Raw genomic sequence first — 56,273 nt, forward strand, 5'->3', positions numbered from 1 at the left:
ACCTCCGTCGCTCTCGATACCGGCACCGGAAGCGTCAGCGCGAGACGCTCCGCGTCCCGGCCTCTGAGGTCCTGGGGATGGGGCCGGAGGCGACGGACCCCGCCGAGTACGCGGTGGCGTTTCGGACGGCTCTGCGGCTGGCGATCGCGGAGGCCGCGCGGACGGACTCGCCGGAGGTCGCGCGTTCGCGTGCGGCGCTCCTGACGGTTCGCTCTGCGGCGGGCCTGTCTCTGGAGGACGCGGAGCGGGTTCGGTCTCGTGTCTTCCGCGAGGAGTGCGAGGAGCGCGGCGTCGAGCCAGTGAGCGGCGGCGTCGTGCCTGGCATGTACGGCGCAGAGCCGGGACGTCACGAGGACGTCCTCCGGGTCCCGCGCGGTCGCGCTCTGGACGGCGAGCGTCCGCGTCGCGGCGGCAAGCGCTGAGCACTCACACCTACGAGCACCAAACACACGAAGGAGAACGACTCATGGCAAGCAACGGCATCCGACACAAGATCTCGACTCTCGGCTGGAGCGTGAAGGTCGAGCCGATGCCTCCGGCGCACGTCCTGGAGGCCGCGAGCGACGAGACCCGCGAGGCAGTCGAGGCCCTCCGCGTGGCCAACGCGGCGAGCCGGGAGGCTGAGCGCGCAACGATCGCGGCGCGGAAGGAGCGTCGCCTGGAGGAGGTCCCGTCGAAGATCCCGGCTCTGGAGGACAAGGTCCACGCGGCGGAGCAGGAGGAGAGGGCTCGACTGAAGGAGGCGCAGGGCGCGGCGCGCGGGCTGGCGCGTCTCCTGGACGCTGAGGCCGACGACCTCGCTAGCAAGGCCGCGCGGCTGAAGGTCGAGCAGCACGTCCGCGCGTGTGACGCGTACGCCGATCTCGTCGAGGTCGTCGGGCATGGCCGCTCCTGGTCGCTCGATCGTCCGTCGCACGCGCTCGCGAGGTTCGCGGACCCGCGTACTCAGGCGAAGCCGAACGTCGGTGAGTTCGGGCGCTTCCTGGACGAGACGAACGTCGAGGACGTCCTGGAGCGCGCGGGCATGACGGCGGAGGAGGCCGGACTCGTGAGGGTCTACCGGCGCTCCTCCCCTGCCGTCCGTTTCCTGACGACCCCGGCGCGTGCTCGGGTCCTGGGCTCGGACTACCTGCGCGCTGACGAGGAGGGCGACAAGTGATCGACCGCGAGCGACTGGAGCAGATCGTCCGCGACGAACTCGCACGGTGCGAGGACGAGGAGGCGGCGCGAGCCGCACGGCAGCGGACAGACGACGAGGCGGAGGCCGATCGGCTTCTCCGTCATGCACGCGAGCGGCGCGGCACTCCGCTCCCCCGCGACGGGGAGGGCTGAGCGTGGCGACTGGCTGGGAGCACGTCGAGCGGGACGCGCACGGCGAGCGACGGCGAGGACACGACGAGCGGCTCCGGGACCCGGTCCTGGGGCCGCTCGTGTCTGGGAACTTCGTCCGCGCGTCGGGCGACCCGGACGAGGAGGAGCGGCTCCGGCGTGAACGGGTGGAGGCCCGCGCTCGTCGGCGGCGAGGAAGGAGGCGCGCGTGAGGCTTTGCGGCTGGCGCACGAACGGCAAGCGGGAGTGCCCCGACCCCGGCGAGATCCTCTTCGAGGAGGGTCCGCGCTGGCTCTGCATGGGCCACGCTGCGGCGGTCGAGCGGCTGCGGGAGTACCGGCGTCGCGAGGGCGAACGCTGGCTCGGGCAGACGGAGACCGTCCAGGAACGGGCGGGCCGGCTGAAAAGGGGGCGGAGCTGATGGGCGTGAACTACCTCCACTCCTCGGGGGGCTCGCGTCGTCGAGGTCCCTCGGGGGGAGTGTCTTCGGGTGCTCCCTCCGGGGGCTCGTCGTCGTGGCGCTCGGCTCCCCTCCCGGCTGACTGGCGACGGCGGCGGCTGGCTGTCCTGCGGCGTGACGACTACGCGTGTCAATGGCGCACGGCTGGCGTCGGCGGGATCTGCGGGGCGAACGGGAGCGATCCGGAGTTCGGTCGGCTGGAGGTCGATCACCTGGGCGCGGCTGACGATCACTCGCTGGATCAACTCCAGACGTTGTGCGCGTTCCATCACGGCGAGAAGACCCGCGCTCAGGCTGCGGCTGGTCGTCGGCGTCAGTCGCGTCGTCGACCTCGCGAGAGGCACCCCGGACTCCTGGAGTGACGGACTCGGGGAGGGGTGGGGACCGTCTCCCCCCCTCCCCCGTCCGGCCTCCACCAAGAGGCATAGCCCGGCAGGCAGAGCACGTATCGCCTCTCGCGTACGCCATAGGCACGTACGGCGCTCACCGAAGACTGAAAGGAGGCCCACCGTGGCCGACGAAGAGAACAGATACGAGGGTCTCCCGGAGTCCTGGAGTGACTCCGCGCGTGAGACCTACGTCCAGGTCGAGGAGGACCTGGGCGACGACGCGGCGACGCTGGCCGCGCTCTATGAGGCGTGCGCTCTCCTGGCGCGGGCCGACGCGCTGGCGGAGGCGGTCGACGAGGAGGGCTTCATCGTCGACGGCTCGCGCTCTCGCGTAGTCAATCCTCTGATCCCGGAGGAGCGTCACGCGCGCACGGCGGCGATGGGGCTTCTGAAGAGCCTCGGGCGCGCTCCGGGTCAGTCGGGCGCGTCTGCGGCTGGCGCGGCTCTGGTGTCGAAGCGCTGGCAGGGTCGGACTCCTGGGCGGCGGTCCTCGTGAGGCGGCGTCAGGAGCCCGCTGCGGCGTCTCTCGGGACCGGTGGGCCGTTCCGGGAGGTCGAGGTCCCGGAGTCGGTCCTGGAGCGCGCTCGTCGCGCGGAGGCGGTCGAGCCGTTCGCGGGGGTCGATCTCCTGGAGGACTACCTGCGCGACGCGCATGGTCCGGAGCCCCACAATCGCGAGGACGGTCCGCTCTTCCGCGCGTACTACGACGCGACGGGAGGACGGGCTCTGTCGTTCCTGGAGGAGGGTCTCCTGGCGGAGCGCCCTCCGTTCTGAGCGGCGACCTGGAGTCTCCTGAAGGGATCGGCCCTCCGGGAGACCCTCCTCGGGCAGGATGCTCCTCGTGGAGATCGCGCAACTGGTCCTGGACTACCTGAAGGTCCTGATCTGGCCTGTCCTCGTGGGGGCGATTGTGTTCGGCTTCCGCGAGCAGATCCGGGAGCGGATCGAGGCTCTGAAGGAAGCCAAGACACCGATTGCACAGGCGACCTTCTTCGAGAAGCAGGCACAGGGAGTCCAGGCGAAAGCGGAGCACGCCGCTCTCTCGTCAGCGAGCACGGGTCAGGAAGAGCCCGACGCTCCGGCAGAGGAGGGACCACCGTCTTCCGATGCTTCCGGTCGCGAGGCTCAGAAACTCGAGCCCCGAACCGTGACCGCGCCCCGTGAACACTGGTTCGCGGTCGCGGCCGGAACCGTGCTGGAGGGCGCGGACTTCAGCGCCGCTCGCGAGATAATCCCGGTCGACCCGGACGCGGCGGTGATGCTCGCGTTCCGCGAGGTTGAGAAGGTGGCGCGAGCCGCCACGGTGATAGGCGACATGGAGCCTCTCTCTCGACCGGAAACTCTGCGCCAACTCACGCGTCGTATGGCTGGCTCGCTCGGTTCTGAACTAGTCGGCGTCGCTGAGGAACTCAGCCAACTGAGGAACTCTGTTACCCACGGTCAGGACACCGTCACTCCGAACGGGGCCGTTTCTTTCGTTGCTGCGTGCGAGGAGTTGGCTCGGGCGATTGCGTCGACGGGCGCGTCGAAACTCCGTCACCCGTCCCGCTCCGACGCCGTTCAGCGCCTCCTTCGCGAGGCGGGGCTACTCCCTGAGGGCTAGGGCATCCGACGCGCGTAGTCGTCGACGATCTGGTCGACGAGGTCCGCGAACTCGACGTCAGTGAGCACGTCCGCGAGTGGGGTCTCCTGGATGATCTGGGCGGCGGTCTCGTGAGCGTTCATGGCGGCGACGGTAGATCAAAGTTGACCTGTTCGGTAGCCATTCGTAAGACGCCTTACGCGTCCTGGTGGGGAAGCAACTCCTCCTCGACGTGCTTGATCCCCCTGGGCGAGATCACCGCGAGTCCCGTGGCTTGGTTCCACTCGATCTTGCGAGCCCTGTGCAGCGGAGTGAGTACGCGGCGTCGGTAGTCGGAGATCCGCGTCTGCTCCAGGTGCCGCGCAAGGTCCTTGTCCGTCTCCCCGCCTGGTTCGCTGTAGAGCAGGACGAGCGTGGCGTCCGCGAGACCGAGGCTGAGGTCGAGGACTCGCTTCACGTCGCCGATCTCCCACACGACCGGCAGGGTCCTGTCGACGAGGGCGTCGACGATCTTGGTCGCTGTGTCGACGTCGGTGTCGTGGAAGATCCGCACGAGTTCGGCCATGACCCATTGGGCACTGTGGAGCACGAGGGTCGCGTCCATTTGGTTGGGGTTGACCTCGCTGCCCGTGTGCGAGACGCCTCGGTTGTTCCTGATCTGGTAGAGCGCGACGAGGACGCGCGGGACCGTGACTCGGACGGAGTCGGGTCCGGCTGTCTTCGGCGTCTTCGCGAGCGCCTCGCAGGCGGTCTTCAGGTCGAAGCCGCTGGGCTTGCTGGCCTTCTCGACGTACTCGCCGTCCAGGTAGCCCTTCAGGATCCAGTAGACGATCTCGCAGAAGTGCCCGGCGTCGAGTTCTTGGGCGCGCCACCGGCGCTCGCGGTAGTTGCGCGTGATGTGCGAGAACTCGTCGAGGAGTTCGGCCCGCAGGCCCTGGGGAATGTTCCCCAGGGCCTGCGAGGTGTCGAGCGCCACGTCAGCCAGCCGACTTCTTCTCGCCGGGCATCTTGGACTTGATGTGGGTCTCGCCCTTCCACGTCACCTTGATCGAGTCGGTGTTCGCGGTGTCGATCCAACCCGTGCGGTGCGCTGCGCCGCGCAGGCTGCTGTCCGGGTGCGCGGGCGGCGACCAGTCAGCGGCGATGTAGACAGCGAGGATGCGCTCGACAGTGACGTCCTGGAAGCCCATCATCTCGCTCAGGTAGTAGCAGGCGAGCAGGCTCTTCTCGTCATTCGTGCGCGGCTTCTTCTCCTCGATGAACTCGTACAGCGACGGCTGGCCCGAGGGGGCGAAGTTGAGGTTCTTCGGCACGTTGTAGGACTTCTTGCCGTTCTTGCCCTTGCGACGCTTCGCCTGCTTCGGCGAGTTGTCGTCGTCCGACTCCTCGTGGTCCTCGTCCTTCGCAGCAGGAGCGGACGGCTCTTGCAGGGTAGGAAGGCCGCGCAGGACCGGGTTGGCCTTCTCGTCGGCGCTCCCGGTCTCGTCGGGGACACCGATCGCGCGGATCAGGGCGTCGAGAGCGGCGCGCTGATTCTTCTCGGAGCCGAAGGCGTTGACTGCCTCAGCGATGCGCGGCATCGCGTCGAGCAGTCGGTCGAAGGTGTCGGGCTTGGGGTTGTCGGGGTCAGGCATGTGGCCTCCTGCCACTGGATCTCCCCGCTTGGCCGTCGACGTCGGCTCTAGGACACCCCGCCCAGAAGATGACCCGGGTTCTTGATCCCCCGGCCCATCCGAGTAGTGTCAGCGTTGTCCTGCAAAGACGTTTCGCTGAGACCCCGGCGCGGAAGCCCTTCGAGACTCCCGTCGGGGTCTTCGCGGCTTACGGGGGTCATCCTACGCCCCAGTAACGACACCGATGTGATTCGTTCCCCTGCCGCTGTGGATAACTGACGGCTGCGGCGGCGCGAGGACGCCTCACTGAGTGACACGAGCCCCACGAGGCATCAGAAAAAACATTCCGCCTGTGGACGACACGCCGTGCCGATTCAGTTGACGGGCCTATCGCGTGCTGTATCCGCACGACGGTCGGAGGCTGGCCTTTCCTACGCCTATTGGACAGCCGGGGAAGCCCGGCGTTCAGCGCGAGCAGCAGGTCCATGCACTCCTGGGACCGGACCTCGCCCACCACCAGTCGGCTCGGCCGCATCCGCAGGCTCTCCTTGACCAGCTCGCGCAGCGTGATCTCGCCGGTCCCCTCGAGCCCGGCCTGCCGGGTCTGCATCGGCACCCAGTCGGGATGGGGGAACCGCAGCTCGAAGACCTCCTCGACGCTGACCACACGTTCGCCGCCCGGGATCGCGGCAGCCAGGCAGTTCAGGAGCGTGGTCTTCCCGGTCTGGGTTCCGCCGGCGACGAGGATGTTGAGGCCTGCGCGCACCGACGCGTCGAGGAACCGGGCGGCCGTCGGCGGCATCGACCCGAGGTCGACCAGGCCCTGCAGGCTCGCCGCCCGGAGCACGAACTTGCGGATGTTGACCGCCGAGAAGCCACGACTGATGCCTTCGAGAACGACGTGGAGCCGGTGCCCCTCAGGCAGCATCGCGTCGACGAACGGTCGGGAGATGTCGATCCGCCGGCCGCTCGACTTCAGCATCCGCTCGACCAGCTCCTGCACCTGGCCGGTGCTCAGCATCAGGTTGGTCAGCTCGTGCCGGCCGTTGCGGGCCACGAAGACCCGGCTGGGGTCGTTGATCCAGAACCACCCGATCCGTTGCGTCCCCGCAGGTCAACAACCGACCCTGAAGTCTGTGACACAGCGCGTGACACGAACGGGTGGCAATTGCGCGCCAACCACGTAGGTTGCGCCCATGACCGAGAGCGCGAGCGCGGAGGACCACGAGGAGACGTCGGTCGAGGTTGATCCCCGCACTCCAAGGCTCCGCGGGGAGTCGTTCGCGTGCCCCTACTGCGAGGCGTTCGCCCAGCAGGACTGGGACCACTTGTACTCAAACGGCAATGTAACCGGCGTGGAGCGTGCGACGTGCCACGCCTGCGGGAAGACGAGCCTCTGGCTGGTAGTGGAGGGCGGCATCCTCTTGTGGCCCCGGCAGTTGAAAGGTGGTGTCCCAGCCGCAGAGGACATGCCCGCCGAAGTGAGAACCGTCTACAACGAGGCCAGAGCCGTCGTCGATGCAAGTCCCCGCTCCGCGGCAGCGCTGCTCCGACTCGCGCTCGAAGGGTTGCTGGCCGACCTCTACCCCAGCGAGGGAAACCTCAACGATCGGATTGGCGCCGCCGCAGCCGCTGGGCTGTCGCAAACGGTCGTCAACTCGATGGACGTCTTACGGTTCAACGGCAACGCAGCGATTCACGAGATCAGTCGCGAGGACTCAGCCGACACAGCGGCCTCACTATTCGCGATTCTGAATCTTGTCGTGGAGCGCCTCATCACCGAGCCACGTCGCATCGCGCAGATGCACGCCGCCTTGCCACCGGGAGTGCTTGCTCAGATCGAGAAGCGCGACGGGGCTTCGCCTGGCTGACCCCATAGGGTGTCAAGCGCGCCACGTGCGAGGTCGTCCGCCCCCGGCATGACATGACCGTAGGTTTCCTCGACCAGCCGACTGGACCCATGTCCGAGGTACTTGGCGACGACGTTTGTCGGTAGGCCCATCATCAGCAGAACGCTGGCGAAGTGGTGGCGGAGGTCATGCGGGGTCACGTCGCTCAGGCCCGCCACCTGGGCGGCTCGGCGGAACTGGACGCACGTGAAGAGGTCCTGCCGGATCGGGTTTCCGTGGGTGGTGGTGAGCAGCACACCGTCCTCGTTGGGCGGGTATGCGGCAACGTGCTGGGATAGCGCCTCGACCACCTCAGTGGCGAGCGGGATTGTCCGGTAGCCGTGTTCTGACTTGGGCTCGACGAACTCGCGGCCGTTGCGGCTCAACTGCCGCTCGACCCGCACGGTCCTGCGGAGGAAGTCCACGTCGCGGACCTGCAGAGCGAGGAGTTCGGAGATCCTAACCCCGGTTGCGGCCTGCAGCAGGACACCGGCTGCGTAGCGGGGTTCCATCGCCTCGGCGAGGGCTCGGACCTGCTCGACGGTCAGGGGGACGATCTCGTCCTTCACCAACTTGGGGAGCACGATCTTCCGGGTGCACGGCGTGTGCAAGATCAGCCGGTCCTCGACGGCCGCGGAAAACACGGCACGGATCCACGTGTAGAGGTTCCGTACGGTCTGCGGAGCGTAGCCGGCGGCGTTGCGATTGCTGATGAACTCCTGCACCTCGGACGGCCTCACCAGCCGCAACGGCCGGGCACCTAGGGGCGTCTCGTCGAGGTGCCGCAGGTACGTGACTACCTGGCGGCGCGTGGACTCTCGGTGCGGTCGGGAGCGGGCCCACCGCTCGGCAAAGTCGCGGACGGTGGTGCGGTCGTTGGGCGCCACGTGGGTTCCGGCGTCGACCGTCGAGCGCTGGTCGCGGAGCCATGCCTGCGCGGCCCGGATGCCGCCACGTGGAGGAAACGACTTGGAGTGCTGGCGGCCCTCGGCGTCACGGTAGCGGGCGCGAATCTTGCCGGAGGGGAGCCGGTCGAGGCCTGGGGGCAGCGCAGTCACTGGGCGTCCCGGATCTTGCGGACGTAGGTGCGGCTGATGTCGGCCACGGTGGCGATCGTCGCGATGCGGTGGCCCTTGGTGAGGGCGTCTCGCACGAGGTTGTCGCGGACCTCGCGCTCGGCCTCGACCTTCGCTGTGAGGCGGCTGTAACGGCCTGCGGACTCGCGCAGGCTGTCAAGAGTGGTCATACGCGAAAGGTAGGCGAGCGGAACCGAGTGCGCAAGTGAGGTCGTCCTCACGCCGCTGCGTGAAGTGTTCGGGCACTTAGCGTGTCAGGTGTAGCACCGCTTAACGTAAGGGATCTGGTCCCAGACAACACCCGGGTTGACACGCCTTGCAGAACGGAACCAAGTGCGCGCACAATGGCACCCGCGAGCCCGAGCACCTCGCACCCGCAGACCACGCACAAGAGAGGTACGAGGTGTCAGAAAGCAAGGTGCCCCGCGAGTGGGGCAGCGACGCCTTCGCCTTCCATCGCCAGGCAGCGTGGCACGCGGACGCACTCAACCCCCGGTTCCCACTCGCGCTCCGTGTCGCCTACCTCGCGATGGGCACACACCGCGCCAACGGTCACGCGGTCTTCAAGCAAGGGGAGGTCGCCGCCGTGCTGGGCCGGGTCGACGAGGACGGCCACCACGCACCCGCTGACCGCCGGACCGTCTACCGAGCGATCCGGCAGGCCATCGACTTCGGGATGCTCGCCGAGGGGAGCGGTGCGCTTTGCCTCATCGTGCCGAGGCACCGCATCGCGGGTGGCCACGGCGCCCCCGACGCGCCCTGCCGACGACACCCGAAGCCCAAGGCCACCAGCAAGCACCTGCGGGCCATCTCGTGACCGGCCAAACGACTACCGCTGCGGTAGTCGTTTGCTCCGAACCGACTACCGCTGGTGTGGTCACTTCGCCCAGGACGACTACGGCCACGGGCGTCGTTTCAGGCTCAGCCTCTCTCCTCTCTCTCCCCACCCCAGCCGACCACCCCACCCGGCGCTCTGGGACCGGGGCTCGCCGCCCCAGACCCCGCGTCGGTGTGTCCTCACTCGCTCCGCTCGCTCCGGGCCACCGACCCGCATCGAGACGAGGGTCAGCGTCGTGCACGAGCGGCGCGGATGCGCCCACTGACTCGATTAGGGACGTCGGGCTATGCATCGACGGGCGAGAGCGCCGCCCGTGCGGTCTCACCGTGATTCGGCCGCCGCGTTGACCAGGCGTTCATAGGTGCTGAGGTCGATGCGTCCGTCATAGTAGGCCTGCGCAACCTCCGCGAAGGAGCCAGGTGAGTCAGGCTGTCGGTCCGCGAAAGCGTCGGCGAGGGTTGCCGCGGGGCGTCCTCGTTCGGGCCATGCACGAGCACGAAACAGTGACTCGACACGCTCCAGCGTCAACTCACCGCGTATCAGAGCGTCCAGGAGTCGTTCGACTTCCCAGTGCTCCGCACCGCCACGGCGTGACTCCCGATATCGAGCCTCAAGGTCATCACTATCCCGTCCGGCCAGAGTGCCGAACTGAGCGACACCGGATGTCCGCGCGTCGGCGACTTCGCGAGCAACCTGATCCCACAGCGCACTCGACTCGGCATCAGTGACGAGGCGCGACCTGTCCTTCGGGACGCCCCGCACAATCTGCATGTACATGCGTTCGAGGTCGTCACTGTCCATCGATGACCCCTCGCGTCTCCGACGGCGGGTCAAACAGCACTTCACGCACGACGATTTCCTCGGCTGCTGTCCTGGCGGCCTGATACCGCGCCATCCTCTGCGCGAATGTCTCGCCGGGCGGTTCCTCACCACGGAGGGCTTCCTCCAAGTCCTCAAGTTGGGACTGCGCCTCATCCGCAATCCTCCCGAAGAAGCGCGGTCGATCTTCAATGCGCGAGTAGGCGTTGGGAAGGTGGTGGCGCCAGTGATCCTCTGCCATGACTGCGAAACGACTCATTGAAGTCCTCCCTGAAAACCCTGATGAGTTGCACCCAAGCGCCAGTGTTACTCATAGAGTACGGACTTTTCACGGTGGTTTGACCAAGGTTCGATGAGTGCCCAGCCGCCGTCTCTCGTTCCAAGCGACGGCGCACAGGCGGGCGTTCGGAGATCAGGTGCGGCGGTTGCGTAGTGAAGCCGGCTGGACCCAAGAACAGTTGGCGGAGCGGGCGGGCGTTCACCGGTCGTACCTCGCCGCGGTCGAAGTCGGCGGCCGAAACCCAACGCTCGACGTCATCGTGAAGTTGGCCAACGCTCTGCACGTCCCCGTTCGCGACCTATTCTCTTAACCACCGTCGGCGGCGTGTCTCAGCGCCCGAGCGAGCGATGTCGGGTGCCAGTTGCGTGAACGTTTGGGCTTCAATCCTTCTGCGTCCAGAACGGCTCCTGCTTCGCGCAGGCTCATGCCCTCCGATCGCAGTTGGACCGCGCGTGCCAGCACCACCTGCTCACGCTCATCTGGCACCAGTTCACCCCCGTCGGCTCGGTACCCGAAAGGAGGACTCCCGTAGGCAAACCCACCCTTCAAGGACTTCGCGCGACGTCCGGCACGCAACCGCAGGGCGATCATGCTGCGTTCGTACTCCGCAACGGCACCCAAGACCTGACGAATGAGCCGGCGAGAGGGGTCCTCTGGATCGTCGATCAGGTAGGCACTCTCGCTCTCCGCCGTCGAGAAGACTGAGGCTCCAAGACGCTTGACCTCAGCCAGGAGCGTCTCTTGGACGATGAGGTCCCGCGCAAGTCGGTCCAGGCGGTACACCACCAGACCATCGGCGTCGCCATGCTTGAGCAGATCAAGCGCCAAGGGCAGGGCCTCGCGAGAGTCCAGTCCATTGCTTCCACTGACGCCCTCGTCGGAATGCCACTCAACCACCGAGTCGCGACGACTCTTGGCCCAGGCCGCGATCGAGTTCCGTTGGATTTCGAGGCCTAGGCCTTCCTCGGCCTGCCGGTCCGTAGACACCCGCAGGTAGGCGACCAACCTCACACCTAAGTGTACCAGCGTTTAGCGTATGGACATAGATGTAACAGTGCAGGTCAACAGCCTTTGCGCGCGCGTAAGACGTGTCACAAAACTCGCAATACAGCCATTAACTGGCGGCAGAGTCGCGAAGCGGTGCGGGCGGAGCGGCTGGCCTCGCGCCGCGGCTCCGGTCGGGCAGTGCCAGTGCGACTGAGCCACTTCCTGCGACCTACAGCCCACCGCCTCCGACACTTCCGGCCGACTCGGTGGCGTGCGCCTACTGGAGCCTGTGGCACTCCGTGGTCCTCCAGGAGGGCGCAGCGCGTCCTGAGGGCAACGTCAGGCGCCTCAGCGACTTTCTAGACGGCACGCTCAACAAACGAAGCACCCAGATCCGCTCAGGGCGAGCAGTAGATCCGGAGCCTGACACCGCACTGCTGCGCCGCCGACCAGGCCGAGTTCAGCAGCGCATGAACCTGCACGGCCACCGGCTTCGGTGTGGCCTTCTTCAGTTCGGCCGTCAGGGCCTTCTTCGAGAGTGACGCACCTAACACAAGCCAGACCTCGCGCTCCGTCGCGTGCGATTGCACAACCGCGTCGACCCGCTTCCAGTAGGTCGAGCCCTGCCTTGATCGGTGGCCAAGTCTGAGTCGGTCGGCAGTACCCAGTGGACCTCCATTCCATCGCCGAGCCCACGTGTCGGTATAGGGCGCGTCGGTGTTGCCGACGGATAGGTACTTCATGTTCTTGATCGCCTGCGACACGACCTCGTGGAGGGCCGAGGCGGAGATCCTGGATGCTTCGTCTGCCTTCTTGCTCTTGGCGTGGGCGAGGATCACCTTGGAGTCGTTGAAGCCGACGAAGTCCGCGATCTCGGTGCCCATGTCGGTGCATAGGATCGTCGCCTCACTGCCCAGCGCATCCGGGAGGAGGTCGAGGTCGAGTAGCCCGAACGCCGTCTCTCGGCTCCAGCGCCCGGCAGCGTCAACGGGGCCCTTCTCACTGAGCACAGCGCCCAGGCCGTCATGCTCAGTGAGAACGGAGAGCAATCCCAGGGCCGCCCCACGATCGCGACTCGCGAGCGACCAGAAGTTCCCGTTCGTGTAGACGAGGCCACCGGTGGTCGCGACTCGGATCGACTGCTCGCGCACCACGTCCTGCCAGAAGACATCGCGGGATCCGCTGACGGATCGGAAGGGAACACGCGCCGCTGACCCCAGTTCGAACCGTCTGGTGGTCGAGTTCCACGCGATGTGGACGGCGACCGCTTCTTCGTTGAGGACGATGCGGAATGTGCCGTCGTCGCTGACCTCTTCGCCGTAGGAGTCGATCCGCAGCGTGCTCTTGCCGTCGATGCCCTCGAAGTTGCCAGGGTCAACGTCAAGCAGGACGTGGGCTGGCTTCGGATCGGCTGGCGGGGTAACCGGGGTGGCGTAGCGGTCGATCGCCGCTGCGGGCGCCTGACCCTCGTCCAGTGCTGAGCCGATCTCCTTGAACCAATCGGAGAGATCGCCGAATGAGCCTTCTGACTTGCGCCGATCGGTCACCCGCGCGTTGCGCACGCCGGTGTAGCGCGAAACCCGGTCGCCGTCGATCTGGAGGTGTCCTTCTGCGGTGGCGTAACCGTAGGTCGACCCTCCAATCTCCGATGCGATGCGCCCCAGGTCGAAGGCGCTGAGGGATCGTGACCTGAGGCTCCACTGGCCCAGGTCATTGTTCGCGAGCGAGATGTCGGAGATACGGGAACCCGTGGGCAGCAGGCCCACCAGTGATCGGGCATCGACTGGCGTGCTCGACGCTCGGACAGACTCGGGTACGGATGAGCCGGAGTCGGACACGAACAACCGAGTCCCGTCCCAATGAAGGACCGTGTAGCCGAGCGTCATCTCAACGAACGCACCGGTTCGTAGCACCGGCGAGTTTCCTACGGAGAGGTAGAGGATGACGCGACTGTCAGCGTTGGGAGCGCCGATACTGAGGACGCGTTGATCCCGGGCGACGTGGTCGGTGCGGACCATCTGGGCAAGCACATCTAGATCCGGGGTCTCGTGCGGGAGGCGGAGAGATGCGCTGAGCCTGTACTTGACGTGCGTCCAGGCCGACTCGTCGTGGAGGTCGAACCGTTCGCGGAACAGGCGCTCCCAGTAGAAGGTTTCGGGCTGTGCTGCGAGAAGCGCCTCCACACCAGCGGGATCGGTCGCCATGGATCTCGGCGCCTCGCCCGCGTCGAATGTCAGGTAGCGCTCCCATGCTCGCTGCATCTCGTCGTCAGGCGAAAGGACCCACGCCTTCGCGTTGTCCGTTCGAGACGGATTCCTGAGCACCCTGCCGATCTGTTGGACCCGTGCCCTGTCGCTACCGAAGCCGTCGTAGACGGCCAGCACGACGACTGACGGGTCATCGAAGCCCTCGGTCAACTTGTGCTGATGTACCCAGAATCTGACATCGGGCCGGTCATCTGGTGCGGGGACTGATCGCCACAGGCCGCGGTCGCGAGCCGAGTGCTCGAACGTCTCATGAAACCCGACGGCCTTCTCCCCCGCGTTGTGTAGCGCGGCAACCACAGCCTCGACCGAGGCGCGGTTGCCGCATCGAACGATGACGCGGTCGGCCTTCGCTGGCGACAGCCGCCGGAGGCGCTTCAGGAGCCCTGCGACGAAGTCGCGCTCCGAGCCGCCTCGTTCAAGCCGCTCGAAGACAGGCTGCCGCAGCACGTTGTCCTCGACCGCGTCGGCATGGCTGTAGCGGTAGCGGGCCTTCTCGTCCAAGTCGAAGAAACGGTTGTCGTTTCGGAACGGCGTCGCCGTGAGCAGACAGGTGGGCAGCCCGGTCGCACGGACCGCTTCGGACCAGGTCGGCGCGGGCTCGTAGTGACATTCGTCCACGACGACCGCTGCGAAGTTCGCAAAGAGCGACCCCATCTCGGTCGGGTCGAGATCGACCCTCTTGTAGATCTCCAGAGCCATCGCCATTGTCGTGACGTGAATCAGCGGCTCAGCGTCAGGCCCGTGGTCGCTCTGAACAAAGTCCGCCGCGCTACGCACCCCGACGACGCGCGGAAGTCCCGCCGGTCGCTGAACGCCTAGGTTGGTCCAGACGCGCTCCTGTACATCCGCGCGCAGTTGCTTCGCCAGGGTCCGCCACGGTGCGAGGACGAGTACCGGACGACCCGTCAGTGCATCGCCCGGGTCCGCGAGCACGCTACCGATGACGGCGGACTTACCGGATCCCGTCGGCATTGACACCAGAGACGCGGCACCTCGTTCTTGCCTTCCGAGGTATTCCCGAAGTGTCCCGATCGCCTTGACTTGGTGGTCCCACAAAGCAGTCACCGCGGCGGCTCCGCCCTTCGCGACCTCAGAGCCTGCAAGCCGCCCATCAGTAGTGCTCTCTGACGTATTCGTAGGTCTTCTCGAACAACTCGCCCGTCACCGGGAGCCCGTAGTTCTTCAACGCCGTACGGAGTTCGCGGCGCACCTTCTTGTCGCCCGCGTCGCTCTCGGTCCATCCGGTGTAGGCAACCTCGATGACGATCGAGTCGATCGCCCAGACAATGTCCGGCACGATCTTGTGCAAGCCAGGCGGGGTGTTCTGCTCGACGATCTGGGTGAGGGCACCCTTGTTGGGGTCGAGCAGCCGCTCTGCCTCTTCGAGTTTGCCCTCCTCTGCGGCGCGATCGGCAGCCACGACGTCTTGGGCGATGCTCAGAGCCTGCTCCAGGAAGTCGAGGGACTCCTGAACGCTGGAGATGGCTCGCTCACGCAACTTCTCGATGCGCTCGGCGAGGCTCTTGTAGACCTTGCTGTCAGTGTCTGCGAGTCGCCGCTTAAGGCGGGCCTCGATGCTGTCTAGGACCTCTCCGAACACCTCGCCCGGGTTCTTCTCCGGATCGTCGATCGTCGGGATCTTCAACTGCTCGGCGATCTGCTTGATCAGTTCGAGTCCGGCGGCATCGAGGGTGACGTTCTTCGTGGGGTTAGTCCTCACGCTGACGTTCGTCATGTGCCCGTGGACGAGGTCCTGGGTCTTGGCGCCGAGCCGCTCCCACAGGAACGCCTTCGACACGTCTCGGGGGCGGATCGACTCGTACACCTTGGCGAGCCAGAGGTACGTCCCCCTGAAAGGGGCCAGCATCGGGTTCGGGTCGAGGAACTCCCAGATCGTCTGGATCGACACGAAACCCTCGATGAACTCCTCCTGCGCGGGGGTTTCCTCCTTGATCCGCTCGTGAGCCTCAGCGAGCGACGCAAACCCGGTGTCGGTCTTGTCGATGCCCGCGAAGAGCGCGTCGAGCCGAGTGAGGTCAGCCATGAACTTGCCGACCAACCGCGAGGTGTCGACGACGTTGACCTCGTCGGGTTCGTCGGTGTCGGCACGCGGTCCGACTAAAGCCTCGGCGATCCTCTTCGCTAGGCCGATGTAGTCGACGACGCGCCCGAACGCCTTGCGCTGTCCGGTGAGCGGGTTCTTCCACGGACGGTTCGGCCGAGTGATCGTCTGGAACAGGTTGGCCGCCTTCAGCGGCTTGTCGAGGTACAGCACCCCTTCTATGGGGGCGTTGAAGCCGGTCATCCACTTGGCTGTGACCAAAACGAACGAGAGCGGGTCGTCGACCTTCTTGAAGCGCCGCTTCAATGCCTCTTCCTGCTCTTCGGTCAGGAAGTACTTCTTCAGCGCCTCCGGCGTGCCTTTGGCGTCGGCGACGTGCATGACGACTGCGACCTCGCGGGCTTTGCTCGGGCCGCCGTCGGTGCCGGGCATGTCTGCTGCGTCGCCGAGTCGCTGCAACTCGGACCGGATCGCTTCTGCGTAGGCGACCACGAGCCGCTGGTTGTAGGCCACGACCTGTGCCTTCTGGCCGAGCGGGGCGACGTGCTTCAGGTAGTGCTCGACGATGTCGGTGCAAACTGCCGCCACACGCTGTGGGTTCGACAGCACTGTCTCGACGTGCGACGCCTTCCCCGAGAGGAACGCCTTCTCATCCTCATCGAGGTCCTCGGCATCCGCGAGTTCGTCGAACGCCTCGTCGAGGTCGGCCTTGTCGAGGTCGAAACCGACCGAACGGCCCTCCACGACAATGGGCTTGGTGAAGCCGTCGGCCATGGACTGCTCCGGCGTGTACCGGCTCATGATGAAGTCGGGGTCTTCCGGGTCCCCGAACAGCGCGAACGTGGACCGTTGACTGTCCTCGATGGCGGTTCCGGTGGCCCCGAAGAACTTGGCGTTCGGGACTGCTGCTCGCCATGCCTTGCCGAACTTGCCCTCTTGGGAGCGGTGCGCCTCGTCGACGAGGACGATGATGTTGTCGCGGTCGTTGAGGTGCCCGGCCTCAGCGAACTTGTGCACCGTAGTGATCACCACGGCGGGCTCGTCCCGCCTCAAGACCATCCACAGATCCCGCTTGCTAGACGCGACAACCAGCCTCGGCATGCCCGCGGTCTCGAACACTTCGGCCGTCTGCCGAACCAGGTCCTTGCGGTCCGCGATCACGATCACGGTCGGCGGTGACCCGAACTTCTCTGTCACGTTCGGGTCTCGCAGGATGCGCGCGGCCGCGAACGCCATCAGTTCGGTCTTGCCGGACCCCTGGTGGTGCCAGACCAGCCCGCCCGGTCGCCCACGGACCACCTTCCCGTGGATGTCCACGACGGCTTCGAACTGCGGGTACCGGGGCAGGAACTTCAGGTCCTGCTCGGCTGCGTCCCGCGCGTGCCGGTACATCACGAGGTCGCGCATCATCGGCAAGATCACCTCGGCACGTAACAGCAGGCGTGCGCCTCGCTCCACACGAGCGGGGCCGGTCATCTTCGACGGCTCGTCGGCCAGCGCACCCCACGGAGCCCAGATCTCCGACTCGGGGTCCGGCTCCGCCCGGATGGGCGCCATCCGGAACTCCAGGCCCTCGGTCGCCACGTTGAAGACGTTAGTCGCGAAGAACTGCGGATACTCGACCTCGTAGGTGCCGTAGATGTCGTTCGCGGCGTTCAGCCACGAGACCTGCTGCTTCACCGGGGTCTTGGTCTCCGCCACAACGAGCGGGATGCCGTTGACGTAGTAGACGACGTCGAGCCGGCGCGGCTTGACCCCACCGCGAATCGTCACCTCATCGGACACAACCAGACGGTTGCTATCCGGCTCGTCAAAGTCGATGAACCGCCGCGGCACGTACTTGCCGTCGACGGTCACGAACGAGTGGTCACCGCGCAGCATGACCGTGACCCGCTCATTGGCCGCCACGAGCCCGTTCTGCGCATCCAGAATCGCCTGGTTGATCTCGTGCAGCACCAGGTCGAGGTTCTCGGCCGCGTTGCCACCGAAGGCCGGGTCGAGGTCAGGATTCAGCACGATCAGGGTTTCACGAACCCAGGGCTCCACCAGCACGTCGTGCTCATCGCGCTGACTGTCGATGCCCGGGAGTCTGGCGCCCGGGATGTGCTCCCAGCCAGCATCCTCAGCCCAGTCAATGAGGGAGGTCTGGATGGTGGAGGTCTCGGTGAAGCCCATCACGAAACCGCCTCGCTTCGGCCCGGCGGGTCGACCGCGTCGAGCAGGCTCTCCTGCCACTGACCGTAGGTCGTCTTGGTCCCTCGTACGCGCCATTCCAGGCGCCCGTTCGAGTTGCGGCCAAGGACGACAGCGGATGCCGCGCTCGGGCTCGCGAAGACGGCGTCGCGGGTGAACGTGCGGGCGCTCCCGTCGGGCAGTAGGGACAAGGTCCCATCCGCCTCCAACTGCTGTCGCAACTTCTCGTAACTCCGGCCCTCGCCCGTCCACTCCGGGCGCGCCATGGACCCTTCGCGAACCACGAACTCGCCGTCGACTTCTTGAGCGGTCGCGTCTGCTCCTTTGACCGTCAAGGTGAAGACGGGCGACAGCGTCGACTCGGTCGGCGAGGTTGGCGCTGCCGTCGCAGCGGGCTTCGTGGAGCGGAGGAGGTTGATGCCGAGCACGGGCAGCACGATCTTCGCCTGCTCGATGAAGAACTCCATGTCGGAGCGGTCCGCCTCGGGCAGAAGGATCGGCTCAGGCGCAGTCGAGTTGTCGAGGGTGGCTCGGTTGGCCTGCGTCGCGAGGGTGATGAAGCGAGATTCCAAGTAGCGAGCGTGCGCCTTCGTGAGATTCATGTCCTTGCTCGTCAGTACGACGGCTCGGTCCCAGAAGTCCTTCTCGCCGCTGTGCTTGCGCAGTCGCTTCGACACGTCGTCGCCTTCGCCGACGTAGACGCGCGAACGACCTGGTGAGTCCGGGTCGTCGCCGAGCAGCAGGTAGATGCCGGTCCGCGTGACCTCAGCCCGCTTCAACAGAGTCGCCAGATCGGAGCGCGGCGCGGCGATCACGTGGCCAGTCCAGTTCATGATCTCGGCGGTGATGAGACCACCAGGAGTGCCGTCGGCGAGGAACAGTCGCACGGACTTCCCGAGAGCGGTCATGAGGCAGTCTCCAACATCTCGTCGTAAGACTCCGGGATCTCGAACTCTCGATTCAACAAGGACGACAGGAACCGTGACCGGAACGTGCGTAGGTGACCAAGTTCAGCGCGGGCCGAGTCCAACTCAGCGTCCAGTGCATTGAGTTCCTCGGCGACCTCACGCTGGCGCTCGACTGGTGGAAGTCGGACTGGCATTTTGCTCGACCTCTTGGCACTGATGTGCTTAATGCTCGTGCCTCCGGCGACGTCAAGGAATCGGCCGGATTCGTACGCCCACATACACCACTGGAAGGCGAAGTCGGGGACACAGACGCCCCCGATTGCCCGCAGGCGGAGCAGCGTCATCTGGAAGCAAACGGGCGGCGGCAGGTCATTTCTCCACATCGCTGGCATGCCCACTGCTTTGGCGCTCGCGCTGCCCTCGGACACGAGGACATCGCCATATCGGAGCCCAAATTTCTCGCGCTCGTGTGGCTCATAGTTCATCAGCAGCACGTCCGAGAGATTGAGAATCCCGTATCCGACATTGGCCGACCGCAGATAGGGCGTCATGTGCGGTCCGGATGCTCGATCGGGGGTGCGGCGGACTCCGGCCGAGAAGTCGAAGGCTTCCTCGGCGCGGACTTCGTCAACCGTGTCATCGTTGACAAGTCCTGCGCGTCGCAGGCGGGTGACGACGTGAAGGCGTTCAGCCTCTTCCTCCAGAGCGTCGATCTGCGCGTCCACCGCAGTCATCACGTCGACGATGCGGCGCTGGTCGGCGACTGGCGGGAGGGCGACTTTCGCCCCAAAGAACTCTCCCAGTCGGACGTTCAGCAATCCATGAGCCCGAGCACCTTCGCGCAACGTTCCTCTTAGCGAGTCGAAGAAGAAGGCGCCGTTGCACGCCCGCAATAGGTAGTCCGCCTCGATGCCCGGGCGTGGGCGAAACACGATGTACAAGGTCGTGACCACTGCTGGCTCGTCGCCGTCCCACCTCGCCACCACCCCCCACGGGGCGTCCAAAGACGTGCTCTTGTTGTAGACGAAGTCACCGGGCTGGACTACCCAGTAGCCACTCAGGTTGGCGCTCGCGACGCGCTTGTTGAAGTACGTCTCCTGGTCGACCAACCCCTGACCGGCGGCGACGGTGAGGACACGCTGATAACCGGCGGCGTTCTTCACAGCGACTCGGTCAGCGACTTCGTCGAGTCGCTTCACCACCCACTCACTCACTGGGCACCTCGAACATGCTCAGGTCGATACCCGCAGCGGTCAGGCGCTTGAACATCTCCGCCTCGGCCTCGATGCGCCTCTGCCGAGCGTCGGCGTAGGCGATCAGCGCGGTACCCAGATCGGCGGTCTCCTCAGCAGCGACCTTGATGTAGCGACCGATGTTGAGGTCGAAGCCATTGGTCTTGATCTCGTCGAACGGCACGAGCCGGACGTTGGTGCCGCCTTCGCCGTCGGGATCATCGCCTGTCTCGAACGCGTCGACGAGCACCTTGACGTCCTCGTCGCCCATCCGGTTCTGGTTCTTGCCCTTGACGAAGCGCGCCGAACCGTCGACGAAGAGAACGTGGTTGCGGCGCTCCTCCCGCTTCTGGTCGCGGAAGACGAGGATGCAAGCGGGGATCGTCGTGGAGTAGAAGAGGTTCGGCGGAAGGCCGATGACCGCGTCGAGAAGGTCCTTCTCGATGAGGCACTCACGGATGCGGGCCTCAGCGCCGCCGCGGAACAGCACGCCGTGCGGCATGACGACGCCCACGCGGCCCGAGCCCGGCTTCATCGACGAGATCATGTGCTGGATGAACGCGTAGTCACCGTTCTTCGCCGGAGGCACGCCGCAAAACGCGCGCGGGTCGGCGGGCCACCGGTCGGCTCCCCAGTCGGACAGCGAGAACGGCGGGTTGGCGATCACGGCGTCGAACTGGCGCATGCCGCCGTTCGGCTCCTTGAAGGCAGGGGCCCGGAGCGTGTCGCCCCGCTTGATGTCGAAGTCCTCGATCTCGTGGAGGAAGAGGTTCATCCTCGCGATCGAGGAGGTGGTCAGGTTGATCTCCTGGCCGTACACGCGCAGAGTGCGGTGGTCCTTGCCCTGCTCACGGACCTGGTTGATGGTCGCGACCAGCATCCCGCCTGAGCCGCACGTTGGGTCATACACGGACTCGCCGGGCGCTGGGTCGAGCACCCCGACGATCAGGTTGACGACCTCGCGCGGCGTGAAGAACTCCCCGGCCTTCTTGCCGGACTCGTCGGCGAAGTTCTTCAGCAGGTACTCGTACCCGGCACCGAGCAGGTCGTGACTGACGGTCGAAGGTTCGAGACGGATCTCGTTGAACGCGTTGATCAGCCCGAGCAGGGCCGACTCCGGGATGCGCTCCTGATTGCCCCACGATGCGTCACCGAAGACGCCCGCGAGCGAGCGGGGGTTTGCCTTCTCGATCCGCTGGAACGCCTTGGCGATCTCCGCGCCGAGGTTGGTCACCTTCGTCGTGACTTCGGACCATTGGGTGCCCTTGGGCATCTCGAAGCGGTGGAAGTCAGCCTCGATCTCGTCGGTGAGTTCGTCGCCGTACTCCTCGACGGCCTCGGCGCGCTCGTAGGCCCAGGTGTCGCTGATCCACTTCCAGAAGAGCATCGGGAAGACGTAGGTCTTGAAGTCTGCCGGGTCGACAGGGCCACGCAACGCGTTGGCGGCGGCCCAGAGTCGGGCTTCGAGATCCTTCTGAGTGAGGGTCATTACTTCCTTCGGTTCCGGTTCGTGTCTCATCCTGCCCGTCAAGACCGACAAATTCGGGCGTTCGACACGTGCACCCGTCAGGTCATCGTTCGGTGTGCTTGTGGTGACTGTGCCCGTTGCGAGACCACGCGCCGACGGGCCAGGTCGCAATCGCGCTCGTCGTCGATAACGGAGGAGCACGCCCGGCGTGACTCGCCCCTCGCAGTCCTCGAGGGCACATGCGGCTAAGCCCGGCTTCGTCGTGTCGACGGCGGCAATGCGGTCGATCTGATGGCCCGTGGGGTCGACAACGGGCACGGTTACTGGCAGGTGCGCATGCGGTTCAAGCGACTCCTGCCTCCCCCCGGGTCGCTATGACACAACCGTGACACAAACAGGGTGGACCCCCGCTTAGCACCGACTCGGGGGATGACCTGCACGCCTAAGCCAAGGTACACGTCGGGTCATGTGGTTTGACCTGCGACAACGCTAAGTGGGGGTGCAGGGGAGGAGGGTGATTTCAGCATGCTCGCCACCCGGCTCGGGTCGTTGACCCAGATCTCCTCCACGGCCGGGTCGTCGAGGAACGGCTGCAGCGACCCGAACCCCGAGACTCGCGCGACCAGCTCGCCGACCACCGAGTCGATGTCGGCCACCGGCGCGACCGAGCCGGTCAGCGACCGCTGGTCGTGGTCGCGGACGACGCCCTCGGCGATCCGCCGCACCAGAACCGCGTCACGCTGCGGGTCGACCCCCTCGCGACGCACCCGGTCGCGCACACGCTCGTCGAGGCTCTCCACCAGCTCCGCGTGGGCGTCGACCGCAGGCATGGGTCCCCCGTCCCGAGTTGAGGTCCTCCTCGCAACCTAGGCGTCTTTACCTTCCCGATCCACGGGTGCCGGGCAATCTGTGGAGAAGAGACGTGTCACGAGGACGGCAGCGCGTCCTTGACAGGCCCCGGGCCGCCGAGGAACCTCGATCGGAGGGGACGAGCCGGCGCCCCAGCGGCACCGCCGTCCCAGCACGACGGGGAGGTAGGCCATGGCTCGACGGCGCCGTCAGTGCGCGGCCATGCAGGAGTTCGAGCGGCTGCTGGAGGAGCAGCCGTCGTTCCGGACCAACCAGCAGCGGGCCGAGGAGTTCACCGCCCGCGCCGTCACCACCGGGGAGGCCGACCGGGTCGCCCGGCGGCTGGTCACCATCCCGACCGTGGTGCACGTGGTCCACAAGAAGCCGAAGGAGAACATCAGCAAGGCCCAGGTGGTGAGCCAGTTGACCGCGCTCAACCACGACTTCCGCGCCACCAACCCAGACGTGTCGAAGGTGCCCGCTCCCTGGCAGGGGCTCGTGGCGGACCCGAAGATCCGGTTCAGGCTCGCCACGCGCGACCCCGACGGCAAGCGCACCGACGGGATCGTGCGCGTGCCGACCGACCGGGCCTCGTTCGGCCCGGGGGACGCGGTGAAGCGGGCGAGCCAGGGCGGGTCGCCCGCCTGGCCGACCGACACGTACCTCAACATCTGGGTGTGCACGCTCGGCGGCGGGCTGCTCGGCTACGCCCAGTTCCCGGGCGGCCCCAAGGCGACCGACGGCGTGGTGATCCTCAACACCGCGTTCGGGACCGAGGGCACCGCGGAGGCGCCGTTCGACCTCGGCCGCACGCTGACCCACGAGGTGGGGCACTGGCTCAACCTGCGCCACATCTGGGGTGACACCCTCGACTGCAGCGGCGGCGACAAGGTGCCGGACACGCCGAACTGCGAGGGACCCAACACCGGTACGCCGACGTTCCCCTCGATCAGCTGCAGCAACGGCCCGCACGGCGACATGTTCGTCAACTACATGGACTACACGGACGACGCCGGGATGTTCATGTTCACCGCCGGGCAGGTCGCCCGGATGAGCGCCTGCCTCGCCGGTCCGCGCAAGTCGTTCGCCGGGGCCTAGCCCGTGCGGAGAGACCAGGTGTGCGGGCGCTGGGTGCACGTCCGCGAGGAGGACACCCAGGACGAGATGGTCTTCCGCCCCGCCGGCACCGACCTGCCGCCGTCCCGCGGGCGGGTCGCCTTCGAGCTCCGCGAGGACGGGACGTTCGCCGAGACCGGTCTGGGCGCCGCCGACGTCCCCGAGGAGGCCGCCGGCAGCTGGGAGCTCGACGACGACACGATCATCCTGAGCGAGGGTGCGGCCCAGGGCGTGCCGCGGGAGATGACGGTGGTGGAGGTGGACGACGAGCGGCTGGTCGTCCGCAAGCCCCACGACGGCGGGTAGGTCCGTCCGCGTGCCCTTGCCCGCCGGGCGCCGCTGTGCGTTCACTGGATCCAGCACCCAACCGCCAGGGTCTCGGGGTCGGGAGACGTCGGATGACCATCAACATCTTCGAGCAGATCAGCCGGTTCGCGCTGGACAGGCTGCGGCTCCAGGCCTTCTGGGTCGACGGGATCGAGGTCACCCAGGCCATCCAGTACTCCCGGGCCGACCGGCACCTCACGGACTGGCGGGACCGCGGCCGCGACAACTCCGTCACCCTGGTGTCCGACAAGGCCGCGTGGGTCAGGGTCTACGTCCACGCCCTGTTCCCGGTGGCGGTGGTCCGGGGCAGCGCCGTCCTGCAGCGACGGCGGTTCGGCGTCTGGGTCGACTCCCTGGAGCTGACGCCCCGCGGCAGCGGCATGATCGACGTGGACCCGACCCGCTCCTACGAGGACGAGCGCTCGGACACGGCCCACTCACTCAACTTCGTGATCCCCGCCGAGCAGATGCACGGCGGGATCCGGATCAAGGTCAACGCCTGGTCCGGCGGCCGCGTCCTCCGCGCCGAGGACCACGCCGAGGTCTGGGCGACCCAGCGCCAGACCCTCAGGCTGCGCGCCTTCGCGATCCAGTACGACGGCCCCGACGCCTCTGGCGCCACGATCCACCTGCCGGCGCCCACCATGGCCGACCTCGTGTCGACCGCCGCGTTCACCCTGCTCACCTGGCCGGTGTCGCGGACGCCGGAGCTGTCGATCCTCGGACCCACGCTGTGGAGCACCCCGCTCACCGGCGCGATCACGGTCAACCCCACGACCAACCAGCTGCAGTGCCCGAAGAGCTGGTCGGACCTGATCGGGTGGCTGAAGTTCGGCTGGTTCCTGGACGGCCGGCGCGAGGACGTCATGTACTTCGGCCTGCTGCCCAACGGGATCCCCGTGGGCGGGGCCGGCGGCTGCGGCGCACGCAACGGCCCGGTGGCGACGGGCTTCGTGAACGACACGGACGGCATGGCCCACGAGCTGGGCCACCTGTGCGGCTTCCCGCACGCACCCTGCGGCCTCGGCGCCGGCGTGTCCGGCGACCCCGACTACCCGGCGTACGAGGACTACGACAGCGAGACGAGCAAGATGGCCTCGATCGGCGAGTACGGCCTGGACGTCAACACCGGCGCCGTGGCCCGGCCCCGGACCGCGCGGGACACCATGTCCTACTGCCGCCCGCGGTGGCCGTCGCTCTACCAGTACAAGAAGCTGCTCGGGCACGCCCGGCTGCACCCGGAGTGGGTGCGTGACCCCGAGGACCGGCCGCCGGTGTGGGAGGAGGTCGGTGAGTACACCACGCCGTTCCCGCCGGACCCGCCGCCGTGGTCGCACGGGGTCGACCAGGTCGTGAACCCGGCCCTGGTGCGGCTGGTCGCGGTGGCGGGACAGCTGTCCCGGGAGGACGTCCGGGTCGACACGCTGGTGCGGCTGGAGATGGCCGCGGGCGGGCCCTTCGCCGCGTTCGACGACCTGGCGCTGGAGCTGCTCGACGCGTCCGGCCGGGTGCTGAGCCGGGGTGCGGTCGGCGGCGTCGTCGAGCTCGCGTGCGGCGACTCGCCCGGTGGGTGCGGCGGCTGCGGCGGGTGCGGGTCGGGACCGCGGCCCGACGTCCCCCGCAGCAGCACCGGGTGGACGGGCGCCGTCGAGGCGTACGCCGAGGACCACGACGACGCCGAGGTGATCCGGCTGGTCCGCGGGGACGAGGTCCTCTGGGAACGCCGCGCGGGCAGCCGCCCGGTCGTCGCGGACCTCGGTGTCGAGGTGCGGGACGACCAGCTCCACGTCCGGTGGTCGCTCGACGCCGAGGACGACACCCGGGTCGGCCTCCGCGGCAGCGTCGACGACGGTCGGACCTGGTCGCTGATCGCGCTGCCCGGCACCGCGAGCGAGGCGTCGGTGCCGGTCGCGCGGCTGAGGGGTCGACAGGTGCTCGTCCAGGCGGTCGTCTCGGACGGGTTCCACACGGTGGTCAGCGAGCCCGTGGCCGCGGCCGTCGAGGAGGTGTCCGGCCAGGTGGCCGTCGTCTTCCCCCCGGACGGCGCCCAGCTGCGCTCCGACCGCGACATGCGCCTCTGGGGCTGGGCGACCACCGCCGACGGTCACCCGGCCGCGGACGACGACCTGCTCTGGGTGCTCGACGGCGTCGAGGTCGGGACGGGACGCGAGGTGTGGCTCGACGAGATGCCTGCTGCGGGTGACCACGAGGTCGTGCTGGCGCTCGCGGGCGGCCACCACCGGCCCGAGGCGTCCGCGCGCTTCGTCGTCCACGCGACCGGGCAGAAGGCCGCCGAGGAAAACTGAGGGGCGGCGGTATCAGGGCGCGGTCGAACTACTCTGTCAGGTAGCGGGGCTCCTGCCGGAGAGTTCCTCCCCCCGATCGCCGCCCTCGGACGGCCGCGCAGGACGTGCTCGAAGGACGGAGGTGGCGCCTCGATGGACGACCGACACTGGCGCGACGACGACGCGCTGCTCGCGGCGCTCGCGGAGGCGACCCGGCAGGCAGGCGAGCCGACCGACACGATGGCGGCGGCCGCCGACGCGGCGTACTCGTGGCGCACCGTGGACGCCGAGCTGGCCGCGCTCACCTACGACTCCCTGGCCGACGACGCCGTGCTGGTGCGCGACGCCGGGACCGCCTCCCGGCAGCTGGTGTTCGAGGGCGAGGGCCTCGCGGTCGAGCTCGAGCACACGCCCGACGGCCTGGTGGGCCAGCTGGTCCCGCCATCCCGTGGCACGGTGATGCTCCTCGGCCCGGGCGGCGAGCTCGCCACGGTGCAGGCGGACGCCCTGGGGCTGTTCCACTTCGGCGGGCCCCGGCGCGGGCCGGTCCGGCTGCGGTGCGTGACCGGAGACCACGCCGTGCTCACCGACTGGGTGCAGGTCTGACGCCCGTCAGCTCCGCAGCCGCACCACGGCAGGTCGCTCGGACTCCTCGCGCATCATCTCCCAGGCCCGGCGAGCACTCACGCGTCCCGGCACCGTCCGGGCCGCGATGGCGCCGCTGACCGACGCGGCGGCGAACGACGTACCGCTCCAGCTCGCGAGGCCCTCGAACCTCAGGGGATCGCCCTTGTCGAACGTCACGGTCCCGTCCAGGTAGGTGCTGACCCGGTTCACCCCCGGGGCGAGCGCGTCGACCCACGGCACCCCGGCGGGCGAGAACGGCGCCGTCTTCCCGGCGTCGTCGGTCGCGCCCACCGCGATCACCCCGTCGAGGGCGGCGGGCCACGCCGGGCGGTCCGGTCCGTCGAGCGTGCCTTCCTTGCCGTAGTTGCCGGCCGCCGCGACTACCACGGTCTCCGAGGGGAGCCGGTCGATCGCCCGCGCCAGCACCAGTGGCGCCTCACCGTCCTCGGTGTGGCAGAAGAGCGAGAGGTTGAGCACGTCGAGGCCGTCCTGGCCGTGCGCAACGATCTCGCGAGCGACGCTCCAGGAGTCCGCGCTCCCGTCGTCGGCGAGGACCTGCCGTGCCGCGACCACGCAGCCGGGCGCCTCCTGGAGCACCAGGCCGGCGACGAAGGTGGCGTGCCCGGCGGCAGCAGGCGCGTCGCCGTCCGGCCGGACGTCACCGGGCGCGGCCACCCAGCCGCCCGCCAGCCACGGATGGGCGCGGATCGCGGTGTCGAGCACGCCGACCCGGACACCGCGGCCGGGGCGGGCCTCACGGACCGCGAGTTGCCGGTCACTGGCGGCGGGCGCGAGCGCCCCGCCGTGCGAGATCTTGCCGCCTCCCACGACCCCGCCGAGGAGGCGGTTCTTGCCCATGGTGGGCGCCCAACCGTTGTACGTCGCGGCGAAGCCGACGCGCAGACCGGTCAGGAGCCGGTCCAGGTGCGTGGGCTCACCGTGTCCGGAGCCCGCCAGCCGGGTCCCCACCTGCTCGGCGACCTCCGCGGAGAACCTCGCCGCCGCGGCGTCCGCGGCCGGCACCCGGACCAGCGAGAGCCCGAGCGCCGAGCTCCGCTCGACGTCCGCGTCCCCCACCTCGAAGTCCCTGAGCATCCGGACGACCTCGTCGGTGTGCTCCACGGCCACGACCAGGTCCACCGGGTCCGACGCGCCGCCGGCGCTCCCGTCCGCCTCGTGCATCGATGACATCTCCCCTCACAGATGACCAACGCCGGCGGAGCGTGCCCGCCACGGCCCACGATATGGCCAGCGGGCTCCGATGACACCCTCCATTGACACCCTGCTCGCCCAGCGGCCACTGTCGGCAGGTGCCCCAGCTGCCCCTCGCCGAGGCACCCGGGCCTGCCGCGCCCGGGATGCTGGCGAGCACGGCCGAGGAGGCGCTGCGCCTGGCCGCCCTGGACCCGGCCGCGGCCCGTCGGCTGGGCGCCGGGGTCGTCGACCGTGCCCGGTCCGCCCGCGCCTGGGACACGGTCAGCGCGGCCGAGCGCGCGCTCGGTGTCGCCGCGATGAACCTGGGCGAGCTCGAGACCTCGGTGGAGCACCTCCGCCGGGCCGTCACCGCGGCGCGACGCGCGGACTCGGGTCAGCGCCTCGGCGAGGCGCGGATGAGCCTGGCGTCGGCGCTGGTCCTGCGCGGGCTCCCGGGGCAGGCCTCCCGCACCATCCGCGCGGCGCGCGCTGACCTGGTCGGGCTGCACGGCGCCCGTGCCGGCGTCCAGCACGCCGCGATCCTGCAGGAGCTGGGCCGGTACGACCAGGCGCTCGCGGTGCTCCGGCAGTCGCTGCCGGTCCTGCGTGCCGAGTCCGACGCCGAATGGGCCGCGCGGGCGCTGTCCAACCGCAGCCTGATCCACGTAGAGCGCCGGGCGTTCCGGGCCGCCCGGACCGACCTCGAGGAGGCCCGGCACTGGTGCGACGAGCGCGGGCTCGAGCTGCCCGGCGCCTACGCGGAGCAGAACCTCGGCTGCCTCGCGGCCACCCGCGGCGACGTCCCCTCCGCGCTGCGGCACTTCAACGACGCCGAGGTGCGGTACCGGGAGTTCGGCCTCCTCGAGCCGTCGCTGTTCGTGGACCGGGCCAAGGTGCTGCTGGGGGTCAGGCTGCTCGCCGAGGCCCGGGCGACGGCGGAGGCCGCGGTGGCGGCGTACGCCGAGCAGGGTCGCGACGTGCACGTGCCCGAGGCGCTGCTGCTGCTCTCCACGGTGGCCCTCGTGCAGGGCGACCACGCCACCGCGCGGGAGGCCGCGGACGAGGCCCTCGCCGGGTTCCGTCGCCGCGGTCGTGCCAGCGCCGTCGTGCTCGCGCGGTACGCGCGCCTCCAGGCCGACCTGGCCGACGAGCCGGCCGCGGTCGACCCGGCGCGCGTCGCGCGGGCGGCCCGGGAGCTGCAGGACGCGGGCTGGACCGTCCCCGGGTTCGAGGCGCTGGTGCTCGCGGGCCGGCTCGCCCTGGACCAGGGCCGGCGGGCCAGCGCGCACCGCTACCTCGCCGCCGCCAGCAGCGCCCGCTCGACCGGCCCGGCCGAGGTGCGCGCCCGCGCCTGGCTGGCCGAGGCGCTTCTCCGCCGCGCCGAGGGTCGGCGACCCGCGGCCCTGGCCGCGCTGCGGGCCGGCGCCCGCATCGTCGACGAGCACCAGGCCACGCTCGGGGCCACCGAGCTCCGCGCCCACGTCAGCGCCCACCGGGGCGCCCTCGCGCGGTGGGGACTGCAGATGGCGCTCGAGGACGGGCACCCCCGCCGCGTCCTGGAGTGGGCCGAGCGCGACCGCGCCAGCGCGCTGCGGGTACGGCCGGCGAGGCCGCCCGAGGACCCCGAGCTCTCGCGCGACCTCGCCGAGCTGCGGTCGACGATGGCGCAGATCGACGAGGCCCGCCACGACGGCACGGACGACGCCCGGCTGGTGCACCGGCAGGTGGCTCTCGAGCGCCGCGTGCGCGACCGGTGGCGGACGGCGAGTGGCCGCAGCGGTACGGCGTCCGGCCCGGCCCGACCGCTGGACGACCTCGCGGCGGCGCTGGGCGAGGCGGCGCTCGTCGAGTTCGTGGAGGTCGGCGGTGCGCTCCTCGCGGTCACGGTGGTGGAGGGGCGGACCCGGCTCCACCCCCTCGCCGACGCCGACGAGGTGCCCCGGGCGATGACCCACGTGCCGTTCGCGCTGAACCGGCTCGCCCGCCCCGGTCGGGGGGCCCGGGGCGGGACGGCGGCGGCGACGGCCGTGCTGGACCGCGCCGGCGAGACCCTCGACGCGCTGCTGGTCCGCCCGCTGCTCGGCGCCGTGGGCGACCGGGCGCTCGTCGTGGTGCCGAGCCCGGCCCTGCAGTCCGTGGTGTGGTCGACGCTGCCGAGCTGCGTCGGCCGGGCGGTGACCGTCAGCCCGTCTGCGGCCCTGTGGCAGCGGGCGCAGCGGAGCGCCCAGCACGGGGTCGGTCCCACCATCGCGGTCGCCGGTCCGGGACTGCCCGGTGCCCGGGAGGAGGCGGAGCGGGTGGCCGCGCTCCACCCCGGCTCGTCGCTGCTCGTGGACGACGCCGCAGCCAGCGAGGAGGTGCTCCGACACGTCGACGGTGCGCAGCGTCTGCACCTCGCCGCCCACGGTCGGGTGCGGGCCGACAACCCGCTGTTCTCCTCGGTCGCGCTCGCCGACGGTCCGCTCACGGTCTACGACCTCGAGGGCCTGGCCGCCGCCCCCCGCCACGTCGTGCTGTCCGCGTGCAACGCCGGCCGGGCCCAGGCGGTCGCCGGACAGGAGGTGCTCGGCTTCGGCGCCGCCCTCCTCGCGGCCGGCACCGCGACCGTCGTCGCGCCCGTCGTCCAGGTCTCGGACGCCGCGACGGTGCCGCTCATGGAGGCGTTCCACCGCGCCGTGGCCACCGGTACCTCGCCGGCCGCTGCCCTCGCGGACGCGCAGGCAGGGGCGCGCGGCTCGACCGGTGAGGAGCGGGCGACGGCCGCGGCGTTCGTCTGCGTCGGGGCCGGCTGACCGCTCCCGTCAGCCGTCGAGCAGGGCGCTCACCGCCGGGTGGGCACGGAGCCTGGCGAGCGCCCGCGCCCGGGTCGGTCCGATGCTGCCCACGGGGATCCCGAGCCGTGCGCTGACCTCCTCGTAGGGCACCGGCGGGTCCTCGATCAGCAGCGCCAGCAGCGCACGCTGCCGGTCGGGCAGCTCGGCCATGGCCGACAGCAACGCCTCGTGCCGCTCGGCATCCAGCAGCGTGGCGTCGAAGGTCTCCTCCCCCACGTCGGCGCCCGCGGCGGCCGGGTGCTCGAAGGGGTCGGCGGACGGCACCACCCGCCGGGCGCGGATCACGCGCAGGCACTCGTTGCGGGCCGTGGTGCCGATCCAGCCCGGCAGCGCCGCCGGCTCGCGGAGCTCGTCGAGGTGCTCGACCAGGCGCAGCCACACGGTCTGCACGACGTCCTCCGCGTCGTCGTCGCGGAGCCGGTGCCGGCGTACGACGGAGAGGACGAGCGCCGTGTAGCGGGCGACCAGCTCGTGCCAGGCCGCCGCCTCCCCGGCCGCGGCCGCGGCGACGAGCAGCGGAACGGGACTCGCCTCGTCGTCCCTCACGCCCCACCTCCCTGCGCCGCCAGTGGGACAGCATAGTGACGCCACGGCTCCGCGACCGCGGCGACCACGGGCCGACCGGCCGGGCGAGGCGCAGGCTCAGGACCTGACCGGCTGCGGTGCCGGGGACTTCCCGACCGCGATCCCGGTCCGCGCCGGCACCGTCATCCGCCGGGCGTCCAGGACCAGGAGCGCGGCGAGGACACCCAGCAGCGCGGTCAGCCCCCGGGCACCGAGGGCGGAGGCCGCGACCGGCCCCACCAGGGAGCCCACCAGGGCGGCCGCGACGATGGCCGTGTCGCCGATGCCGAGCACGCTCGCGCGGTAGCGGTCGGGGGTGGCGTGCTGGAACGTCTCGGTCGCGAGCGCCTCGACCTGCACGGCCGCCGCACCCACGAGCGTGAGCGGCACCAGGGCCCAGGCCAGGCCCGGGCTGACCGCCACCAGGACCAGCGGTACGCCGACGCAGCCCAGGCTCCACGCCGCGTTGCCGGCCGCGCCGCGACCGAGGCGCGCCATCAGCGGCCCCGCGAGCCCGCCGAAGCCGAAGGCCGCGGTCGCGATGCCGAAGCCCGTCTCGCCCTGCCCCCAGACCTCCTCGGCCAGCGGGAGCAGGACCAGCGAGGCGGCCGAGCACACCACGCTGACGGTGCAGATGACGAGCAGGGCATGGACGAGCGGCCCGCTCCGCGCCATGGTCCGCACCACTCCGAGCGCGGAGCCGTGGGAGCCGGAGCGGGTCGGGGCCGGCATCTCGATTCCCCGGAACACCACCACCGCCGCCAGCACCAGGGCCGCGGACAGGACGGGCACGAACGGCCGGGCCGCGGGCGCGAGCATCAGGCCGCCGATCGCCGGGCCGACGACGAACGAGGTGACCTCGGCGGTCACGAGGAGCTCGGTGGCCCGGTGGCTCCCGGTCCCGGCCAGGCGTGGCATGCCCGCGCCGAGGGCGGGATAGGCGGGCGTCGCCGCCGCGATGCACGCCGTGGCGGCGAGCACGGCGACGAGCAGCCGGTCGGTCGCCACCGCCACCGCCACCACCACGAGCAGGGCCGCGCGGATCCACAGGGTGAGCCGGACCAGCCGGTGCCGCGAGCACCGGTCGGCGAGCCGGCCGGCGGCCCAGGACACGGCGACGTACGGCAGCATCCGGGCGGCGCCGGTGAGTCCGAGCAGCGCCTCGTCGTGGGTGGCCTCCCACACCAGGACGAGGAGCAACGGCCACGGCAGGGACATCCCGATCGAGGCCAGGGCGTGCGATCCAACGGCGCGCCGGGCGGCGGGGGTCATGGTCACCCCACCAGCTCGGTGCGGAGCGGCTCGAAGCCGTTGAACCCCACCGTCGAGTAGCAGGTCGTGTAGGCGCCGCACGCGTGCAGCTCGACCAGGTCGCCCTCGGCCAGGGCGAGCGTCAGGAGCACCGGGTTCCGCTGGTAGAGCACGTCCGCGCTGTCGCACGTCGGCCCGGCGAGCACGGCGGGTCCCACCGGCCCGCCCACGGTCGTGGTGATGCGGTAGCGGATCGCCTCCTCGAGGGTCTCGACGAGGCCGGTGAAGACGCCGGCGTCGAGGTAGACCCACCGGGTGCCGCCGCGGTCGAGGACCGCGACGACCGTCGCGACGAGGGTGCCGGCGTCGGCGACGACGCCGCGCCCGGGCTCGATCACCAGCCGCGGTCGTCGGCCCCCGAACGTCGTCGCGAGGGCAGCGTCGATCGCGGCGCCGTACTCCTCGAGCGGCGGGTGCCCCTCCTCCAGGTCGGCCGGGAACCCGCCGCCGAGGTCGAGCAGCCACGGCTGCAGACCGACTGCGTGCAGCTCGGCGAAGACCCCGCCGGCGGCCGCGATCGGCTCGGCCCAGGCGTCGGGCCGGCGCTGCTGGCTGCCGACGTGGAAGCTGACGCCGGCGGGTCGCAGGCCCAGTCCGGCAGCCGCCCGGAGGATCTCGGCGCACTCGGTGGCCGCGCAGCCGAACTTGCGGGAGAGCGGCCAGTCCGAGCCGTCCCCCGAGGTCAGCATCCGGCACAGGACCTCGCTGCCCGGAGCGACCGCGGCCACCTTCCGGACCTCCGCCAGGGAGTCCACGACGAACAGCCGGATCCCGTCGGCGTACGCGCACGCGATGTCGTGGCGGCTCTTGACCGGGTTGGAGTAGAGGAGCTGGTCGGGTCGCGCCCCTGCCGCCAGCGCACCGGCGACCTCGTGCGGGCTGGCGACGTCGAAGCAGCAGCCCTCGCCCGCGAGAGCCCCCAGCAGGTCGGGGTGCGGGTTCGCCTTGACGGCGTAGTGCACCGCTGCCCCGATGAGTGCCCTGAGCGACCGGTAGCGGTCCACGGCCACCGCCACGTCGAGGCGCAGGTACGGCGTCCTCGGGCGCGGCCGCTCGGCGACCCCGCGTCCGACCGCGAGCATCGGCGGGCTGGACGTGGACGAGTGCATGGCGACCTCCGGGCCGGTGACACCAGACGGATCGCCGGGGCGCGGCCACTGATACCAACGCCGTGCCCGAAACCCGATGTATCAGGGAGGTGGGACCGTGCTCTGTCCTGGTGTCGGCGCAGGGGGAGCGCCGGCGGGGGGCAACTGAAGACAGCGGGTCAGCGGGTTCGTCGCCTCGGGGGTGGCGACGAACCCGCGACCCGCCCGGCGGGCGGCCTCCATGCGGAGCTGCCCCCCGGAAGTGGGGGAGACGAGGAGGCCCGGCGCAGCGCACGAGGCCCGGCGCAGGTGCGCCGGGCCTCCTCGTCGTGTTCCCCGCTCAGCCCAGGGAGCCGAAGAAGCCGCGGAGGTCCGCGGCCAGCACGTCCGGAACCTCCATCGCCGGGAAGTGCTGCCCGCGCTCGTGCTCCTGCCAGGACGCACCCTCGGGCGCCGGTACCAGCCTGCGGACGGTCTCGTCGGCGCCGAAGACCGAGAAGCCGTGCGGCACCTGGGCCGGAACGCCCCAGTCGGAGGAGTGCGCCTGGTCGTAGAGGACGTGCGCGGCACCGCCACCGGCGCCGGTGAACCAGGAGATCGTCGCGTGCGTCAGCACGAGGTCGCGGTCGATCCCGACGTCGGTCCAGTCGTGGAACTTCTCCGCGACCCAGCCGAGCTGGAACACCGGCGAGTCGGCGAGCGCGTACGCCATGGTCTGCGGCCGGGTCTGCTGGATCGCCAGGTAGCCCGACCCGTCGTCGGTGAAGGCCGCCATCCGCTCGAGGATCAGCCGGTCGACCGGGTCGTCGGGGTCGAGCCGGTCGGCCATGCCGGGGATGAAGGTCGCGGTGCTCGCCGCGGTCGCCGGGTCGGTGGTGACGTGCACGCCGACCACGTGCGCCGCGTCCTGCCCGGCCACCATCCCGGCGATCCCGGCGCCGATGTCGCCGCCGTGCACGCCGTACTGGTCGTAGCCGAGTCGGCCCATCAGCTCCACGAACGCGGCGGCGGCGCGGCCCATGGTCCAGCCGGGCGACGACAGCGGGGTGGAGAACCCGAAGCCGGGCAGCGACGGCGCCACGACGTGGAAGGCCTGGCCTGCGGCGGGCTCGGCGAGGTCACCGGCCATCCGGGCGAACTCCGCGAACGTGCTCGGGTAGCCGTGGAGCAGGAGCAGTGGCAGGGCGTCCGGGTGGCCGGACCTGACGTGCGCGAAGTGGATCTGCTGGCCGTCGACCTCGGTGGTGAACTGCGGGAGCTCGTTGAGGGCTGCCTCCTGCTTCCGCCAGTCGTACGACGACCGCCAGTGCTCGACGAGCTCGGCCAGCTCGGCCTGGGGGATGCCGCGGCTCCGGTCGCCGGGGTCGGTCCCGTCGAGGCGGTGGGGCCAGCGGACCCGGCCGAGCCGCTCGTCCAGGTCGTCCAGGTCGGTCTGCGGGATCTCGATGCGGAAGGGGCGGATCTGGTCGTCCATCGGTCTCTCTCCTCGGTGCGTCGTCGTTGCCCACCACGCTACGAACGATTGCGGAACGGTTCGCTCCTGGTTCTGCGCCATACTGGACAGGTGCTGGAGACCTCCGCCCGCCTGCTCCGCCTGCTCTCGTTGCTCCAGAGCCGCCGCGACTGGACCGGTGCCCAGCTCGCGGAGGGGCTCGGCGTCACCACCCGGACGGTCCGCAAGGACGTCAGCCGCCTGCGCGAGCTCGGCTACCCGGTCGAGGCCGAGGTCGGCGTGGCGGGCGGCTACCGGCTGGGCCGGGGTGGGTCGCTCCCGCCGCTGCTGCTCGACGACGACGAAGCGGTGGCGGTCGCCGTCGGGCTGCGCACCGCCGCCGGTGCCGGGGTCGCCGGACTCGAGGACGCGTCGGTCCGGGCCCTGATGAAGCTGCAGCAGGTGCTGCCGGCGCGACTGCGGCACCGGACCCGCGCGTTCGACGCGGCCCTCCAGACCCCGGCCAGAGGTGCCCTGGTCGATCCCGAGGTGCTGACCCTCCTCGCCGGCGCCTGCCGCGACCGGGAGGTCGTCCGGTTCCACTACGAGTCGCACGAGGGTCGGACGACCCGCCGACGCGCGGAGCCGTACCGCCTGGTCGGCCACCAGCACCGCTGGTACCTCGTCGGCTGGGACCTCGACCGGGACGACTGGCGCACCTTCCGGGTCGACCGGCTGCGGCCGCGCACGCCCACCGGTCCGCGGTTCGCGCCGCGGCCGACGCCGCCGGACGACGAGATCGCCCGGCGCGTCGAGCGGGCAGCCGGCGAGGCGATGTGGCGGTTCCGCGCCCGGGTGGTCGTGCACGCGCCGGCCGCCCACGTCCGCGCCCGGATGCCGATCGAGGTCGACGTCGAGGAGCTGGGTGAGGACCGCTGCGCCTTCACGCCCGGCTCCGACGACCCAACCTCCCTCGCGCTCTGGCTGGGCTTCCTCGGCGCCGACCTCGAGGTCGAGTCGGAGCCGCTCCAGGACGCCCTGCGCACGCTCGCCGACCGGCTCGCGAGAGCTGCAGGACACTGACCGGACTGGAGCCCGCGACGGGAACCTGCATGCGCGCATGCCATGCGGCAGCCCACCCTGTCTGACCGGTGCCGTCGGCCTGTGCCAAACCCCGACGAGGACCTCCCGCCGCATGCGACTCTTTGCTCCATGACCCAAGACAGACCGGTCAAGGTGCTGAGCATCGATGGTGGTGGGATACGGGGATACCTCCCCGCGTTGTTCCTGGCTGAGCTCGAGCAACGATCGGGCCGCCCCATCTCGACGATGTTCGATCTCGTCGTCGGCACGTCGACGGGCGCGATCATCGGCATCGGGCTGGCTACGGGCAAGAGCGCGGTAGAACTTTCGGAGTTCTATCCCACGTACGGAAGACGGATCTTCGGGGGAACCGACGAACGCACCGAGCTGCAGAAGCGCCTCTTCGGCTCAGGTGCGGACATCTGGGAGAGCCTCGACAAGGCTGCCCGGACGGTGGGTGGACCCTTCGGCGGGAATCCGAGCATGGGCGGAAACGCGCGACACGAGGCGGATGGACTCGAATCGGTCTTGGCCGAGGTACTGGGAGAGACGAAGCTCTCCGAGCTCGACACGGAACTGGCCGTGACCACCTTTGACCGGCTCACATCGCTCCCTGTCGTGCTGTCCACCCGCGACGCCCGTGTCGACCCCGCGTTCGACCTGCCCCTACGCACCGCCGCCCGAGCCACCTCCGCGGCGCCGACGTTCTTTCCCCCACTCGTCATAGAGTGGGCGGGCAAGGAGCGCGAATTCGTCGATGGTGGTGTGTGGGCGAACAATCCAGCTGGCGTGGCGGTCTCGGAATCCATCGCCCTGACGAGCGAGCGCAAGCTCGTGGGCTCTTCAGTGTTGCTGGTGTCCCTCGGCACCGGCGTAGTTCCGGGCGGGTCGATCCTCGACGGGAACGGATCCTGGCTAGGAGCGGCCAAGGATCTCGCTGGACTGGCAACGAGCGTCTGGGCGGGCGAGGTGCTCGCTCGACGTGCTTTGGGCAACACGAAGTTCCGACGGTTCCAAGTCGTCGATCCTCGGGTTGCCGGCGCGATGAACGATCCCTCGAGCCAACGCCTGGACGTGCTGCGCGAGGCCGCCGAGAAGATGATCCAGCGCGAGTCCGAGGCGATGAACGCCCTGGTCGCGGAACTCACTGTGTGAGCGATCCACCGGAGCTGCAGGGCGGCTGCGGGGACCTGCCAGGGCTGATCTTCCCAAGGTGTCTCCGGTCCGTCATCATCTTCGGATCGGCGCTCGACCGAAGCGCGTGATTCATGGGGGTGGACGATGAAGGATCTGTCCAGGGGTCTGGAGGCCCTCATCGCTGTGTTGACCGGGGTGCTGGGGGCGCCGATCGTGGCGGGTCTCTGGTGGGCTGCCTTCAGCAGCCCTGCCTGCGACACCGGACTGGGGACGGTCGAGTGCGTGGTCAGCGCCTCGGGCGAACACTGGTCGTGGGCCTCGTTGGCGGCCTCTCCGGAGGCGGTCGTCCTCGGCTTCGTGTTGGCTGCCATTGCGTTCATCGGGCTCGAGATGGTCAACGAGCGATCGAACCAGTCGACGTAGATCATCGGTCGGGCGGGGCGGACCTTCCGCCCACCTTTGGTTCTGCGGCAGTCTGGACATGTCGGGTCTGAGGGGAGGAGACGATGACCGTGACGGTCGAGATCACGTCAACGGCGCGGCCGACCCGTGAGTCGCTACCTGACATGGACACCGCACCCCGCCCAGGTGCGCGTGGTGTCGGCGGCGAGGCGACGGGGCCGGTGTCGGTCTTGCTGGGCAACGCGGCGGGCAGGCCTGGACCCGGATGACGTGGATGGTCGACGAGGCGGCGGCCGCGCTCCGCGGTTGATCGCAGCTACCGGTCGACCCCGCTCAACCGCACAGGGACCGCGCGGCGTCGACGACCTGCTGCTCCGAGACCAGCACCAGCCGGGCGGCGTCGCCGAGGGGGACGTAGCTGTCGGCGCTGGCGACCCGGGCCACGCGACCGTCGAATCCCGCGTCGACGAGCGCCGTGACGACGCCCTCGGAGACGCCGCCCGACCGACGGGTCTCGTCGACGACCAGCACCCGGCCGGTCGCGGAGGCTTCGCGGAGCAGGTCGTCGGTGGGCAGCGGCGCGAGCCAGCGCAGGTCGAGCACCCGGACCCCGACACCCTCCCGTTCGAGGGTCCGGGCCGCGCGCAGGCTCAGGTGCAGGCCGTTGCCGAAGGTGGCGATGGTGAGGTCGCTGCCCCCGCCGTAGGTCCGGGCGCGGCCGATCGGCACGTGCTCCTCGGCCCACCGGTCGGGGCCGGCGTACGGCGCCAGCCAGCCGCCGTCGTCGGGCTCGTGCAGGTCGCGGAGGTGGTAGAGCGCGATCGGCTCGAGGAACACCGAGACCGTGCCGGCGGCCTCGGCCGCTGCGGCGCAGGTGCGCAGCATCGCGGCCGCGTCGTCGGGCCGCGAGGGCGAGGCGACCACCAGCCCCGGGACGTCGCGCAGCACGGCGACCGCGTTGTCGTTGTGGAAGTGGCCGCCGAACCCCTTCTGGTAGCCGTAGCCCGCGACCCGCACCACCATCGGGTTGCGGAACTGGCCGGCCGAGAAGAAGCCCTGGCTCGCCGCCTCGCCGCGCAGCTGGTCCTCGGCGTTGTGGAGGTAGGCGAGGTACTGGATCTCCGGGACCGGCAGCAGCCCGCTGCTGCCCGCGCCGAGCGCCAGTCCCAGGATCGACTGCTCGTCGAGCAGGGAGTCGAAGACCCGCGCCCGCCCGAACCGCTTCGCCAGGCCTCGGGTGACGCCGTACACCCCGCCCTTGACGGCGACGTCCTCGCCGAACACGAGGGCACCCGGGTGCCGGGCCAGGACGTCCGCGAGCGCGTGGTTGACCGACTGCGCCAGGGTCAGCGGCCCCTGCTCCTCGGGCAGCCGGTCGCCGAAGGACCGCCGCCGCACCTCCGGGTCGGGCGCCGACGCGACCACGCGGGCGACGGCCTCGGGTTGCGGGGGCGCCAGCGGCGCGGACACCTCGGCCGCGGACCCGAGCTGCGGCCGGTCGGCCACCTCCTCGGCCAGCCCGACGACCTCCGCCCGGAGGGCCTCGTAGCGCGCGAGCACCTCGTCGGCGCTCGCCGTGCCGCTCTCGACCAGCAGCCGCGCGGTCGCCACCAGCGGGTCGCGCGCGACGTCGGACGCCACCGCGGCCGTCGTCCGGTACGACGCCTCGACGTCGGACCCCGCGTGGCCCATCAGCCGGACGGTGCGCAGGCGCAGGAACGCCGGGGCCCGCCGCTCGCGCACGTGGTCGGCCGCACGCTGGGCGACGGCCAGGGCGGTGGGGAGGTCGTGGCCGTCGGCGTCGTACCAGGCGAGGCCGGGGCGGTCGGCGTACGCGTGCTCGATCCAGCCGGGCGGTGTCGGGACGCTGATCCCCAGGCCGTTGTCCTCGCAGACCAGCAGCAGCGGGACCGCGATCCCCTGGTAGGAGGTGTGGAGCGCCGCGTTGATCGCTCCGGTGGCGGTCGAGTGGTTGACCGAGGCGTCGCCGAAGCTGGCCACGACGAGCGCGTCGTCGGGCCACTCGGAGGGGACGCCGAGCCGGTGGCTGCGGCCGATGGACACGGCGATGCCGAGCGCCCGCGGCAGGTGCGAGGCGATCGTCGAGGTCTGCGGCAGCACCGCCAGCCGCTTGCTGCCGAAGACCTTGTGCCGGCCGCCGGAGGTGGGGTCCTCGCGCGCGGCGACGATGCCGAGCAGGACGTCGCGCAGCGCGGTCGTGACGCCGGCCTGCCGGGCACGCTCGAGGAAGAACGCGCCGGAGCGGTAGTGGAGAAGCGCCGGGTCGCTGGGCCGGGTGGCGGCCGCCACGGCCGCGTTGGCCTCGTGGCCGGACGAGCCGATCGTGTAGTAGCCCCGGTCCCGGGTGCGCAGCCAGCGCGCCGCGAGGTCGAGGTGGCGGCTGCCGGCCTGCGCCTCGAACAGCTCCAGCACCCGCTGCGGCGGCAGCCCGTCGAGCGCTCCCGGGGCGGCGCCGTACCGCTCCCCCAGTGCGGCCACCGCCTCCCGGAACGCCGCGTCGAGCTGCTCGTCGGGAGTCACCCCGCGTCCTCCCGCAACCGGGCGGTGCGCTCGTCGTCGACCCGGTAGAGGTGCGGCGGCCGGACCAGCGCGTCGTCGGGGCCGGTGTAGTCGACGGCCACTCCGTAGCGGTCGGCCGCGGCGTCGATCGAGACGTAGCCCTCGACCACGTCGCGCAGCACCGCCTCGACCGGCCGCTCGTGGGGCGGGCCGTAGCCCCCGCCCCCGGGGAAGCTGAGTCGCACGGACTGGTCCGCGGCCAGCCGGACCAGCTGCTTGCGGGGCAGCTCCTCCGCAGACCCGATGTCCACGAACGCACCGGTCGCACCGGCCCCACCACCCTCGGCCCCCGGGGCCGCGTGCAAGACCCGGTCGATGTTGGCGTTGACGCTCCAGCCGGAGGTGCCGGTCCGCCCCATCTCGACGACCTGGCCCAGCCCGCCCCGGAACCGGCCCGGGCCGGCTGAGTCGGGCCGCAGCTCACGGCGCCGCTGCACCAGCGGGCTCAGGGTCTCGACCACCTCGGTCGGCGCCGCGCGGACGCCGGTGGGGAAGCCGGTCGTGGTCAGCCCGTCCTTGTCGTGGCGACCGCCGGACCCGCCGGCGCCGAACACGGTCAGCGTGAAGGGCGACGGCTCGTCGACGTCGCCGCCCCGCCACACCGTCATCCAGAGCGCGTCGGCGCTCGCCGCCGGCAGCCCGCCGAGGGTCGGCCGCAGCGCCTCGAACAGCAACGACGGCAGGAAGTGTCCGACCAGGTGTCGCGAGGCGACCGGGGCCGGGTCGACGCAGTTGAGCACCGACCCTCTCGGCGCCGTCGTCGTCACCGGCCGGAAGGACCCCGCATTGTGGGGAACGTCCGGGGCGAGGGCGGCCTTCACCGCGAACGACGTGTACGCCGCCGTGTAGTTGAGCACGACGTTGATGCCGTACCGCGACTGCGGCGACGAGCCGTCGTAGTCGACGAGGATCTCGTCGCCCTCGATGGTCAGCCGCACCCGCAGCAGCAGGTCCTCCTCGCCGAAGCCGTCGGTGCGGAACTCCGCCTCGTGGCTGCCGTCGGGCAGCGCCCGGATCGCTGCCCGCAGCGCCTCCTCGGAGCGGCGCATGATCTCCGCCGCCACCGGATCGAGGTCGTCGAGGCCGAGCTCGTCCATCATCGCGTTGAGCGCCCGGGCGCCCACCTGGTTGGCCGACACCTGGGCGTAGATGTCGCCCATCGTCTCGTCGGGGGTCCGGACGTTGGCCCGGATCAGCTCCTCGAGCACCTCGTCGGGACCCTCGGAGGTCCGCAGCCGCATGATCGGGAGCCGCAGGCCCTCCTCGAACACCTCGGTCGCCGCGGCCGACAGGATCCGGCCGCCGATGTCGGGCGAGTGGCAGCAGCTCGCGAACCACGCCACCAGCCGGCCGTCGCGGTAGGCCGGGGTGGCGATGGTCAGGTCGTTGATCTGGCCCGCGGTCAGCCACGGGTCGTTGGTGATGAGCACGTCGCCGTCCGCCAGCCGCTCGGGCGGGAACCGCTCGACGAAGTGCCGCATCCCGGTCGCCATCGCGTTGATGTGGCCGGGCGTCCCGCCGACCGACTGGCCGACCATCTCGCCCCGCGAGTCGAACACCGCGCAGGCGAGGTCGAGGGACTCGCGCACCACCGGGCTGAACGCGGTGCTGACCAGCGCGGTCTGCTGCTCCTGGAGCATGCTGTGGAGGCGGTTGGCGACCAGCCCGACGGTGATCGGGTCCGGCCCAGCCGAAGGGGTGTTCACCGCTCCTCCTCCTGCTCGAGCTCGAGCAGGACCGTGCCGTCGTCGCCGACCGTGCACCTTGCGCCGGGCGGTACGACGAGGGTCGACTCCCGCTCCTCGACCAGGGCCGGCCCGCGGAGCTGCTCGCCCGGCCGCAGCCGGTAGCGGTCGTGGACCGCCGCGTCGACGTACCCGTGGTCGGGGAACCACGCCGGCCTGCTGCCGGTGGCTGCGTCACCACCGTCGCGGGGGGCGAACCGCAGTCTCGCCTCCGGGTCGCGGCCGCGGGCGTTGACCCGCCAGGTCAGGATCTCGACCTCCACGCCGCGGGGGGCGACGGTGCCGAACCGCCCCTCGTACGTCGCGCGGAACCCGGCCTCGGCCTGCTCGACCCAGTCGTCGCCGCCGGCGGGAACCCGCACCGTGGTCTCCGAGCCCTGGCCCACGAACCGCATGTCGCAGCCGTGCTCGTGGGTGATCTCCTCGGCCGGGACGCCCGACTCGGTGAGCACCTTCTCGGCCTCGGTCCGGAGCTGCTCCAGCCGCGCCCGCGCCCGGTCGGCGGTGAGGTCGCCGAGCCGCACATGGGCCGACTGCACCAGGTCGATGCTCAGCGGCGCCGACAGGAAGCCCAGCGCACTCAGCACGCCGGCCGCGGGCGGCACCAGCACCGACGGGGACCCGAGGGCCCGGGCCAGGCCGGGTCCGTGCAGCGGTCCGTTGCCGCCCGAGGCGAACAGCGGGAGCCGGGTGACGTCCTGGCCGCGCTCGACCGCGTGCACCCGGGCGGCGTTCGCCATGTTCTCGTTCACCGTCGCGTGGATCCCCCACGCGGCCTCCTCGACCGCGATCCCCATCGGCTCGGCCACCTGGGTCCGGATCGCCTCGCGGGCCGCCTCGAGGTCCAGCGGCATCGAGCCGCCGAGGAAGGAGTCGGCGCCGAGGTAGCCGAGGACCAGGTCGGCGTCGGTGACGGTGGCCCGGGTGCCGCCCCGCCCGTAGCAGACCGGGCCGGGGTCCGAGCCGGCCGACTGCGGGCCGACGGTCACCAGCCCGAGCGGGTCGACCCGCGCGATCGAGCCGCCGCCCGCCCCGATCTCGATCATGTCGAGCACCGGCGCCCGGACCGGCAGTCCCGAGCCGGGCCGCATCCGGTAGAGGCGGGCCACCTCGAAGGAGTGGGTGACCAGCGGCCGGCCGTCCTCGATGACCGACAGCTTGGCCGTCGTCCCGCCCATGTCGAAGGCCATCAGGTCCGCGACGCCGCGCTCCTCCGCGAAGGCGACCGCGCCGAGCGCGCCGCCCGCGGGGCCGGACTCCAGCATCCGGATCGGGTAGCGCCGGGCCACGTCGAGCGTCGCGACGCCGCCGTTGGACAGCATGATCAGCGGTGGCCGCGGTACGCCGACGTCGGAGGTGCGCGTGCGGAGGTCGGCCAGGTAGCCCTCGACGATCGCCTGGACGTAGACGTTGGCGACGGTGGTCGAGCTGCGCTCGTACTCGCGGATCTCGGGGTTGATGTCGCTGGAGAGCGCCACCCGCAGGTCGGGGGCGACCTCGGCGATCGCGTCCCGCGCCGCGCGCTCGTTGGTGTCGTCGACGTGGCTGTGCAGGAAGCAGACGGCCACCGCCTCGACCCCAGCCTCGACCAGCTCGCGCGCCAGCCGCTGCACCTGCGCGACGTCGACCTCGCGCTCGACGGTCCCGTCCGCGAGGGTCCGTTCGGCGACGCCGTGGCGCAGGTGGCGCGGCACCAGCGGCCGGGGCATCTCGATGCCGAGGTCGTAGAGCTCGTAGCGGTGCTCGCGTCCCATCTCGAGGACGTCGCGGAAGCCCTCGGTCGTCAGCAGCGCGGTCGGCGCGCCCCGGCGCTCGATGAGCGCGTTGGTGACCAGCGTCGTGCCGTGGATCAGCGACGCCACGGCGGCGGGGTCCAGGTCGTGGTCCGCGACGGCCTGCCGGAGCACGTCCTCGACGGCGCGGGCGGGCTCGTCGTGGGTGGTGAGCACCTTGCCGACGGCGACGATCCCGTCGTCGTCGAGCACGCAGAGGTCGGTGAAGGTGCCGCCGATGTCGACACCCACGCGCAGCGGACCTGCCACCTACCCTCCCGATGCCACGGGCTGTGCTCCGGACCTGTGTCAGACTACGGATCGTCCGACGATTTTCCAAGGCGTTCCGAGGAGGAGCGGTGGGACCGGAGCCGCGGGACAGCGCCGCCAGCCGGGTCGCCGACCGGCTCCGCGAGCGGGTGCTCGCCGGGGACCTGCAGCCCGGCCAGCGGCTGGCCGAGGAGCTCGTGCGCGCCGAGCTCGGCGTCGCCCGCAGCACGCTACGTGAGGCCTTCCAGCTGCTGATCCGCGAGCGGCTGCTGGTCCACCAGCTCAGCCGCGGCGTCTTCGTCCGCGAGCTGACCCGTCAGGACGTCTCCGACCTCTACGAGGTACGGCGCGTGGTCGAGTGCGGAGCGCTGGCCGAGGTCGAGTCGCTGCGCCCCGAGGCGCTGCGACACCTCAGCCGGGCGCTGGCCGACGGACACGAGGCCGCGGACCGCGAGGACTGGCAGGCGGTCGCCGCCGCCAGCATCCACTTCCACCAGGCCCTGGTCGGCCTGGCCGGCAGCGCCCGGCTCGACGCCCTGGTGGCCCAGGTGCTCGGCGAGTTCCGGCTGGCGTACGCCCGGATGGACGACACCGAGGCGTTCCACGAGGCCTTCCTCGCCCGCAACGTCGAGATCGCCGACCGGGTGCGCTCCGGCGACCTCGACGGAGCGCAGCGGCTGCTGCAGGACTACCTGCGCGACTCCGAGAACGCGTTGCTGGCCCGCTACGAGGCCGACTGACCCACCGGCTCGCCGGTGCGGGCGCCCGCGCGGACAGGCGCGGTCTCGCGGGCCGTCAGCACGACGCCGAGCGTGATCGCGGCCGCCGCCATGATGTAGAACGCCGGCGCCAGGTTGCTGCCGGTGGCCGTGATCAGCAGGGTCACCAGGAACGGCGCCGTACCGCCGAAGGCGGAGACCGAGATGTTGTAGCCGATCGAGAACCCGCCGTACCGGACCCGGGTCGTGAAGAGCTCGTTCATCGCCACCAGGGTCACGCCGAGGAACACCGCGAGCACGGCGCCCAGCAGCACGTGGGCGAGGATCGCCAGGCCGGCGCTGCCGGAGTCCATCAGGGCGAACAGCGGGATCGCGACGACCAGCATCAGCACGCAGGAGCCGCCGAGCATCGGCCGGCGGCCGACCCGGTCGGAGATCCCGCCCATGAGCGGGATCAGCGCACAGATCACGGACATGCTGAGCACCGCCGACAGCGACGCGAGGTCGGCGCCGTAGCCGAGCGTCTCCGCGAGGAACGACGGGACGAAGGTGAGGATGACGTAGAGCGCCGCGTTCTGGAACAGCGAGTAGCCCGCGGTCTGCAGGACCGCGCGCCAGTGGTCGCGCAGGGTCTCCACGAGGGGGCTGCGGGCCACGTTGCCGGCGGCCCGCAGCGCCGCGAACTCCGGAGTCTCCTCGAGCCGGGTCCGGATGTAGAGGCCCACCGCGCCGAGCGGGCCGGCCAGCAGGAACGGCACCCGCCAGCCCCAGCCGAGCAGCTGGTCGTCGGTCAGCGCGAAGTTGAGGACCAGCGCAACCACCGAGCCGAGCAGGAAGCCCAGGATGCAGCCCATCTCGACCCAGCTCACCGCGAAGCCGCGGCGGCGGGGCTCGGCGTACTCGGCGACGAACACCGAGGCGCCGCCCATCTCACCGCCCGCAGAGAAGCCCTGGAGCAGCCGGCAGACGACCAGGAGCACGGGCGCGGCGACCCCGATCGTGGCGTAGCCGGGCAGCAGGCCGATCGCCATCGTCGCTCCCGACACCAGCAGGATCACCCACGCGAGGGTGCGCTGCCGGCCGATCCGGTCGCCGAGGTAGCCGAAGAACAGGCCGCCGAGCGGGCGGACGACGAACGCGACCCCGAAGACCGCGAACGAGCTGAGCAACGCCGTCGCCGGGTCGGAGGTCGAGAAGAAGACGGCGCCGATGGTGGTGGCGAGGTAGGCGTAGACCGCGACGTCGAACCACTCGACGACGCTGCCCACGGTGGCGCCGATCGTGGCCTTGCGGAGCTGGGCGGGGGTGGGGACCGGACGCGAGCCGGACGCGCCCGTGGTGGTCGTGGACATGTCCACTTCCTTCCGAGACGAGATCCCCTCGACCCTAGGAATCATCAGACGATCTGGCAACCGCCCCCTGCCTGGGCGGGCCCCCTGTGGCGGTAGTTCAGTGGCAGTTGGCCCCTCGACACGCCGGTGAAGGGACCAACTGCCACTGGATTACCCCCATTCCGGCAGGCCGCCCGGAAGGGGATCGTCGGACGAGGATCAGCGGAAGGCGGCGTGGCCGGTGAGGGCCTGGCCGATGACCAGCTGGTGGACCTCGGAGGTCCCCTCGTAGGTCAGCACCGACTCGAGGTTGTTCGCGTGCCGCATCACGGGGTACTCCAGCGTGATGCCCGCGGCACCGAGCAGCGTGCGGCACTCCCGCGCGATGGCGAGCGCCTCCCGCACGTTGTTCAGCTTGCCGAGGCTGACCTGGGCCGGGTCCAGCTCGCCGCGGTCCTTGAGCCGGCCGAGGTGCAGCGCGAGCAGCATCCCCTTGCCGAGCTCGAGGGTCATGTCCGCCAGCTTCGCCTGCGTGAGCTGGTAGCCGGCGAGCGGCTTGTCGAAGATGTCGCGCTCGGCGACGTAGTCGAGGGCGGTGTCGAGGCAGTCTCGCGCGGCCCCCAGCGACCCGAAGACGATGCCGAACCGGGCCTCGTTCAGGCACGACAGCGGCCCCGACAGCCCGCTGGCCCCCGGCAGCACCGCGTCGGCCGGCAGCCGGACGCCGTCGAGGACCAGCTCGGAGGTCACCGAGGCGCGGAGCGACATCTTCCGCTTCACCTCGTGGGCGGCGAAGCCGGGGGTGTCGGTCGGGACCAGGAACCCGGCGATCCGCTGGTCGTCGTCATCGGTCCGCGCCCACACCACCGCGACGTCGGAGATCGAGCCGTTGGTGATCCACAGCTTGGTGCCGTCGAGCACCCAGTCGCTCTGCTCGTTCCCGGGGCTGGCCCGCCGCGCCCGGGTACGCATGCCTGCCGGGTTCGACCCGAAGTCCGGCTCGGTCAGCCCGAAGCAGCCGATCGCCTCCCCGGCGGCCATCCGCGGCAGCCACTGCTGCTTCTGCTCCTCCGAGCCGAACCGCCAGATGGCGTACATCACGAGCGACCCCTGGACGCTCACCAGCGACCGTACCCCGGAGTCGCCGGCCTCCAGCTCCAGGCACGCCAGCCCGTACGCCGTCGCGCTGGTGCCGGCGCAGTCGTAACCCTCGAGGTGCATGCCGAGGGTGCCGAGCTTGCCCAGCTCGCGGGCCAGCTCGCGGGCCGGCAGGGCGCCCGCGTCGTACCACTCCGCGATGTGCGGACGCACCTGGTCGGCGACGAACGCGCGCACCGTGTCCCGGATCGCGCGATCGTCCTCGCTGATCAGGTCGTCGGTGCCGAAGAGGCCGAGCGGGCTGGTGGTGGGTGCGGCCATGCTCGGACGTTATCGCAGCCCCGCAGGGGATCCGACGGACTGTCGGTGCCGGTCAGCGACGCGGCAGCAGCAGCTCGACCTCGCCGTCGTCGGCGCCGGTCACCCGGCCGCCCTGCGAGCCGGCGAGCACCGCCGCCGCGTCGACCCCGTCGCGCCGCCCGCGACCGGGGACGGTGCCGGGCGCCAGGCGCACCCGCACGTGACCGCCCTCGCCGACGAAGACCAGCCGGGCCGGCCCACTGCCCCGGCGGACGTCGTCGAGCACGAGGTCGAGCAGCTGTTCCAGGGGCCCGGGGGTGAGCCGGAGGGACAGGTCTCCCTCGACCGCCGCGGAGACGGTACGCCGCCCCGCGAGCCGGTCGGACCAGTTCTGCGCCACGTGCCGGGCGAGGTCCTCGACCGTGGTCTCGGCCCCCTCCACCAGCGTGGGGCTGCGGCTCAGCTCCACGAGGTCGCCGACGGAGGCGTTGACGGTGTCCACCCGCTCGACGCACCGCCGGGTGACCTCCTGCGCGTCGGGCGGGAGGTCGTCGCGGAGGGTGAGGTCCTCCAGCTCGAGCCGGAGCCCGGTCAGCGGCGTGCGGAGCACGTGGGACGCGTGCTCGGCGAAGTCGCGCTCGCGGGCCAGGCGCGTCTCCAGCTGCGCGGCACTGGCGCGCAACGCGCGCCCGATCGCCTGGGCCTCCGGGACCCGGGTCTCCGGCAGCTCCAGGTCGAACCGGCCGCGGCCCAGGGCCGCCGCCGCACCGGCCAACCGCGTGAAGGGCGCGGAGAGCCGGGTCGCCAGCCACCAGCCGGCCAGGCTGGCCAGCAGGGCCACCAGGGCGCCCAGCATCACCAGCGACCAGACGTCGTCGGCGTAGTAGTCGAGCGGTGTCGGTGCGGCCGCCGACATCACGACCATGCCCGCGGCGGACTCCTCGCGGGCGACCACGTCGCCGGCGCCGTCGCCGGCGTAGTCGTCGCCCTCCAGGACCTGCGACGGCGAGCCGTCCTCGGGGAGGAACTCGATCCGGGCCTGGTCGTCGAGCAGGTCGGCGAGGATCGAGTCCGGGATCGGCGCGCCCTCGGCCGCCCGCTGGTCGAGGACCGCGGCGACCACGCGGGCCTGGTCGTCGAGACGTGAGTAGGTCTCCTCGCGGAGCAGGTCGTCGAGGGCGACCAGCCGCAGCGCGCCCGTCAGCAGGACGGCGGCGACGGCCAGGGCCCCGAAGGCAGCGGCGAGCCGCTCACGCATGGTCCGGCCCCTCGAGGCGGAAACCCACCCCGCGGACCGCGACCACGCGCTCGTCGACCTCGGCACCCTCGAGCTTGTTGCGCAGACGTCCGATCGTGACGTCGAGGGTCTTGGTCGAGCCGTACCAGTTGGCGTCCCACACTTCTGCCATCAGCCGGTCACGCGAGACCACCTTGCCGCGGTGGGCGACGAGGATGTCGAGGACGTCGAACTCCTTGCCGGTGAGCAACACCTCGGTGTCGCCGTAGAACACCCGGCGCGCGTCCTGGTCGATCACGATCGTGGTGTGCCCGGCGGCGTCGGGCGTCGCTCCGGGGGCCTGGCTGGTCCGGCGCAGCAGCGCCCGCACGCGCGCCTGGAGCTCGGCGACCCCGAACGGCTTGGAGAGGTAGTCGTCGGCGCCGTAGTCGAGCCCGACCACCCGGTCGAGCTCGCCGGCCCGCGCGGTGACGATCATGATCGCCCCGGTGAAGCCCTCCTTGCGGGCTCGCTGGCACACCTCGAGGCCGTCCATGTCCGGCAGCCCGAGGTCGAGGATCACCACGTCGGCGAACGTGTTGCGCATCTGCTCGAGGGCGGCCTTCCCGCTCTCGAGCCACTCGACGTCGTACCCCTCCCGCTCCAACGTGCGGACGAGGGGGAACGCGATGTCCTCCTCGTCCTCCACGATCAGCACCCGTGCCATGGCGACGAGCATAGGCGTTCCGGGGCCCGCTGAGGTCAGTTCCAGGAGCACGGGGTCGTCACGCCGCGACCGCGGTCGCTCCTCCCGGACCGGTGGAGCGGGTACGGCGCTCGCGTGCCGCCTCGCGCCGGGCGACCACGACGAGGGCCAGCGAGGCCGCGGCGAGCAGCAGGGCCAGCACCGCCCAGGTCAGCCACGGGACGAGCACCTGCGGGTAGCCCACGAACGGGATCGTGAAGACCGCCAGCGAGGACTCGAGCGCCTCGGCGTCGAGCACCCACGGGTCGGACGTGGGCATCGCGTCGCCGCGCGTCACCACCGTGGTGCCCTCGATCGAGATGACCCTCCGGGTCACGCGCGCGCCGGCAGGGTCACCCGGTTGGGGAAAGCTGATGACGTCGCCCACCCGCAGCTGGTCGGCGTGACCGACCGGTCGCTCGAAGGTCAGTGTGCCGCGGGAGAGGGAGCCGCCCATGCTGCTGTCGGTGACGACGCGCTGGTCGAGGCCCAGCGACGCCGGGAGCAGCAGGAGCAGCGCCAGCAGGACCGTGAGGAGCGACATCCGGGACGCGACCCGGCGCCAGCGGTGCGACCGAGGTCGCGTGGTGATCTCCATCCCGGGGCCCCCGTACCAGACGTCGATGAGTGTGGCGGCCGGCCGACCTCCCCCTACCGATCGGCCGCCACACTCACGTCCGTTGCCAGGCCGCCTCGCCCCCCCACGAGACTGTCCGGCATGGTCACTCGTCCGGGTCGCACTGCGTGGGACGAGGACGTGCCACCACCGTAGGAGACCCGCGCCCACACCGTGTTCTCGTCGGGTGCACGATCGGTGCACAAGTGGGTAACTACCCGGCGTGTCCCTCAGCCGTCGAGGTCGGCGAGCAGGTCACCACGCTCGGAGACCCGCTCGAGGACCTGCTCGAACCGCAGCTGTTCGAGGGCGACGGGATCCTCCGCGCCCTCCTCGACCTCGGCCCAGGAGAGCGGCGCCGCGACCCAGGGACGCTCCCGTCCCCGCAGGGAGTACGGCGACAGCGTGGTCTTCGAGCCGGCGTTCTGGGACCAGTCGAGGAACACCTTGCCGGACCGCCGGGACTTGGTCATGGTCGCGGTGACCTGCTTCGGGTGGGCGGCCTGCAGCTCCTCGGCGACGGCCTTGGCGAGCCCGGTGGTGCCCTCGGGGTTGAGGTCGCCCGGCAGCGCGGCGTACAGGTGCAGCCCCTTGCTCCCGCTGGTCACCGGGAAGGCCGGGAGGTCCCGCTCGGCCAGCGCGTCCCGCACCAGCAGGGCGACCGCGGCACACTCGTGGAGCCCGGCTCCCTCGCCGGGGTCGAGGTCGATCACCAGCCGGTCGGGGTTGCGCGGCTGCCCGTTGCGGCCGACGGTCCACTGGTGGACGTGGAGCTCCAGCGCCGCCAGGTTGGCCAGCCAGGTGAGCGTCGCGAGGTCGTCGACGACCGGGAAGACCAGGTGGTCGCCGTGCCGCGACTCACCCCGGGACCCGGTGGTCGGCACCCGGGCGGTGTGCACCCAGGACGGCGTACCGGCGGGCGCGTTCTTCTCGAAGAAGCTGGCCTGCTCGACGCCGTGCGGCCAGCGGACCCGCGTGACCGCGCGGGCCGCGAGGTGGGGCAGCATGACCGGCGCGATCCGTGCGTAGTAGTCGATCACCTCGCCCTTGGTGGTCCCGGTACGCGGGTACAGCACCTTGTCGAGGTTGCTCAGCGTGAGGGTGCGGCCCTCGACGTCGACGCGCACCTCGGTCACGAGCTCACCGTCCGACCCCCATCACCGGCGCCCGGTCGGGGTCGAGCCGGCGCATCAGCCGCTTGAGGAACCAGCGGGGTGCACTGACGCACCCCGCGGTCGCGCCGCCGCCGTTGACGTGCAGGAAGATCGCCCCTCCGCGGTGCCGGACCTGACGGCGGTTGAAGCTGGTCGTGACCGCCCACTCGTACTGCTGCCGGTAGTCGCGCAGCCGCTCGGAGGAGTCGGGGTGGCTGGCGCCGAGCCGCCAGCGGAACTCACCCTGCCGCTTGTTGCGGTAGCGGTTGTAGTAGCGCGACTCGTTGTCGAGCACCCAGTAGTCACCGCGCCGGACCTTGCGGTAGCTGGGGTCCCACCGGTCGCGCTGCTGGTGCATGCCGAAGGCCCACGGCAGCCGGAACGTGCCGAGCGGGGTCTTCCCCGACCCCTGGACGCGGCGGGTGGCGCGCACCAGGCCGCCGTAGCCGACCCGGCCGTCGTGTGCCGTGAACTGGCGGCGCCACCGGCCCTCGGAGCGCTGCCAGTAGACGACCCGGGCGTGGTGGCCCGAGGTGCGGTTGACGGTGACCACCTGGCGGGTGCCCGGCCGCAACCGGACCCGCACCCCGTCGAGCCGGACCCGGTCACCGCCTCGGGCTGCCGCGGCGGCGGCCTCGGTCGACGCGGTGGACGCCGGGGACGCGGTGGACGCGGCGGGGCTGAGGAGGGCGGCCGCGAGGGCGGTCGCGGTGAGCAGGGGGCGCAGGTGGTTCACGTGAGGTCCTCGGGGGTCAGGTCGGAGCGGACGCCCTGGAACGACGGCTGGCGCAGGCGATCGTAACCGAGGCCGTGGGTGTCGACGTCGACCACCACCACCGGCTCGACCCACGTGGTGCCGACGGCGTCGACGCGGGGGACCTCGTCGGCGAAGGGGCTCTGCCTCGTGCGCAGGGGGTGCAGCAGGTCCTGGAGGCGGCGAGCGGTGGCGCCGGTGATGCCGCTGCCGACGCGGCCGCGGTACATCAGGCCTCCGGCCGTCGGCTCGCCCACCAGGACCGCAGCGAGCCGGTCGGTCGTGCCGACCTGCGGCCGCCAGCCGCCGACGAGGAACGTGCCGCGGTGGCGGTGGGCCCGCTTGAGCCAGTCCTTGGTGCGGACGTCGAACCGGTAGCGGGAGCTGAGTCGCTTGCTCACGATCCCCTCCAGCCCCTGCTGCCGGGTCGCCTCCCACAGCATCCGGCCGTCGTCGTACGACGCGGGCACCTGCCAGGTCGACTGCTCGAGCCCCAGCCCCTCCAGCAGGGCCCGCCGCTCCTCCAGCGGCCGGCCGGTGAGGTCGTCGCCGTCGAGCCGGAGCAGGTCGAAGACCATCAGCGTGGCCGGGATCCGCTCGGCGAGCCGGCTCGCCTCGGACGCCTTGCGGACGTGCATCCGGTGCTGGAGCACCCGGAAGTCGGGGATCCCGCGGTCGTTGAGCGCGATCACCTCGCCGTCAACGAGGAGGTCCAGGTCGCCGAGCGGCGGCTCGCTGAGGTCCGGCCAGGCGGCGGTCACGGGGTTGTCGTTGCGGCTGGTCATCCGGACGGCGCCGTCCCGGGCGTCGACGAGCACCCGGACGCCGTCCCACTTCACCTCGTGGACCCACCCCTCCCCCGGCGGCTCCCGGTCGGTCGGGGTGGCGAGCATGGGTCGCATGCGGCCCATCATGTCGGTAGTCCAGTGACAAGTGGCCCCTCAGGCAGTCGTCCGAGGGGCCACTCGTCACTGGAGTACCGGCCTCATTCCTGCGGAGCGGGCAGCACGCAGAGCTCGTTGCCGGACGGGTCGAGGTAGAACCGCCACGGCAGGTCGCCCCACTCGGGGTGGAACACCTCGCGTCCGCCGCGGTCGGCGATCCCGCGCGCGACGGCGTCGGGGTCGTCGCCGGGCTCCAGCCGGAGGTCGAGGTGCATCCGGTTCTTGGCGGGGCCCTTGGCCTGCGGCTCGGGGCACAGCTCCAGCAGCGGGCCGCGGCGGGAGGGGTGGCACAGGGTCACCGGCCCGGCCCCCTCGACGCGGGTCCAGCCGGTCAGCCACGACCAGAACCCGGCGTCCCGCTCGGGGTCGGCGGAGTCGAGGGGCAAGGCCGCGACCGGTCCGGTGTCGACGTACGCCGCCCGCGACTCCATCACGCAGAACGGGTTGCCCTCGACGTCGCCGAGCACCACCCACGGGACGTCGCCCTGGCCGATGTCGAGCGGGCGGGCGCCCAGTCCGCGGAGCCGCTCGACCACGGCCGCCTGCTGCGCGTCGCCGTACAGGTCGAGGTGGAGGCGCTGCGGCTCGGCCGGAGCCTCGGGCACCTGCTGGAAGCAGAAGTCGAGGGTCGGTCCGCCGTCGACGGCCACCCGGGTCTCGACGATGCCGGGCTCGTCGGTGAGGTTCTCGCCGCCGAGCGCGGCCTCCCAGAAGTGACCCAGCCGCTGCGGGTCGACCGCGTCGACCACGACGTTCTCGAGAAACATCCGTTCACCCTAGCCGTGGCTCCAGTGTCCCCGAGCGGTGCTTGCATGGCGGCATGACCGACCACGCCGAGCTGATCCAACGCCATATCGAGGCCCTCGAGGCCCGCGACTGGGAGGGCTTCGCGGCCACCCTCCACCCCGACATCGTCTACGAGGCCCACCAGACCCGGGAGCGGGTGACCGGCCGCGAGGCCTACCTCGCGTTCAACCGGGGGTTCCCCGGCGACTGGCACCTCACGATCTCCCGGCTGGTCGCCGACCAGCACGGTGGCGCCGTCCGCACCGACGCCCGCGTCGGCGACGAGACGATGACCGGGATCCACTTCTTCACCGTCGCCGACGGGCTGGTCTCCCACGTCGACGACTTCTGGCCCGAGCCCTACGAGCCGCCGCCCGGGCGGGAGCACCTGGTCGAGCGCTGGTGAGCCGGTCCCCTCGCCGGGCCTGCGTGGCGCCTGACGAGGGCGGCATGGGGGTGCCGACGGCTACCCTCGTCCCATGCGCGCGATCTGGAAGGGCTCGGTCAGCTTCGGGCTGGTCAACGTGCCCGTCAAGCTCTACTCCGCCACCGAGTCCCACGACGTGTCGTTCCGGCAGGTGCACGCCAAGGACGGCGGCCGGATCAAGTACCAGCGGGTGTGCTCGATCGACGGCGAGGAGGTGGCCTACGCCGACATCGCCAAGGGGTACGAGACCGAGGACGGCGAGATGGTGATCCTCACCGAGGACGACATGGCCGACCTGCCGGTGACGTCCTCGCGCGAGATCGCGGTCGAGAAGTTCGTCCCCCGCGACCAGATCGACCCGATGCTGCTGGAGAAGTCCTACTACCTCGAGCCCGAGAACACCGGCGCCAAGCCGTACGCCCTGCTGCGCCAGGCGCTGCTCGACGCCGACCGGATGGCCGTGGTCACCGTGGCGCTGCGGCAGCGCACCACGATCGCGGTGCTCCGGGTCAAGGACGACGTGATCGTGCTGCAGACGATGATGTGGCCCGACGAGATCCGCACGCCCGACTTCTCGATCGACTCCGGCGAGGTCAAGGACGCCGAGGTCAAGATGGCCAACATGCTGGTCGAGACCCTCGCGGGCGACTTCGACGCCTCGGAGTTCGAGGACGACTACGCCGAAGCGGTCCAGGAGCTGGTCAAGGCCAAGATCGAGGGCGGCGAGATCAAGCGGACGCCGACGTCCACCAAGTCCTCCGGCGAGGTCGTCGACCTGCTCGCCGCGCTCCAGAAGTCGGTCCAGGACGCCAAGGACTCTCGCGGCGAGTCCGACGCGGAGAAGCCCGCCAAGAAGAAGGCGGCGAAGAAGTCTCCGGCCAAGAAGGCCGCGAAGAAGAAGGCCAGCTGACGCCGTCGGGGGTCGCCCCGGCTCACCGGGTCAGCCCCACGTCAGCGACTCGGCCGCCGCGCACCCGCCATCGCGCACGATCGCTCAGCCGGGCGCCATCGCGCCGAGCCGGTCCGACCACGCCCGAAGCGTGTCGAGCACGGCCGATGGGGCCTCGTCGACGGTGACGGGAGCGTCGAGGTAGGCCAGCCCGAAGGCGGCCCAGTGCGGGTCGGTGGCCTCGATCTCGAGCCGGCAGGTCTCGGCGTCGTCGGCGACGACCGTGGCCCACCGACCGATCCGGCGCTCGACGTGGGCTCGGGGCGCGTGCACGGTCACCGTCAGCCGCAGCTCCTGCTCCCCCCTTCTGAGCCCCCCGCGGACGTACGCCGCCGCGTCGCCCCCGGGGATCTCGCGAGGCCGGAACACGGCGCGCGTGCCGGCGGGGTCGGCGAGCCGGTCGAGGCGGAAGGAGCGCCAGTCGCGGCGGTCGAGGTCGTAGGCCAGGAGGTACCAGCGACGGCCGACGGTCACCAGCCGGTGCGGCTCGGCGTGTCGGGGAGTGTGCTCGCCCGGGGCACTGCCGCCACGCGCCGTGTAGCCGAACCGGATCCGCTCCTGGTCGCGGATCGCCTGGGCGACGGTCGCGAGCACCGCGGCGTCCACCTCCGGCGCCTGGGAGAACGGCGAGTCGACGGTGGCGGCGCGCAACGACTCGGCCCGGCGGCGGAGCCGCCGCGGCAGCACCTGCACCACCTTGGCCAGCGCCGAGAGCGAGGCCTCGGAGAGCGTGCCGGCGAAGGCGCTCGCGGAGCCCTCGAGGGCCACCACCATGGCGATCGCCTCGTCCTCCTCGACCACCAGCGGCGGCATCGAGCCACCGGCCGCCAGCTGGTAGCCACCGTCGACGCCGCGGCTGGAGTGGACCGGGTAGCCGAGCTCGCGCAGTCGCTCGATGTCGCGGCGGAGCGTGCGCTCGGACACCTCGAGCCGCCCGGCCAGCTCTCCGCCGGGCCAGAACCGGTGGGTCTGGAGCAGCGTCAGCAGGCGCAGGGTGCGGGAGCTCGTGTTCGCCATGCCCCCAGAGTCTCCCACATACCGGTCAAGAAGTGGCCGCAATCGTCTCTAGCGTGGGTGGCATGGCACTCACCACCGAAGTCCAGACCATCGACCCACCCACCGGGCGCACCGCCGACCGGGCCACCGCCGGGCGTACGGCGGCGCTGATCAGCCTGCTCCTCGCCTCGACCATGGAGCTGATCGACACCACGATCGTCAACGTGGCC

The 56,273-nt window shown here is 70.8% G+C and carries 54 protein-coding genes (2 of these 54 only partly in view); 21 read left to right on the forward strand and 33 right to left on the reverse strand.

The genetic code is table 11. From position 1 onward, the window contains the following. The 6 genes from ACQ1X7_RS05640 to ACQ1X7_RS05665 form a co-directional block, all read left to right on the forward strand. Positions 1-422 carry the 3' portion of a hypothetical protein gene (locus ACQ1X7_RS05640; protein WP_432477188.1) on the forward strand. The gene continues 49 nt to the left of window position 1, outside the view, so the window shows 422 of its 471 coding nt (coding positions 50-471); the start codon falls outside the window, past its left edge; its stop codon occupies positions 420-422. 44 nt (positions 423-466) lie between these two features. Next, positions 467-1,159 carry a hypothetical protein gene (locus ACQ1X7_RS05645; protein ID WP_432477189.1) on the forward strand — a complete coding sequence of 231 codons (693 nt, stop codon included), beginning with the start codon at positions 467-469 and terminating at the stop codon, positions 1,157-1,159. Between the two features lie 378 nt (positions 1,160-1,537). Next, positions 1,538-1,750, forward strand: a complete 213-nt coding sequence (locus ACQ1X7_RS05650; RefSeq protein ID WP_432477190.1) for a hypothetical protein — start codon at positions 1,538-1,540, stop codon at positions 1,748-1,750. 549 nt (positions 1,751-2,299) lie between these two features. Next, entirely contained in the window at positions 2,300-2,674 is a 375-nt protein-coding gene (locus ACQ1X7_RS05655) for a hypothetical protein (RefSeq protein ID WP_432477191.1), read from the forward strand. Continuing rightward, positions 2,671-2,952: a hypothetical protein gene (locus tag ACQ1X7_RS05660; RefSeq protein WP_432477192.1), complete on the forward strand. Its 282-nt coding sequence runs from the start codon at positions 2,671-2,673 to the stop codon at positions 2,950-2,952. The genes ACQ1X7_RS05655 and ACQ1X7_RS05660 overlap by 4 nt, the downstream gene beginning before the upstream one ends. A gap of 67 nt (positions 2,953-3,019) precedes the next feature. Beyond that, positions 3,020-3,781 carry a hypothetical protein gene (locus ACQ1X7_RS05665; RefSeq protein WP_432477193.1) on the forward strand — a complete coding sequence of 254 codons (762 nt, stop codon included), beginning with the start codon at positions 3,020-3,022 and terminating at the stop codon, positions 3,779-3,781. On the opposite strand, the gene ACQ1X7_RS05670 is transcribed toward ACQ1X7_RS05665, so the two are convergent. The 4 genes from ACQ1X7_RS05670 to ACQ1X7_RS05685 form a co-directional block, all read right to left on the reverse strand. Next, positions 3,778-3,903, reverse strand: coding sequence for a hypothetical protein (locus ACQ1X7_RS05670; RefSeq protein WP_432477194.1), 126 nt, complete (start codon positions 3,901-3,903; stop codon positions 3,778-3,780). The genes ACQ1X7_RS05665 and ACQ1X7_RS05670 overlap by 4 nt on opposite strands. Before the next feature lie 53 nt (positions 3,904-3,956). Next, entirely contained in the window at positions 3,957-4,736 is a 780-nt protein-coding gene (locus tag ACQ1X7_RS05675; RefSeq protein WP_432477195.1) for a hypothetical protein, read from the reverse strand. A gap of 1 nt (position 4,737) precedes the next feature. Next, a complete protein-coding gene (locus tag ACQ1X7_RS05680; protein WP_432477196.1) occupies positions 4,738-5,394 on the reverse strand; it encodes a hypothetical protein in 657 nt (218 codons plus the stop codon). Between the two features lie 196 nt (positions 5,395-5,590). Continuing rightward, a complete protein-coding gene (locus tag ACQ1X7_RS05685; protein WP_432477744.1) occupies positions 5,591-6,469 on the reverse strand; it encodes a CpaF family protein in 879 nt (292 codons plus the stop codon). A 100-nt stretch (positions 6,470-6,569) separates the two neighbouring features. On the opposite strand from ACQ1X7_RS05685, the gene ACQ1X7_RS05690 reads away from it, so the two are divergent. Next, complete coding sequence (locus ACQ1X7_RS05690) at positions 6,570-7,244, forward strand: DUF4145 domain-containing protein (protein ID WP_432477197.1); 675 nt, start codon at positions 6,570-6,572, stop codon at positions 7,242-7,244. Here the strand turns inward: ACQ1X7_RS05690 and ACQ1X7_RS05695 are convergent. Together ACQ1X7_RS05695 and ACQ1X7_RS05700 are read right to left on the reverse strand one after the other, a co-directional pair. Next, positions 7,208-8,320 carry a tyrosine-type recombinase/integrase gene (locus ACQ1X7_RS05695; RefSeq protein ID WP_432477198.1) on the reverse strand — a complete coding sequence of 371 codons (1,113 nt, stop codon included), beginning with the start codon at positions 8,318-8,320 and terminating at the stop codon, positions 7,208-7,210. The genes ACQ1X7_RS05690 and ACQ1X7_RS05695 overlap by 37 nt on opposite strands. Further along, complete coding sequence (locus tag ACQ1X7_RS05700) at positions 8,317-8,508, reverse strand: hypothetical protein (RefSeq protein ID WP_432477199.1); 192 nt, start codon at positions 8,506-8,508, stop codon at positions 8,317-8,319. Before ACQ1X7_RS05700 ends, ACQ1X7_RS05695 begins: the two co-directional genes overlap by 4 nt. 233 nt (positions 8,509-8,741) lie before the next feature. Here ACQ1X7_RS05700 and ACQ1X7_RS05705 point away from each other — a divergent pair, with 233 nt between their 5' ends. Beyond that, positions 8,742-9,155, forward strand: a complete 414-nt coding sequence (locus ACQ1X7_RS05705; RefSeq protein WP_432477200.1) for a hypothetical protein — start codon at positions 8,742-8,744, stop codon at positions 9,153-9,155. 342 nt (positions 9,156-9,497) lie between these two features. On the opposite strand, the gene ACQ1X7_RS05710 is transcribed toward ACQ1X7_RS05705, so the two are convergent. Then, the gene (locus ACQ1X7_RS05710) at positions 9,498-9,977 is read right to left on the reverse strand and encodes a hypothetical protein (protein WP_432477201.1); all 480 of its coding nucleotides are present in this window, start codon (positions 9,975-9,977) and stop codon (positions 9,498-9,500) included. Next, positions 9,967-10,236 carry a hypothetical protein gene (locus ACQ1X7_RS05715; RefSeq protein ID WP_432477202.1) on the reverse strand — a complete coding sequence of 90 codons (270 nt, stop codon included), beginning with the start codon at positions 10,234-10,236 and terminating at the stop codon, positions 9,967-9,969. Before ACQ1X7_RS05715 ends, ACQ1X7_RS05710 begins: the two co-directional genes overlap by 11 nt. A gap of 115 nt (positions 10,237-10,351) precedes the next feature. On the opposite strand from ACQ1X7_RS05715, the gene ACQ1X7_RS05720 reads away from it, so the two are divergent. Next, positions 10,352-10,585, forward strand: coding sequence for a helix-turn-helix transcriptional regulator (locus tag ACQ1X7_RS05720; RefSeq protein ID WP_432477203.1), 234 nt, complete (start codon positions 10,352-10,354; stop codon positions 10,583-10,585). Here the strand turns inward: ACQ1X7_RS05720 and ACQ1X7_RS05725 are convergent. The 7 genes from ACQ1X7_RS05725 to ACQ1X7_RS05755 all read right to left on the reverse strand — a co-directional run bounded on the left by ACQ1X7_RS05725 (position 10,582) and on the right by ACQ1X7_RS05755 (position 22,222). Beyond that, a complete protein-coding gene (locus ACQ1X7_RS05725) occupies positions 10,582-11,280 on the reverse strand; it encodes a recombinase family protein (protein WP_432477204.1) in 699 nt (232 codons plus the stop codon). The two genes, ACQ1X7_RS05720 and ACQ1X7_RS05725, sit on opposite strands and share 4 nt — an antisense overlap. Positions 11,281-11,660: 380 nt before the next feature. After that, the gene (locus ACQ1X7_RS05730; protein WP_432477205.1) at positions 11,661-14,594 is read right to left on the reverse strand and encodes a DEAD/DEAH box helicase; all 2,934 of its coding nucleotides are present in this window, start codon (positions 14,592-14,594) and stop codon (positions 11,661-11,663) included. 46 nt (positions 14,595-14,640) lie between these two features. Then, positions 14,641-17,766 (reverse strand): type I restriction endonuclease subunit R, encoded by a 3,126-nt coding sequence (locus ACQ1X7_RS05735; RefSeq protein WP_432477206.1) that lies wholly within the window; start codon positions 17,764-17,766, stop codon positions 14,641-14,643. Further along, positions 17,766-18,692, reverse strand: a complete 927-nt coding sequence (locus ACQ1X7_RS05740; protein WP_432477207.1) for a GIY-YIG nuclease family protein — start codon at positions 18,690-18,692, stop codon at positions 17,766-17,768. The genes ACQ1X7_RS05735 and ACQ1X7_RS05740 overlap by 1 nt, the downstream gene beginning before the upstream one ends. Continuing rightward, positions 18,689-19,906, reverse strand: coding sequence for a hypothetical protein (locus ACQ1X7_RS05745; protein ID WP_432477208.1), 1,218 nt, complete (start codon positions 19,904-19,906; stop codon positions 18,689-18,691). The genes ACQ1X7_RS05740 and ACQ1X7_RS05745 overlap by 4 nt, the downstream gene beginning before the upstream one ends. Beyond that, a complete protein-coding gene (locus ACQ1X7_RS05750) occupies positions 19,899-21,413 on the reverse strand; it encodes an N-6 DNA methylase (protein WP_432477209.1) in 1,515 nt (504 codons plus the stop codon). The genes ACQ1X7_RS05745 and ACQ1X7_RS05750 overlap by 8 nt, the downstream gene beginning before the upstream one ends. Positions 21,414-21,856: 443 nt before the next feature. After that, positions 21,857-22,222 (reverse strand): hypothetical protein, encoded by a 366-nt coding sequence (locus tag ACQ1X7_RS05755; protein WP_432477210.1) that lies wholly within the window; start codon positions 22,220-22,222, stop codon positions 21,857-21,859. Positions 22,223-22,433: 211 nt separating this feature from the next. On the opposite strand from ACQ1X7_RS05755, the gene ACQ1X7_RS05760 reads away from it, so the two are divergent. The 4 genes from ACQ1X7_RS05760 (at position 22,434) to ACQ1X7_RS05775 (ending at position 26,575) form a co-directional block, all read left to right on the forward strand. Then, on the forward strand, positions 22,434-23,339 hold the full coding sequence (locus ACQ1X7_RS05760; RefSeq protein WP_432477211.1) for a zinc metalloprotease: 906 nt from the start codon (positions 22,434-22,436) through the stop codon (positions 23,337-23,339). A gap of 3 nt (positions 23,340-23,342) precedes the next feature. Then, positions 23,343-23,663, forward strand: a complete 321-nt coding sequence (locus ACQ1X7_RS05765) for a hypothetical protein (RefSeq protein ID WP_432477212.1) — start codon at positions 23,343-23,345, stop codon at positions 23,661-23,663. A 92-nt stretch (positions 23,664-23,755) separates the two neighbouring features. Beyond that, positions 23,756-25,990: a hypothetical protein gene (locus tag ACQ1X7_RS05770; RefSeq protein ID WP_432477213.1), complete on the forward strand. Its 2,235-nt coding sequence runs from the start codon at positions 23,756-23,758 to the stop codon at positions 25,988-25,990. A 132-nt stretch (positions 25,991-26,122) separates the two neighbouring features. Beyond that, entirely contained in the window at positions 26,123-26,575 is a 453-nt protein-coding gene (locus tag ACQ1X7_RS05775; RefSeq protein WP_432477214.1) for a hypothetical protein, read from the forward strand. Positions 26,576-26,581: 6 nt separating this feature from the next. Here ACQ1X7_RS05775 and ACQ1X7_RS05780 read toward each other — a convergent pair whose 3' ends face one another. Then, positions 26,582-27,778, reverse strand: a complete 1,197-nt coding sequence (locus ACQ1X7_RS05780; RefSeq protein WP_432477215.1) for a S8 family peptidase — start codon at positions 27,776-27,778, stop codon at positions 26,582-26,584. 128 nt (positions 27,779-27,906) lie between these two features. On the opposite strand from ACQ1X7_RS05780, the gene ACQ1X7_RS05785 reads away from it, so the two are divergent. Next, positions 27,907-30,582, forward strand: coding sequence for a CHAT domain-containing protein (locus ACQ1X7_RS05785; protein WP_432477216.1), 2,676 nt, complete (start codon positions 27,907-27,909; stop codon positions 30,580-30,582). 9 nt (positions 30,583-30,591) lie between these two features. Here the strand turns inward: ACQ1X7_RS05785 and ACQ1X7_RS05790 are convergent, their stop codons facing one another. The 4 genes from ACQ1X7_RS05790 to ACQ1X7_RS05805 form a co-directional block, all read right to left on the reverse strand. Further along, positions 30,592-31,170 (reverse strand): RNA polymerase sigma factor, encoded by a 579-nt coding sequence (locus ACQ1X7_RS05790; protein WP_432477217.1) that lies wholly within the window; start codon positions 31,168-31,170, stop codon positions 30,592-30,594. Between the two features lie 96 nt (positions 31,171-31,266). Next, positions 31,267-32,460 (reverse strand): MFS transporter, encoded by a 1,194-nt coding sequence (locus ACQ1X7_RS05795; RefSeq protein WP_432477745.1) that lies wholly within the window; start codon positions 32,458-32,460, stop codon positions 31,267-31,269. A gap of 2 nt (positions 32,461-32,462) precedes the next feature. Beyond that, positions 32,463-33,608, reverse strand: a complete 1,146-nt coding sequence (locus ACQ1X7_RS05800) for a type III PLP-dependent enzyme (protein ID WP_432477218.1) — start codon at positions 33,606-33,608, stop codon at positions 32,463-32,465. Between the two features lie 319 nt (positions 33,609-33,927). Further along, a complete protein-coding gene (locus ACQ1X7_RS05805; RefSeq protein ID WP_432477219.1) occupies positions 33,928-35,061 on the reverse strand; it encodes an epoxide hydrolase family protein in 1,134 nt (377 codons plus the stop codon). A gap of 90 nt (positions 35,062-35,151) precedes the next feature. Between ACQ1X7_RS05805 and ACQ1X7_RS05810 the strand changes: the two genes are divergently transcribed. From ACQ1X7_RS05810 to ACQ1X7_RS05820, 3 genes are all read left to right on the forward strand, one after another. Further along, positions 35,152-36,102, forward strand: a complete 951-nt coding sequence (locus ACQ1X7_RS05810; protein WP_432477220.1) for a helix-turn-helix transcriptional regulator — start codon at positions 35,152-35,154, stop codon at positions 36,100-36,102. A gap of 129 nt (positions 36,103-36,231) precedes the next feature. Then, entirely contained in the window at positions 36,232-37,257 is a 1,026-nt protein-coding gene (locus ACQ1X7_RS05815; protein WP_432477221.1) for a patatin-like phospholipase family protein, read from the forward strand. Between the two features lie 126 nt (positions 37,258-37,383). Next, positions 37,384-37,662 carry a hypothetical protein gene (locus ACQ1X7_RS05820; protein ID WP_432477222.1) on the forward strand — a complete coding sequence of 93 codons (279 nt, stop codon included), beginning with the start codon at positions 37,384-37,386 and terminating at the stop codon, positions 37,660-37,662. A 312-nt stretch (positions 37,663-37,974) separates the two neighbouring features. Here ACQ1X7_RS05820 and ACQ1X7_RS05825 read toward each other — a convergent pair whose 3' ends face one another. From ACQ1X7_RS05825 to ACQ1X7_RS05835, 3 genes are read right to left on the reverse strand one after another with little or no spacing between them, the layout of a single operon-like run. Continuing rightward, on the reverse strand, positions 37,975-40,182 hold the full coding sequence (locus ACQ1X7_RS05825; protein ID WP_432477223.1) for a transketolase C-terminal domain-containing protein: 2,208 nt from the start codon (positions 40,180-40,182) through the stop codon (positions 37,975-37,977). Further along, on the reverse strand, positions 40,179-41,927 hold the full coding sequence (locus ACQ1X7_RS05830; RefSeq protein WP_432477224.1) for a hydantoinase B/oxoprolinase family protein: 1,749 nt from the start codon (positions 41,925-41,927) through the stop codon (positions 40,179-40,181). Before ACQ1X7_RS05830 ends, ACQ1X7_RS05825 begins: the two co-directional genes overlap by 4 nt. Then, on the reverse strand, positions 41,924-44,008 hold the full coding sequence (locus ACQ1X7_RS05835; protein WP_432477225.1) for a hydantoinase/oxoprolinase family protein: 2,085 nt from the start codon (positions 44,006-44,008) through the stop codon (positions 41,924-41,926). Before ACQ1X7_RS05835 ends, ACQ1X7_RS05830 begins: the two co-directional genes overlap by 4 nt. 89 nt (positions 44,009-44,097) lie before the next feature. On the opposite strand from ACQ1X7_RS05835, the gene ACQ1X7_RS05840 reads away from it, so the two are divergent. After that, a complete protein-coding gene (locus ACQ1X7_RS05840; protein WP_432477226.1) occupies positions 44,098-44,748 on the forward strand; it encodes a GntR family transcriptional regulator in 651 nt (216 codons plus the stop codon). Here the strand turns inward: ACQ1X7_RS05840 and ACQ1X7_RS05845 are convergent. From ACQ1X7_RS05845 to ACQ1X7_RS05885, 9 genes are all read right to left on the reverse strand, one after another. Further along, positions 44,733-46,079: an MFS transporter gene (locus ACQ1X7_RS05845; RefSeq protein ID WP_432477227.1), complete on the reverse strand. Its 1,347-nt coding sequence runs from the start codon at positions 46,077-46,079 to the stop codon at positions 44,733-44,735. The two genes, ACQ1X7_RS05840 and ACQ1X7_RS05845, sit on opposite strands and share 16 nt — an antisense overlap. Positions 46,080-46,277: 198 nt before the next feature. After that, positions 46,278-47,477, reverse strand: a complete 1,200-nt coding sequence (locus ACQ1X7_RS05850) for an acyl-CoA dehydrogenase family protein (RefSeq protein ID WP_432477228.1) — start codon at positions 47,475-47,477, stop codon at positions 46,278-46,280. A 52-nt stretch (positions 47,478-47,529) separates the two neighbouring features. Beyond that, the gene (locus ACQ1X7_RS05855; RefSeq protein WP_432477229.1) at positions 47,530-48,714 is read right to left on the reverse strand and encodes a histidine kinase dimerization/phospho-acceptor domain-containing protein; all 1,185 of its coding nucleotides are present in this window, start codon (positions 48,712-48,714) and stop codon (positions 47,530-47,532) included. Then, a complete protein-coding gene (locus ACQ1X7_RS05860) occupies positions 48,707-49,399 on the reverse strand; it encodes a response regulator transcription factor (RefSeq protein WP_432477230.1) in 693 nt (230 codons plus the stop codon). Before ACQ1X7_RS05860 ends, ACQ1X7_RS05855 begins: the two co-directional genes overlap by 8 nt. Before the next feature lie 58 nt (positions 49,400-49,457). Next, complete coding sequence (locus ACQ1X7_RS05865; protein WP_432477231.1) at positions 49,458-50,015, reverse strand: S26 family signal peptidase; 558 nt, start codon at positions 50,013-50,015, stop codon at positions 49,458-49,460. 248 nt (positions 50,016-50,263) lie between these two features. Further along, the gene (gene ligD / locus ACQ1X7_RS05870) at positions 50,264-51,169 is read right to left on the reverse strand and encodes a non-homologous end-joining DNA ligase (RefSeq protein WP_432477232.1); all 906 of its coding nucleotides are present in this window, start codon (positions 51,167-51,169) and stop codon (positions 50,264-50,266) included. A gap of 4 nt (positions 51,170-51,173) precedes the next feature. Beyond that, a complete protein-coding gene (locus tag ACQ1X7_RS05875) occupies positions 51,174-51,923 on the reverse strand; it encodes a L,D-transpeptidase family protein (RefSeq protein WP_432477233.1) in 750 nt (249 codons plus the stop codon). Then, positions 51,920-52,843, reverse strand: a complete 924-nt coding sequence (ligD, locus tag ACQ1X7_RS05880) for a non-homologous end-joining DNA ligase (protein ID WP_432477234.1) — start codon at positions 52,841-52,843, stop codon at positions 51,920-51,922. Before ligD (ACQ1X7_RS05880) ends, ACQ1X7_RS05875 begins: the two co-directional genes overlap by 4 nt. 83 nt (positions 52,844-52,926) lie before the next feature. Next, positions 52,927-53,652, reverse strand: a complete 726-nt coding sequence (locus ACQ1X7_RS05885; protein ID WP_432477235.1) for a VOC family protein — start codon at positions 53,650-53,652, stop codon at positions 52,927-52,929. A gap of 53 nt (positions 53,653-53,705) precedes the next feature. Here ACQ1X7_RS05885 and ACQ1X7_RS05890 point away from each other — a divergent pair, with 53 nt between their 5' ends. After that, positions 53,706-54,077, forward strand: a complete 372-nt coding sequence (locus ACQ1X7_RS05890; RefSeq protein ID WP_432477236.1) for a nuclear transport factor 2 family protein — start codon at positions 53,706-53,708, stop codon at positions 54,075-54,077. 73 nt (positions 54,078-54,150) lie between these two features. Beyond that, positions 54,151-55,008, forward strand: a complete 858-nt coding sequence (locus tag ACQ1X7_RS05895) for a Ku protein (RefSeq protein WP_432477237.1) — start codon at positions 54,151-54,153, stop codon at positions 55,006-55,008. A gap of 84 nt (positions 55,009-55,092) precedes the next feature. Here ACQ1X7_RS05895 and ACQ1X7_RS05900 read toward each other — a convergent pair whose 3' ends face one another. Further along, a complete protein-coding gene (locus ACQ1X7_RS05900; protein ID WP_432477238.1) occupies positions 55,093-56,064 on the reverse strand; it encodes a helix-turn-helix transcriptional regulator in 972 nt (323 codons plus the stop codon). Between the two features lie 62 nt (positions 56,065-56,126). Between ACQ1X7_RS05900 and ACQ1X7_RS05905 the strand changes: the two genes are divergently transcribed. Next, on the forward strand, positions 56,127-56,273 hold the start of the coding sequence (locus tag ACQ1X7_RS05905; protein WP_432477239.1) for an MFS transporter. The gene runs 1,341 nt beyond the window's last position; only the first 147 of its 1,488 coding nucleotides appear in the window; it begins with the start codon at positions 56,127-56,129; its stop codon lies off the right edge, out of view.

The organism is Nocardioides sp. GXQ0305 (assembly GCF_050880345.1).
Taxonomy (GTDB): domain Bacteria; phylum Actinomycetota; class Actinomycetes; order Propionibacteriales; family Nocardioidaceae; genus Nocardioides.

Excerpts from the sequence above, each read along its gene's own strand:
- ACQ1X7_RS05645 (WP_432477189.1), top strand. The coding sequence starts at position 467 with ATGGCAAGCAACGGCATCCGACACAAGATCTCGACTCTCGGCTGGAGC.
- ACQ1X7_RS05670 (WP_432477194.1), bottom strand. The coding sequence starts at position 3,903 with ATGAACGCTCACGAGACCGCCGCCCAGATCATCCAGGAGACCCCACTC.
- ACQ1X7_RS05680 (WP_432477196.1), bottom strand. The coding sequence starts at position 5,394 with ATGCCTGACCCCGACAACCCCAAGCCCGACACCTTCGACCGACTGCTC.
- ACQ1X7_RS05690 (WP_432477197.1), top strand. The coding sequence starts at position 6,570 with ATGACCGAGAGCGCGAGCGCGGAGGACCACGAGGAGACGTCGGTCGAG.
- ACQ1X7_RS05700 (WP_432477199.1), bottom strand. The coding sequence starts at position 8,508 with ATGACCACTCTTGACAGCCTGCGCGAGTCCGCAGGCCGTTACAGCCGC.
- ACQ1X7_RS05710 (WP_432477201.1), bottom strand. The coding sequence starts at position 9,977 with ATGGACAGTGACGACCTCGAACGCATGTACATGCAGATTGTGCGGGGC.
- ACQ1X7_RS05715 (WP_432477202.1), bottom strand. The coding sequence starts at position 10,236 with ATGGCAGAGGATCACTGGCGCCACCACCTTCCCAACGCCTACTCGCGC.
- ACQ1X7_RS05735 (WP_432477206.1), bottom strand. The coding sequence starts at position 17,766 with ATGGGCTTCACCGAGACCTCCACCATCCAGACCTCCCTCATTGACTGG.
- ACQ1X7_RS05740 (WP_432477207.1), bottom strand. The coding sequence starts at position 18,692 with ATGACCGCTCTCGGGAAGTCCGTGCGACTGTTCCTCGCCGACGGCACT.
- ACQ1X7_RS05750 (WP_432477209.1), bottom strand. The coding sequence starts at position 21,413 with ATGACCCTCACTCAGAAGGATCTCGAAGCCCGACTCTGGGCCGCCGCC.
- ACQ1X7_RS05755 (WP_432477210.1), bottom strand. The coding sequence starts at position 22,222 with ATGCCTGCGGTCGACGCCCACGCGGAGCTGGTGGAGAGCCTCGACGAG.
- ACQ1X7_RS05760 (WP_432477211.1), top strand. The coding sequence starts at position 22,434 with ATGGCTCGACGGCGCCGTCAGTGCGCGGCCATGCAGGAGTTCGAGCGG.
- ACQ1X7_RS05770 (WP_432477213.1), top strand. The coding sequence starts at position 23,756 with ATGACCATCAACATCTTCGAGCAGATCAGCCGGTTCGCGCTGGACAGG.
- ACQ1X7_RS05775 (WP_432477214.1), top strand. The coding sequence starts at position 26,123 with ATGGACGACCGACACTGGCGCGACGACGACGCGCTGCTCGCGGCGCTC.
- ACQ1X7_RS05780 (WP_432477215.1), bottom strand. The coding sequence starts at position 27,778 with ATGCACGAGGCGGACGGGAGCGCCGGCGGCGCGTCGGACCCGGTGGAC.
- ACQ1X7_RS05795 (WP_432477745.1), bottom strand. The coding sequence starts at position 32,460 with ATGACCCCCGCCGCCCGGCGCGCCGTTGGATCGCACGCCCTGGCCTCG.
- ACQ1X7_RS05800 (WP_432477218.1), bottom strand. The coding sequence starts at position 33,608 with ATGCACTCGTCCACGTCCAGCCCGCCGATGCTCGCGGTCGGACGCGGG.
- ACQ1X7_RS05805 (WP_432477219.1), bottom strand. The coding sequence starts at position 35,061 with ATGGACGACCAGATCCGCCCCTTCCGCATCGAGATCCCGCAGACCGAC.
- ACQ1X7_RS05815 (WP_432477221.1), top strand. The coding sequence starts at position 36,232 with ATGACCCAAGACAGACCGGTCAAGGTGCTGAGCATCGATGGTGGTGGG.
- ACQ1X7_RS05820 (WP_432477222.1), top strand. The coding sequence starts at position 37,384 with ATGAAGGATCTGTCCAGGGGTCTGGAGGCCCTCATCGCTGTGTTGACC.
- ACQ1X7_RS05845 (WP_432477227.1), bottom strand. The coding sequence starts at position 46,079 with ATGTCCACGACCACCACGGGCGCGTCCGGCTCGCGTCCGGTCCCCACC.
- ACQ1X7_RS05850 (WP_432477228.1), bottom strand. The coding sequence starts at position 47,477 with ATGGCCGCACCCACCACCAGCCCGCTCGGCCTCTTCGGCACCGACGAC.
- ACQ1X7_RS05855 (WP_432477229.1), bottom strand. The coding sequence starts at position 48,714 with ATGCGTGAGCGGCTCGCCGCTGCCTTCGGGGCCCTGGCCGTCGCCGCC.
- ACQ1X7_RS05860 (WP_432477230.1), bottom strand. The coding sequence starts at position 49,399 with ATGGCACGGGTGCTGATCGTGGAGGACGAGGAGGACATCGCGTTCCCC.
- ACQ1X7_RS05865 (WP_432477231.1), bottom strand. The coding sequence starts at position 50,015 with ATGGAGATCACCACGCGACCTCGGTCGCACCGCTGGCGCCGGGTCGCG.
- ligD (WP_432477234.1), bottom strand. The coding sequence starts at position 52,843 with ATGCGACCCATGCTCGCCACCCCGACCGACCGGGAGCCGCCGGGGGAG.
- ACQ1X7_RS05885 (WP_432477235.1), bottom strand. The coding sequence starts at position 53,652 with ATGTTTCTCGAGAACGTCGTGGTCGACGCGGTCGACCCGCAGCGGCTG.
- ACQ1X7_RS05890 (WP_432477236.1), top strand. The coding sequence starts at position 53,706 with ATGACCGACCACGCCGAGCTGATCCAACGCCATATCGAGGCCCTCGAG.
- ACQ1X7_RS05895 (WP_432477237.1), top strand. The coding sequence starts at position 54,151 with ATGCGCGCGATCTGGAAGGGCTCGGTCAGCTTCGGGCTGGTCAACGTG.
- ACQ1X7_RS05900 (WP_432477238.1), bottom strand. The coding sequence starts at position 56,064 with ATGGCGAACACGAGCTCCCGCACCCTGCGCCTGCTGACGCTGCTCCAG.